Origin of the sequence: Nocardia amamiensis NBRC 102102, from assembly GCF_001612745.1 — a bacterium.
Taxonomy (GTDB): domain Bacteria; phylum Actinomycetota; class Actinomycetes; order Mycobacteriales; family Mycobacteriaceae; genus Nocardia; species Nocardia amamiensis.
This window is the reverse complement of the sequence record NZ_BDBA01000023.1, coordinates 1-55,458: the sequence shown is the minus strand read 5'-3', so window position 1 is coordinate 55,458 and position 55,458 is coordinate 1. Positions and strand designations below refer to the sequence as shown.

The 55,458-nt window shown below is 68.1% G+C and carries 61 protein-coding genes (1 of these 61 only partly in view); 28 read left to right on the top strand and 33 right to left on the bottom strand.

Annotated features, from left to right (window positions below):
• Together NA4_RS06365 and NA4_RS06360 are read left to right on the top strand one after the other, a co-directional pair.
• Positions 1–351 carry the final stretch of a type I polyketide synthase gene (locus NA4_RS06365; RefSeq protein WP_067465311.1) on the top strand. 4,077 nt of this gene lie to the left of the window's left edge, so the window shows 351 of its 4,428 coding nt (coding positions 4,078–4,428); its start codon lies off the left edge, out of view; the stop codon is at positions 349–351.
• A gap of 294 nt (positions 352–645) precedes the next feature.
• A complete protein-coding gene (locus tag NA4_RS06360; protein ID WP_067465308.1) occupies positions 646–2,250 on the top strand; it encodes a carboxylesterase/lipase family protein in 1,605 nt (534 codons plus the stop codon).
• A gap of 26 nt (positions 2,251–2,276) precedes the next feature.
• Here the strand turns inward: NA4_RS06360 and NA4_RS06355 are convergent, their stop codons facing one another.
• Entirely contained in the window at positions 2,277–2,690 is a 414-nt protein-coding gene (locus NA4_RS06355) for a hypothetical protein (RefSeq protein ID WP_067465305.1), read from the bottom strand.
• A 31-nt stretch (positions 2,691–2,721) separates the two neighbouring features.
• On the bottom strand, positions 2,722–3,234 hold the full coding sequence (locus NA4_RS06350; protein ID WP_067465435.1) for a DUF2231 domain-containing protein: 513 nt from the start codon (positions 3,232–3,234) through the stop codon (positions 2,722–2,724).
• A gap of 254 nt (positions 3,235–3,488) precedes the next feature.
• Between NA4_RS06350 and NA4_RS40105 the strand changes: the two genes are divergently transcribed.
• The 3 genes from NA4_RS40105 (at position 3,489) to NA4_RS40100 (ending at position 5,089) form a co-directional block, all read left to right on the top strand.
• Positions 3,489–3,659 carry a hypothetical protein gene (locus NA4_RS40105; RefSeq protein ID WP_157128840.1) on the top strand — a complete coding sequence of 57 codons (171 nt, stop codon included), beginning with the start codon at positions 3,489–3,491 and terminating at the stop codon, positions 3,657–3,659.
• A gap of 167 nt (positions 3,660–3,826) precedes the next feature.
• On the top strand, positions 3,827–4,513 hold the full coding sequence (locus NA4_RS06345) for a PAS and ANTAR domain-containing protein (RefSeq protein ID WP_067465301.1): 687 nt from the start codon (positions 3,827–3,829) through the stop codon (positions 4,511–4,513).
• Between the two features lie 417 nt (positions 4,514–4,930).
• Positions 4,931–5,089, top strand: a complete 159-nt coding sequence (locus tag NA4_RS40100) for a hypothetical protein (protein WP_157128839.1) — start codon at positions 4,931–4,933, stop codon at positions 5,087–5,089.
• Positions 5,090–5,106: 17 nt separating this feature from the next.
• Here the strand turns inward: NA4_RS40100 and NA4_RS06335 are convergent, their stop codons facing one another.
• On the bottom strand, positions 5,107–6,375 hold the full coding sequence (locus NA4_RS06335; RefSeq protein WP_245671145.1) for a TetR/AcrR family transcriptional regulator: 1,269 nt from the start codon (positions 6,373–6,375) through the stop codon (positions 5,107–5,109).
• 267 nt (positions 6,376–6,642) lie between these two features.
• On the opposite strand from NA4_RS06335, the gene NA4_RS06330 reads away from it, so the two are divergent.
• On the top strand, positions 6,643–6,915 hold the full coding sequence (locus tag NA4_RS06330; RefSeq protein WP_067465295.1) for a LuxR C-terminal-related transcriptional regulator: 273 nt from the start codon (positions 6,643–6,645) through the stop codon (positions 6,913–6,915).
• Between the two features lie 9 nt (positions 6,916–6,924).
• Here the strand turns inward: NA4_RS06330 and NA4_RS06325 are convergent, their stop codons facing one another.
• Both NA4_RS06325 and NA4_RS06320 read right to left on the bottom strand, forming a co-directional pair.
• Positions 6,925–7,359, bottom strand: coding sequence for a hypothetical protein (locus tag NA4_RS06325; RefSeq protein WP_157128838.1), 435 nt, complete (start codon positions 7,357–7,359; stop codon positions 6,925–6,927).
• A 103-nt stretch (positions 7,360–7,462) separates the two neighbouring features.
• Positions 7,463–8,380 carry a LysR family transcriptional regulator gene (locus NA4_RS06320; RefSeq protein ID WP_067465289.1) on the bottom strand — a complete coding sequence of 306 codons (918 nt, stop codon included), beginning with the start codon at positions 8,378–8,380 and terminating at the stop codon, positions 7,463–7,465.
• Between the two features lie 70 nt (positions 8,381–8,450).
• Between NA4_RS06320 and dapA the strand changes: the two genes are divergently transcribed.
• Together dapA and NA4_RS06310 are read left to right on the top strand one after the other, a co-directional pair.
• Positions 8,451–9,350, top strand: a complete 900-nt coding sequence (gene dapA / locus NA4_RS06315; protein ID WP_067465286.1) for a 4-hydroxy-tetrahydrodipicolinate synthase — start codon at positions 8,451–8,453, stop codon at positions 9,348–9,350.
• Positions 9,351–9,382: 32 nt separating this feature from the next.
• A complete protein-coding gene (locus NA4_RS06310; RefSeq protein WP_067465282.1) occupies positions 9,383–10,921 on the top strand; it encodes a DHA2 family efflux MFS transporter permease subunit in 1,539 nt (512 codons plus the stop codon).
• A gap of 133 nt (positions 10,922–11,054) precedes the next feature.
• Here NA4_RS06310 and NA4_RS06305 read toward each other — a convergent pair whose 3' ends face one another.
• Positions 11,055–11,486, bottom strand: a complete 432-nt coding sequence (locus NA4_RS06305; protein ID WP_067465279.1) for a type II toxin-antitoxin system Rv0910 family toxin — start codon at positions 11,484–11,486, stop codon at positions 11,055–11,057.
• 524 nt (positions 11,487–12,010) lie between these two features.
• Here NA4_RS06305 and NA4_RS06300 point away from each other — a divergent pair.
• From NA4_RS06300 to NA4_RS06270, 7 genes are all read left to right on the top strand, one after another.
• The gene (locus NA4_RS06300; RefSeq protein ID WP_067465276.1) at positions 12,011–13,381 is read left to right on the top strand and encodes an ATP-binding protein; all 1,371 of its coding nucleotides are present in this window, start codon (positions 12,011–12,013) and stop codon (positions 13,379–13,381) included.
• Positions 13,381–13,806 carry a roadblock/LC7 domain-containing protein gene (locus tag NA4_RS06295; protein ID WP_067465273.1) on the top strand — a complete coding sequence of 142 codons (426 nt, stop codon included), beginning with the start codon at positions 13,381–13,383 and terminating at the stop codon, positions 13,804–13,806. Before NA4_RS06300 ends, NA4_RS06295 begins: the two co-directional genes overlap by 1 nt.
• A gap of 73 nt (positions 13,807–13,879) precedes the next feature.
• Complete coding sequence (locus NA4_RS06290) at positions 13,880–14,230, top strand: DUF742 domain-containing protein (RefSeq protein ID WP_039805398.1); 351 nt, start codon at positions 13,880–13,882, stop codon at positions 14,228–14,230.
• Positions 14,205–14,810, top strand: a complete 606-nt coding sequence (locus NA4_RS06285) for a GTP-binding protein (RefSeq protein WP_067465270.1) — start codon at positions 14,205–14,207, stop codon at positions 14,808–14,810. The genes NA4_RS06290 and NA4_RS06285 overlap by 26 nt, the downstream gene beginning before the upstream one ends.
• A gap of 452 nt (positions 14,811–15,262) precedes the next feature.
• Positions 15,263–16,558, top strand: a complete 1,296-nt coding sequence (locus NA4_RS06280; protein WP_067465267.1) for a cytochrome P450 — start codon at positions 15,263–15,265, stop codon at positions 16,556–16,558.
• Positions 16,559–16,755: 197 nt separating this feature from the next.
• Positions 16,756–18,018 (top strand): cytochrome P450, encoded by a 1,263-nt coding sequence (locus NA4_RS06275; RefSeq protein WP_067465263.1) that lies wholly within the window; start codon positions 16,756–16,758, stop codon positions 18,016–18,018.
• Between the two features lie 9 nt (positions 18,019–18,027).
• Positions 18,028–19,257 carry a cytochrome P450 family protein gene (locus tag NA4_RS06270; protein WP_067465260.1) on the top strand — a complete coding sequence of 410 codons (1,230 nt, stop codon included), beginning with the start codon at positions 18,028–18,030 and terminating at the stop codon, positions 19,255–19,257.
• Between the two features lie 39 nt (positions 19,258–19,296).
• Here NA4_RS06270 and NA4_RS06265 read toward each other — a convergent pair whose 3' ends face one another.
• Complete coding sequence (locus NA4_RS06265) at positions 19,297–20,244, bottom strand: pyridoxamine 5'-phosphate oxidase family protein (RefSeq protein WP_067465257.1); 948 nt, start codon at positions 20,242–20,244, stop codon at positions 19,297–19,299.
• A 430-nt stretch (positions 20,245–20,674) separates the two neighbouring features.
• Between NA4_RS06265 and NA4_RS06260 the strand changes: the two genes are divergently transcribed.
• Positions 20,675–21,175 carry a flavin reductase family protein gene (locus NA4_RS06260; protein ID WP_067465429.1) on the top strand — a complete coding sequence of 167 codons (501 nt, stop codon included), beginning with the start codon at positions 20,675–20,677 and terminating at the stop codon, positions 21,173–21,175.
• A 276-nt stretch (positions 21,176–21,451) separates the two neighbouring features.
• Positions 21,452–23,707 (top strand): hypothetical protein, encoded by a 2,256-nt coding sequence (locus NA4_RS06255; protein ID WP_245671143.1) that lies wholly within the window; start codon positions 21,452–21,454, stop codon positions 23,705–23,707.
• Between the two features lie 96 nt (positions 23,708–23,803).
• Here the strand turns inward: NA4_RS06255 and NA4_RS06250 are convergent, their stop codons facing one another.
• The gene (locus NA4_RS06250; protein ID WP_067465255.1) at positions 23,804–24,664 is read right to left on the bottom strand and encodes an alpha/beta fold hydrolase; all 861 of its coding nucleotides are present in this window, start codon (positions 24,662–24,664) and stop codon (positions 23,804–23,806) included.
• 63 nt (positions 24,665–24,727) lie between these two features.
• Here NA4_RS06250 and NA4_RS06245 point away from each other — a divergent pair, with 63 nt between their 5' ends.
• A complete protein-coding gene (locus NA4_RS06245) occupies positions 24,728–25,312 on the top strand; it encodes a TetR/AcrR family transcriptional regulator (protein ID WP_067465423.1) in 585 nt (194 codons plus the stop codon).
• Positions 25,313–25,363: 51 nt separating this feature from the next.
• Here NA4_RS06245 and NA4_RS06240 read toward each other — a convergent pair whose 3' ends face one another.
• Complete coding sequence (locus NA4_RS06240) at positions 25,364–25,960, bottom strand: TetR/AcrR family transcriptional regulator (RefSeq protein ID WP_067465252.1); 597 nt, start codon at positions 25,958–25,960, stop codon at positions 25,364–25,366.
• Positions 25,961–26,026: 66 nt separating this feature from the next.
• Here NA4_RS06240 and NA4_RS06235 point away from each other — a divergent pair, with 66 nt between their 5' ends.
• Positions 26,027–27,325 carry a YhgE/Pip domain-containing protein gene (locus NA4_RS06235; protein ID WP_067465249.1) on the top strand — a complete coding sequence of 433 codons (1,299 nt, stop codon included), beginning with the start codon at positions 26,027–26,029 and terminating at the stop codon, positions 27,323–27,325.
• A gap of 316 nt (positions 27,326–27,641) precedes the next feature.
• Here NA4_RS06235 and NA4_RS06230 read toward each other — a convergent pair whose 3' ends face one another.
• On the bottom strand, positions 27,642–27,974 hold the full coding sequence (locus tag NA4_RS06230; RefSeq protein WP_067465420.1) for an ArsR/SmtB family transcription factor: 333 nt from the start codon (positions 27,972–27,974) through the stop codon (positions 27,642–27,644).
• Positions 27,961–28,392 carry an SRPBCC domain-containing protein gene (locus NA4_RS06225; protein ID WP_067465246.1) on the bottom strand — a complete coding sequence of 144 codons (432 nt, stop codon included), beginning with the start codon at positions 28,390–28,392 and terminating at the stop codon, positions 27,961–27,963. The genes NA4_RS06230 and NA4_RS06225 overlap by 14 nt, the downstream gene beginning before the upstream one ends.
• A gap of 293 nt (positions 28,393–28,685) precedes the next feature.
• On the opposite strand from NA4_RS06225, the gene NA4_RS06220 reads away from it, so the two are divergent.
• Positions 28,686–29,153: a PaaI family thioesterase gene (locus NA4_RS06220; RefSeq protein ID WP_067465243.1), complete on the top strand. Its 468-nt coding sequence runs from the start codon at positions 28,686–28,688 to the stop codon at positions 29,151–29,153.
• A 66-nt stretch (positions 29,154–29,219) separates the two neighbouring features.
• Here NA4_RS06220 and NA4_RS06215 read toward each other — a convergent pair whose 3' ends face one another.
• From NA4_RS06215 to NA4_RS06190, 6 genes are read right to left on the bottom strand one after another with little or no spacing between them, the layout of a single operon-like run.
• The gene (locus NA4_RS06215; protein ID WP_067465240.1) at positions 29,220–30,062 is read right to left on the bottom strand and encodes an acyl-ACP desaturase; all 843 of its coding nucleotides are present in this window, start codon (positions 30,060–30,062) and stop codon (positions 29,220–29,222) included.
• A gap of 16 nt (positions 30,063–30,078) precedes the next feature.
• On the bottom strand, positions 30,079–30,927 hold the full coding sequence (locus NA4_RS06210; RefSeq protein WP_067465237.1) for an SAM-dependent methyltransferase: 849 nt from the start codon (positions 30,925–30,927) through the stop codon (positions 30,079–30,081).
• A complete protein-coding gene (locus NA4_RS06205) occupies positions 30,924–31,190 on the bottom strand; it encodes an acyl carrier protein (protein WP_067465234.1) in 267 nt (88 codons plus the stop codon). The genes NA4_RS06210 and NA4_RS06205 overlap by 4 nt, the downstream gene beginning before the upstream one ends.
• Complete coding sequence (locus tag NA4_RS06200) at positions 31,187–31,756, bottom strand: PaaI family thioesterase (protein ID WP_245671141.1); 570 nt, start codon at positions 31,754–31,756, stop codon at positions 31,187–31,189. Before NA4_RS06200 ends, NA4_RS06205 begins: the two co-directional genes overlap by 4 nt.
• Positions 31,757–31,760: 4 nt before the next feature.
• Complete coding sequence (locus tag NA4_RS06195; RefSeq protein WP_067465232.1) at positions 31,761–32,549, bottom strand: ferritin-like domain-containing protein; 789 nt, start codon at positions 32,547–32,549, stop codon at positions 31,761–31,763.
• 24 nt (positions 32,550–32,573) lie between these two features.
• The gene (locus NA4_RS06190; protein WP_067465229.1) at positions 32,574–34,229 is read right to left on the bottom strand and encodes a fatty acyl-AMP ligase; all 1,656 of its coding nucleotides are present in this window, start codon (positions 34,227–34,229) and stop codon (positions 32,574–32,576) included.
• 237 nt (positions 34,230–34,466) lie between these two features.
• Between NA4_RS06190 and NA4_RS06185 the strand changes: the two genes are divergently transcribed.
• From NA4_RS06185 to NA4_RS06170, 4 genes are all read left to right on the top strand, one after another.
• A complete protein-coding gene (locus NA4_RS06185) occupies positions 34,467–35,699 on the top strand; it encodes a cytochrome P450 (RefSeq protein WP_067465226.1) in 1,233 nt (410 codons plus the stop codon).
• 139 nt (positions 35,700–35,838) lie between these two features.
• Positions 35,839–37,062 (top strand): cytochrome P450, encoded by a 1,224-nt coding sequence (locus NA4_RS06180; protein WP_067465222.1) that lies wholly within the window; start codon positions 35,839–35,841, stop codon positions 37,060–37,062.
• On the top strand, positions 37,059–38,462 hold the full coding sequence (locus tag NA4_RS06175; protein ID WP_067465215.1) for an FAD-dependent oxidoreductase: 1,404 nt from the start codon (positions 37,059–37,061) through the stop codon (positions 38,460–38,462). The genes NA4_RS06180 and NA4_RS06175 overlap by 4 nt, the downstream gene beginning before the upstream one ends.
• Positions 38,463–38,522: 60 nt before the next feature.
• A complete protein-coding gene (locus NA4_RS06170; RefSeq protein WP_067465213.1) occupies positions 38,523–39,791 on the top strand; it encodes a cytochrome P450 in 1,269 nt (422 codons plus the stop codon).
• A 125-nt stretch (positions 39,792–39,916) separates the two neighbouring features.
• Here NA4_RS06170 and NA4_RS06165 read toward each other — a convergent pair whose 3' ends face one another.
• The 4 genes from NA4_RS06165 to NA4_RS06150 form a co-directional block, all read right to left on the bottom strand.
• Positions 39,917–40,327: an RNHCP domain-containing protein gene (locus NA4_RS06165; RefSeq protein ID WP_067465211.1), complete on the bottom strand. Its 411-nt coding sequence runs from the start codon at positions 40,325–40,327 to the stop codon at positions 39,917–39,919.
• A gap of 10 nt (positions 40,328–40,337) precedes the next feature.
• Entirely contained in the window at positions 40,338–40,721 is a 384-nt protein-coding gene (locus NA4_RS06160; protein WP_067465414.1) for an RNHCP domain-containing protein, read from the bottom strand.
• Between the two features lie 243 nt (positions 40,722–40,964).
• Entirely contained in the window at positions 40,965–41,528 is a 564-nt protein-coding gene (locus tag NA4_RS06155; RefSeq protein WP_067465207.1) for a TetR/AcrR family transcriptional regulator, read from the bottom strand.
• A gap of 40 nt (positions 41,529–41,568) precedes the next feature.
• Positions 41,569–42,054 carry an OmpA family protein gene (locus NA4_RS06150; protein WP_169810985.1) on the bottom strand — a complete coding sequence of 162 codons (486 nt, stop codon included), beginning with the start codon at positions 42,052–42,054 and terminating at the stop codon, positions 41,569–41,571.
• A gap of 332 nt (positions 42,055–42,386) precedes the next feature.
• Here NA4_RS06150 and NA4_RS06145 point away from each other — a divergent pair, with 332 nt between their 5' ends.
• Positions 42,387–42,962 carry a potassium channel family protein gene (locus NA4_RS06145; RefSeq protein WP_067465204.1) on the top strand — a complete coding sequence of 192 codons (576 nt, stop codon included), beginning with the start codon at positions 42,387–42,389 and terminating at the stop codon, positions 42,960–42,962.
• Between the two features lie 8 nt (positions 42,963–42,970).
• On the opposite strand, the gene NA4_RS06140 is transcribed toward NA4_RS06145, so the two are convergent.
• The 10 genes from NA4_RS06140 to NA4_RS06095 all read right to left on the bottom strand — a co-directional run bounded on the left by NA4_RS06140 (position 42,971) and on the right by NA4_RS06095 (position 51,553).
• Positions 42,971–43,369 (bottom strand): NUDIX hydrolase, encoded by a 399-nt coding sequence (locus tag NA4_RS06140; protein WP_067465202.1) that lies wholly within the window; start codon positions 43,367–43,369, stop codon positions 42,971–42,973.
• Positions 43,370–43,423: 54 nt separating this feature from the next.
• Entirely contained in the window at positions 43,424–44,191 is a 768-nt protein-coding gene (locus tag NA4_RS06135; protein WP_067465199.1) for a glucose 1-dehydrogenase, read from the bottom strand.
• A 75-nt stretch (positions 44,192–44,266) separates the two neighbouring features.
• The gene (locus tag NA4_RS06130) at positions 44,267–45,121 is read right to left on the bottom strand and encodes a helix-turn-helix transcriptional regulator (protein ID WP_067465196.1); all 855 of its coding nucleotides are present in this window, start codon (positions 45,119–45,121) and stop codon (positions 44,267–44,269) included.
• A gap of 27 nt (positions 45,122–45,148) precedes the next feature.
• A complete protein-coding gene (locus tag NA4_RS06125; protein WP_067465193.1) occupies positions 45,149–46,384 on the bottom strand; it encodes a cytochrome P450 family protein in 1,236 nt (411 codons plus the stop codon).
• Positions 46,381–47,658, bottom strand: coding sequence for a cytochrome P450 family protein (locus tag NA4_RS06120; RefSeq protein ID WP_067465190.1), 1,278 nt, complete (start codon positions 47,656–47,658; stop codon positions 46,381–46,383). The genes NA4_RS06125 and NA4_RS06120 overlap by 4 nt, the downstream gene beginning before the upstream one ends.
• Positions 47,655–48,293: a GTP-binding protein gene (locus NA4_RS06115; RefSeq protein ID WP_067465187.1), complete on the bottom strand. Its 639-nt coding sequence runs from the start codon at positions 48,291–48,293 to the stop codon at positions 47,655–47,657. Before NA4_RS06115 ends, NA4_RS06120 begins: the two co-directional genes overlap by 4 nt.
• Entirely contained in the window at positions 48,274–48,639 is a 366-nt protein-coding gene (locus NA4_RS06110; RefSeq protein ID WP_067465184.1) for a DUF742 domain-containing protein, read from the bottom strand. Before NA4_RS06110 ends, NA4_RS06115 begins: the two co-directional genes overlap by 20 nt.
• The gene (locus NA4_RS06105; RefSeq protein ID WP_067465181.1) at positions 48,636–49,052 is read right to left on the bottom strand and encodes a roadblock/LC7 domain-containing protein; all 417 of its coding nucleotides are present in this window, start codon (positions 49,050–49,052) and stop codon (positions 48,636–48,638) included. The genes NA4_RS06110 and NA4_RS06105 overlap by 4 nt, the downstream gene beginning before the upstream one ends.
• Complete coding sequence (locus tag NA4_RS06100; RefSeq protein WP_067465180.1) at positions 49,049–50,374, bottom strand: sensor histidine kinase; 1,326 nt, start codon at positions 50,372–50,374, stop codon at positions 49,049–49,051. The genes NA4_RS06105 and NA4_RS06100 overlap by 4 nt, the downstream gene beginning before the upstream one ends.
• Before the next feature lie 762 nt (positions 50,375–51,136).
• On the bottom strand, positions 51,137–51,553 hold the full coding sequence (locus tag NA4_RS06095) for a hypothetical protein (protein ID WP_157128836.1): 417 nt from the start codon (positions 51,551–51,553) through the stop codon (positions 51,137–51,139).
• Between the two features lie 173 nt (positions 51,554–51,726).
• On the opposite strand from NA4_RS06095, the gene NA4_RS06090 reads away from it, so the two are divergent.
• The 3 genes from NA4_RS06090 (at position 51,727) to ald (ending at position 53,953) form a co-directional block, all read left to right on the top strand.
• A complete protein-coding gene (locus NA4_RS06090) occupies positions 51,727–52,134 on the top strand; it encodes a TIGR03668 family PPOX class F420-dependent oxidoreductase (protein WP_067465409.1) in 408 nt (135 codons plus the stop codon).
• A gap of 78 nt (positions 52,135–52,212) precedes the next feature.
• Positions 52,213–52,644 carry a nitroreductase/quinone reductase family protein gene (locus NA4_RS06085; RefSeq protein ID WP_067465176.1) on the top strand — a complete coding sequence of 144 codons (432 nt, stop codon included), beginning with the start codon at positions 52,213–52,215 and terminating at the stop codon, positions 52,642–52,644.
• A 202-nt stretch (positions 52,645–52,846) separates the two neighbouring features.
• Positions 52,847–53,953 (top strand): alanine dehydrogenase, encoded by a 1,107-nt coding sequence (ald, locus tag NA4_RS06080; RefSeq protein WP_067465406.1) that lies wholly within the window; start codon positions 52,847–52,849, stop codon positions 53,951–53,953.
• Positions 53,954–53,989: 36 nt separating this feature from the next.
• Here the strand turns inward: ald and NA4_RS06075 are convergent, their stop codons facing one another.
• Complete coding sequence (locus tag NA4_RS06075) at positions 53,990–54,475, bottom strand: Lrp/AsnC family transcriptional regulator (protein WP_373862761.1); 486 nt, start codon at positions 54,473–54,475, stop codon at positions 53,990–53,992.
• Between the two features lie 85 nt (positions 54,476–54,560).
• Positions 54,561–55,458 (bottom strand): amidase family protein (locus NA4_RS06070; RefSeq protein WP_245671139.1); only part of this gene is annotated, 898 nt, incomplete at its 5' end.

Genomic DNA, 55,458 nt, shown 5'->3' with positions numbered 1-55,458 from the left:
GCCGCCTCGGCGGCGGCGATCCGGCAGCTGCGAGCCGATCGCGAGCCGCTCGAACGTCTGCGGCGCAACGCCCGGCTGTTCCTGCGCCTGGCCCGCGAAGCGGGGATCGACACGGGCGACAGCCACGACACACCGATCATTCCGTGCATCGTGGGCGACTCGCTGAAAACGCTGAAGCTGTCCAACGCACTGCTGCGCCGAGGCGTCAACGTCAACCCGATCCTGTATCCGGCGGTACCGGAAGACCTTGCGCGCCTTCGGTTCTTCGTCACCGCCTGTCATACCGAAGACCAGATTCGCGACACCGTCAAGATCCTCGCCGAGGAACTCTCCCTGGTTTCGGAGAGTTGATCGGCGGCGTCGGCCGCGAGTATCGCCGAGCTTGCGCGGTGCGCGTCGACGCGCTGGGCCCGCTGTAGCATCTGTCGGAGATGCCATGCGCCTGGCTGGCCGAGGGCTTGTGGTTGGGCTGATGGCCGCGGGCGATGAGGGCGGATCATGCTGGCCGCAGCCCATCCGGTCCTGTCGGACCGTTTGTCCGCGCTGCGGCTGACCCGATCGCCGACGTCGTTGCCTCGGGTGTGGGCGCCTGATGAAGGTCGCTGCTGCCGACCGTAGCGACCGCATCGGAGGTACCCGGCAGCAATGATTCGCTCGATCAAGCGATCCGCGATCTCGGGGATCGCGGTAATCGGCCTCTCGTGCGCGGTTGCACCCGCTCCCGCGAGCGCGTCGGCGCCACCCACCGTGGTCGTGACCGGCGGCGAGATCTCCGGGTTCGCGGCGGAGGGAGTCGTCAAGTATCTGGGTATCCCGTTTGCCGCACCCACCGGCGGCGACGCGCGGTTCCGTGCACCTCGGCCCCCGGCACCCTGGCCGAGCGTCCGGCCTGCCCTCGACCACGGTCCGCTGTGCCCGCAGAACGGATATCTGCCCGGCACACCGCCGACCGGGCCGACCAGCGAAGACTGCCTGACCATCGACCTGTACGTGCCCGAGGACGCACGCGACAGGAATCTGCCGGTCATGGTGTTCTTCCACGGTGGCGGCTACGTCACCGGTTCCAACAGCCAATACGACGCCCCCTCCAGAATGGTCGCCGAAGGCGGCGTCATCGTTGCTGTGCCCAATTACCGTCTCGGGCCCTTCGGATTCATGTCGTTACCCGAACTGGCCGCGGAGTCGGATGGAGCCACCGGCACAGTGGGCATCCAGGACCAGCAAGCCGCCCTGCGGTGGGTGCACGACAACGCCTCCGCCTTCGGTGGCGATCCCGGCAACGTCACGATCTTCGGTGAATCGGCCGGTGGCGGAAGCGTCTGCACACACTTGGCCGCACCCGGCTCCGACGGCCTTTACCACAAGGCCATCGTCCAAAGCGGATCCTGCGCACAGTCGCCCTTGGTCCCCGGCACCCGTGCGGATGCCTTCACGCGCTCGCAGCGCTATGCCGAAAGCGTCGGATGCGGTGATCCCGCGACCCAATTGGCGTGTTTGCGGACGCTGCCCGCCGCGAAACTCCTCGATTCGCCGACCGTCCAATTCGACGGGCCGGTGCCCATCTGGGTGCCCAGCATCGACGGTGTCGTCGTCACGCGCACGCTCGACGTCGCCCTGGAAGTGGACGACCGAAAGATACCCCTGATCATCGGAAGCAACGGCGATGAAGGGGCGTTGTTCGTCGCCGAATCCGACTACGCGCGCGGTCATGCCCCGGATGCCGCAAGCTACGAACGCTACGTCCGCCAGCAATTCGGCCCCTACGCCGATCGAGTACTCGCCGAATACCCCCTCGATCGCTATCCCGCACCCGCGGCCGCTCAATCCGCGGTCATCACCGACGGACTGTTCGCCTGCCCGGCACTCTTCACCAGCCGCGTGGCCCGCGATACCGGACATCCCCTGTGGCAGTACGAATTCGACCAGGCGCCATTCGGCGACGCCAATCCGGTGCTGCCGGGCGCCTTCCATTCCGCCGAACTGCCCTACCTGTTCACCGGTCTGATGGGCGTGCCGATCCCGTGGACCGGGGCGTCCGATGCCTTCGCCCGGCAGATGCAGCGATGGTGGACCACCTTCGCCCACACCGGCGACCCGAACGGACCCGGTTTACCCGAATGGTCTGCTTGGCCCGAATCCGGTGATCAAGCCGACGGTGCGGTGCTGCTCATGCGCGCGACCGGCAGCACCATGTCCCACGACTTCGCCGCCAGGCACAGGTGCGGCTTCTGGTCCCAGCTTCCGGGCTGACTCCGGGGCACGGGATCGGCGGTCGATCACGCACCGACCCCGAGAGCCGTCAGCAACACCAAAACCACGGTCGTGACCGCGAATACGCCGTGACCCGCGACGACCGCAACGGGAAAGTGGCTCTCGGCGGTCTCCGGCGTGCCGGATGTGGCCCGTGCACGGTATCCGGGCAGCCAGCGGGCGAACATGAACAAGCCCAACAAGGCCACGGGCAGAAGGAGGATGAACGCCGTCCACGCGAGCGCGACTTCGTCGGCGAAGAGATAGATGAGCCAGACGATCAAACCGGCGACGGCGAGGATGAAGTGACCGAAGACGACCGGCGGCGGCAGCTGGGTCGTGCCGGGTTGACGGGTAGCACCTTTCGAGATCCAGGTGGCGAGCAGGACGAAACCGCCCGCCGCGGTCAGCAGCCAGGTGATCAATGCCGCGATGGCCATGACGATTCCTTTCGATCCGAACGAATAGGGATCAGCGCTGGAAGCCGGCGGCCTGGCTGGCCTCGTCGGCCACTCGGACGCCGTAGTGGTAGGCGAGCCTTCCGCCGAGGAAGCCCGATACCCCCAGCACGGCGAGACTTGCCGCGGACAGCAGCAACGGGCCGAGGGCGACCGGACCACGCGGCCCATCGCCCGCCTGTCGCCACAGGAAACCGATCGCGAAGGCGATCGTGACGGCGAGATTCAGACTCATGTGCAGCAGCCCGGTCCGGAACGCCCGGGTACCGCTCGGGATGGCCAGCAGATCCAGGAACCCGATCGCCGCCGCGGCCAGTGCACCCAGCACGCCGATCGCGATCAGCCACAGCGCGCCTTCAGCGAGGAAGTCCGGCTCGTCCACGACCAGGGAGCCGATGTCGAACACCAGGCCGGCCACCCACGCGCCGATCGGCACGGTCACCAAGATCGGATGGAACGGGTGCCCGTAGGGGCCGGCCAGCACCGCGCTCACCGGGCGCTTGGCCTGTTGCAGATCGCTGGTCACGACAACCTCCGAACTGGGCGAATGGCGCGTTGCGGTGTCGCCGCAGTGCGGCGACCGACGTCCCGGCAATACCCACTGCACCTCGGATATCACGATCGGCGTCGGCCGAGTTCGGCGGTCATCGATCAACGCGATCGTCCGAGCGTGACGGGAGCCGCCTGCGGACGGTCGGGGCGTTGATGCTCGGGCCAGGGGCCCGCCGCCTTCTTCCCGAAATCCCCTGTGTTACAGGGACATCGGAAGGAGGTGAAAACATGTCCCCTTCGGAAACCCCGCAGCGCGGGTGGCCGGAGTTCATCGCCGCATACGCTCGGGGCGGAGTGCTCGAGGCGACCGTTGTCTATCCGCGTCCACCGGAACGCTCATCTGATCGCCGCAACGGTCCTGTTACCGGCGAGGGCCGGGATGCACGACCCGGTTCTTGACGCCGAGCCTGGTGACGGGCAGTTAGAACCGGTTCATCGCACCTCGGCCGAGAAGGTCCGATGGCATGATCGTGATACCGGTCCGGGCAGCAGCGTGTGCCCCAGCGTGCCGCGGAGGCGGGACTACACTGATAGCCCCAGCAGGAGCTTAGGAGCGCACTCACGCGATGAACGAACCGGGCGACCCGACCGTGGACACGGCCGAAGGAGCGGTAGCCCGGGTGGTCGGGGCGGGCACGCCCCAAACCGCGGGGAGTTTCCGCTTCTGGTTCGGCGATCGGCGGTGGGAGTGGTCGGACGAAGTCGCCGCGATGCACGGCTACGCGCCGGGCTCGGTGACGCCGACGACGGAGTTGCTACTCGCACACAAGCATCCCGAGGATCGGGAGCACGTCGCCGAGGCGATCGAGAAGTCGGTCCGCAACGCCGAACCGTTCTGCAGCCGCCACCGCATCATCGACACCGCCGGGTCGGTACATCACGTTATCGTGCTCGGCGACACGCTGACCGACAAGAACGGCACCGTGGTCGGCACCGCGGGTTACTACATCGATCTGACCGCCACCATCGCCGAAGAACGGCAGGACCTGCTCGACGACACGCTGCCGAAACTGGTCGAGTCGCGTGCGCTGATCGAGCAGGCCAAGGGCGTGCTGATGCGCGTGTACCGGATCAACGCCGACCAGGCATTTCACGTCCTGCAATGGCGTTCGCAGGAAACCAACGTCAAGATTCGTGACCTGGCCGCGCAGATCATCGCCGAGATCGACCGGGTGCCCCCGGCGCCACCGGAGGTCCAGACCGTCTTCGACCACCTGCTGTTGACCGTCCACGAACGCGTTCCGAAGCGGTGACGCTCGGCGGTCCGATCCGGGTCGCCTGACTCGGGCGGTGCCGCGGCAGGGCGCCGACGTCGTCGCGCAGTGCGATGGCGTCGTCCACCACGGTGATCGTGGCATCGGTCGCCAGGGCGGCCACCGGCAGCGCCTCGTCGCCCAGCGCATCTCGCACGCCATGCTGTCCGCCGCCGGGGCCGATCATCGGGTTCGGGGTCGACGCCGCTGGTCGAAAACCGGAAAGATCGGTTTGTTCTGCGTTCCGCGTGGTATTGGTGGTATATATCGGAACGACAGCGTGGTCGTCCGACCCACGGGCGAGGAACCCGCGCTGCTCGACGACCAGCCGATTCGAAGCGATTCGTCGCGAACCACCGGCGCCGCGCGAACACGAGGGCCCTCCGCACCTACCGCTCAGCGCAGAGGAACGTCATCGTGATCGAGAAGCCCGAAGCGCGCGTCGCAGACGACGACGATCGAGATCCCATCGTGTGGCCCGACCCCAGCCCGTTGAGCGGTTGGTGGGCCGAGGTCATGGCCCACCGCCGCATCACCCGACCCCACATCTCGACCGCCTACCCGAGCCGCAACTGACCCGCCCGGCGAAACCCTCAGCGCGCCGGTCGGCGGGTTGCTGACGCGTTGCCCAGTCCATTGAGTGCGAGCATGAAGACGAAGGACGCGTTCTGTTCCGGACTGGCGGCCCGGCGAGTGAAGCAACGCAGCAGCAGCGCATTGGTCAGCAGATCGGCCAGGTCCGCGGCGGGCTGGTTGTCGGCGAACGTGCCGTCGCGCTGTCCGTGTTCGATCACCGGAACCAGCAGGGCGGGAAAGTTCAATTCGCTTTCCACCGAAATGAGTCCGTCCGGTTCCCCGTATGTGTCGTGGGCGACGACGGCCACCAGCGCGTCCATGAACGCGCGTTCGTCGGCGACCAGGCGTGCGAAACGCAGGAAGTGGTGCTCCACCACCGAGGCGAAGTCCTGGTCCAGCGCGATGTCGTCGGCGATGCCCTGGCCAAGCTTCTCGTGTGCCGACTTGAGCGCACCCACGATGACGTGCGCCTTGGTCGGGAAGATGCGCAGGGCCGCATCCAGCGGAACGCCCGCCTCGGCGGCGATCACCTCGATGCTCGCCATGAAGTAGCCGCGTTTGGTGAATTCGCTCCTTGCCGCGGTCAGCAGGGCGGCCCGCGGCTCGTTCGGCAGGCTGGACGGGGTGCCCCGGGGCGCCTCGATCGCCGTCATCGCGTCATCGATGTGCCCGTGCCGTTGCGCACTGTCGACGGCCACGTTGAGCACCGCGAGGATGGCGTCGGCGACCAGTTCGGCCGTCACCGCCTCCGGTTCGGCGCGGTGGCGGATGAGGAAGCCCTCCAGCAGAGCGGTCAGCACGACGCAGAAACTCTTGGCCGTGAGCGGCTTTCGCAATGTCGCGCCGCTCTGGGCGAAGAGAACCTCGAAGATCTGCAGAATCAATTCGTCGCCGCGGCGATAGGCGGAGTGCATCGTCCGCGTCGTCCGCGGGTCGGTCGGGCCGAGCGCCGTCGCCAGCAGCCTGCGCGTGCCGGCCGCGTTGTCGAAGACCTGCTCGAAATGGTCGTGCACCAGCATGCGCAGCGCTCGTCGCCGGTCGCCGCCCGCGGCTGCCAATGCCACGCGCACGTGCGTTCTGATATCGGCGGGCAGCGCAGGCGCGGTATCGACGAGCTGGTCCAGTACCGCCGCGAGGTACCGCGATTTCGTGGCGAACTTCCGGTAAAACGTGGCGTGCGAACAGTTCGCGCGATTGATCACGTCCTCGCTGCGTAGGCCGCCGTCGAGAAGCTTGCCGGGTTGCTCGATCATCAAATCGAGGCCGGTCCGCACGAGCTCGATCACGGCATGGTCGTCGGTGGAAATCGGCTACTCCTTGCCCCTGCTATGCCCCTGCGTCGCGGCACGGCGCGCGACCTGTCGATGAGTTGATCCGGTGCAGCGGCCACGCCGTTACGGCGTCGATTGAGACTCTTCGCTCTCATCCGAGTCCCGGTGGTCCGGCGCGCGGAGTGACCTGGCGGACGTCCAGCGATTACATAGTGAACGTCTATCGAATTGCCTTGAACGAGTCCGGGACTCGGCATCAGTAACAGAAGAAATGGAGCCCCCGTGGGTGTCCCAGCCGATCGCCGCGACGAGGTGAATCGCTGTCCCGAGCGTCCGTCGCTCAGCCGTCGCGAGGTCGAAGTCCTGCTCGGCTGGTTCGAGTGCGATTCGAAGGCGGAAGTCGGCCGTCGGCTCTATATTTCGCTCGGCACGGTCAATACCCACCTGTCACGTATTCGGGACAAGTACGCGGCGGTCGGCCGTCCGGCCCCGACGAAGGCCGCTCTGGTGGCACGAGCTCTACAGGACGAACTCATCAGCATCGATCAGTTGTGATCGGAGACCTCATTCCGCGCTGTTCGCGTCCCGGCGGCGCAGCCGGGCCGCGACGTCGGCAGCGGTGAGCGCCGCCGACGTGGTGGCCGCGAGGAATTCGGCCCATGAGGTCGCGGTATCGGTAAGCTCTGCCGAGCCTGTTGTCGCGCAGTGGAATTGCGCCGACGCACGCGTTCCATTCAGCTCGAAGACCACGTCCACCGAGATCCGGTGGTGGGTGACCACGCGTAGCGCGGCGATCGGATGCCCGGCGTGGTGCCCGGTGCGTACGGTCTCGATGGCGAGATCCCGCATGCTGGGTCTGCCGATTCCGACGACGTTGCCGTAACGGAAGCGCCGCGCCGACCCGAATCCCGGCTGCTCGGCCGCCGCGTGCACGGCGAGGATCAACTCGCCCAGGTCCGAGGCGGACACCATAATCGAACAGACTTCCTGACGAGTCATGACTTCACGCCTTCCGTCAAGCCGACGGCGTTGGGACTCTGTGCGTTTCAGCGACGATCGCTCGCATGCGATGCCGAGTCGATGCGAAGTGTTGCCACGGACGTTAGACCGCGGACCGGTGCGGCGGTATCGGTTGATCAGGGGATAGCCGATGCGAACGTCCCGCCGATTCGCGCAGCGCTACCCGCGCGGCGCGCACTGCGGGATGGTTGCCGGTGCCACGTCGATAGGCCAGGCGGGTCCTTCGCCGCGTCGGCAGCGGGCCGAGGACGACCCCGGCCGGGCATTCCCCCGCGCCGAATTCGGGGACCAGTGCGACACCCTGTCCTGCGGCGACCAGCGCGAGCACGGTGCCGAAGTCGTCGGCATGGTGGCGGATGCGCGGGGTGAACCCGGCCGCCTCGCAGGCTCGCACGGTCATTGTGTGGCACAGTGTGCCGGGAGTGCTTGCGATCCAAGGGCTTTCGCGGTGCGCGGCGAGCGGGTCCGTGCCGCGTGCGGCGAGGTAGACGATCTCTTCGAACAGCGGCTCGCTGTGCAGGGCGGGGTCGGCGGCGACCGGGACGTAGTCGTACTCCTGTATCAGCGCGACATCCAGCGTCTCGGCCCGCAGCGCGTCGGGTGCGAGCGCCGGATCCAGTTCGGTCACGCGCAGTTCCAGCCGGGGATGCGCGGTGCTCAGGGCGACGAGCGCGGACGAGAGAATGGTCCGCACCGCGGTGGGGAATGCTCCGATGCGCAGCGTTCCGGTCAACTCTGTCCTGGCCGTGGCCAGCTCGGCGGTGGCCTGCTCGAGCACGGCGAGAATCGTCTCCGTGTGCTCGACGAGGACCAGGGCCGCCGGGGTCAGCGTCACCCGGCGTCCGGTACGCGCCAGCAGCGGCACGCCTGCCTCGCGTTCCAGCGCGGCGAGTTGCTGCGAGACGGCGGACGGCGTGTAGGCGAGTGCCTCGGCGACGGCCGCGATGGTCTCGCGGTGTGCGAGTTCCCGCAGCAGGCGAAGCTTGCGGACATCGAGCATCAGTTGAGCTTAAGTTCTGCAATAGCAATGTGAACTGGTTCTGATGTATTCGTACGGTCAGGCTGGTGGCATGACGCTCGCAGGTCTCTTCGTACCGTTGATCACGCCGTTCGCGGCCGATGGCGTGCTGGCCGCCGACGCTCTGGAGCGACTCGCCCATGAGGTGCTCGCCGACGGTGCGACCGGGATCGTCGCGCTCGGTACCACCGGGGAACCGTCGACGCTGACGGATTCCGAACGCGCGCAAGTGATCGGCATCTGCGCGCGGGTCTGCCGGGAGCACGACGCGCCGCTGATCGTCGGTGCGGGATCGAATTCCACGACCGGCTCCCTCGAGGCTCTCGCGCGGCTCGACGCCGACCACACGGCTGCGCTCACCGTGGTCCCGTACTACAGCCGGCCTTCGGAAGCGGGGGTCATCGAACATTTCCGCAGACTCGCCGCCGCCAGCCCGGTGCCGCTGATCGTCTATCACGTCCCGTACCGGACCGGTCTTCCACTGGGCGCGGAGACCTTGCTCGAACTCGCCGATCTGCCGAACGTGATCGGCCTCAAACATGCCGTCGGCGCGATCGATGACGCCACGATCGCGCTGATGAGTGCGCGTCCGGCCGACTTCGCGGTGCTGGCGGGGGATGACCGCTTCGCGGCACCGCTGCTCGCTCTCGGCGCGTTCGGCGCGATCGCGGCCTCGGCGGTCGTGCACACCGCATCGTTCGCCGCTCTGATCGATGCCTGGCGCGCCGGACCCGTCGAGGCGGCCCGGCCGATCGGACACCGGCTCGCGCCCTTATCGGCCGCGCTGTTCGCCGAACCCAATCCGACGGTCATCAAAGCGGTGCTCGCGGCGCAGGGCCGCATTCCGAGTCCGGCGGTCCGATTGCCTCTGCTGCCTGCGAGCGACAGTGCGACACGAGCGGCCTTGACGGCGATCGCGGAATTCTCGGCACCAGGAATGGCGAATCGCTAGTGCGAACCTCGGGGAGCTGCCACGCTTAAGCGGTGACACAACCTCCGGATACCCAGGCGCCCGGGCCCGGCCCGGCGGCCGACAAACTGGACGCGGCCGTCTTCAAGGTCGCGGGCGTAGTCGTGCTCGGCGCGATCATGTCGATTCTCGACATCACCGTCGTCACCGTCGCGATCCCGACCTTCCAGCGCGAGTTCGACACGAGCTATGCCATCGCGGCGTGGACGATGACCGGCTACACCCTCGCGCTGGCCACCGTGATTCCCTTGACCGGGTGGGCCGCGGACCGGTTCGGCACCAAGCGCCTCTACATCATGGCGCTGACCTTCTTCGTGCTGGGCTCGGTGTTGTGCAGCACGGCGTGGAACATCGAGTCGCTCATCGCGTTCCGCGTGATCCAGGGCATCGGCGGCGGCATGCTGATGCCGCTGGGCATGACGATCATGACGCATGCGGCCGGTCCGCAGCGGGTCGGCCGCGTGATGGCGGTGCTCGGCGTGCCGATGCTGCTCGGCCCGATCGGCGGCCCCATCCTCGGCGGCTGGCTGATCGAGAATTTCAGCTGGCATTGGATCTTCCTGATCAACGTGCCGATCGGCGTGGTCGCGCTGGTCCTGGCGGTCATCGTGTTCCCCGGGGACCAGCCGGAGCCGTCGGAGTCGTTCGACTTCCTCGGCATGCTGCTGGCCTCGCCGGGTCTCGCGCTGTTCCTGTTCGGCGTCTCCTCCATTCCCGAGGAGGAGACCGTCATCGCGGCGAAGGTGCTGATTCCCGCCGCCATCGGCGTACTGCTGATGGTCGCCTTCGTGTTCCACGCGCTGCGCACCGAGCACCCGCTGATCGATCTGCACTTGTTCCGCAACCGCGCGCTGACTTTCGCCGTGCTCACCATGGTGCTGTTCGCGATCGCGTTCTTCGGCGCCGGTCTGCTGCTGCCCACGTATCTGCAGCAGGTGCGCGGTGAGTCGGCGCTGCAAGCCGGTCTGCTGATCGCGCCGCAGGGCATCGGCGCGATGCTCACCATGCCGGTCGCCGGTCGCCTGGTGGACAAGATCGGCCCCGGCAAGATCGTCATCTTCGGTATCACGCTGATCACGATCGGCACGGCCTACTTCGTCCAGCTCGACGCGGACAGCCCCTACCTCCCCATGATCGCCGCCTTGTTCGTGATGGGCCTCGGCATGGGCTGCACGATGATGCCGATCATGACCGCGGCCATCCAGACCCTGACCCACCAGCAGGTGGCCCGCGGCTCCACGTTGATGAACATCGTCAACCAGACCGCCGGTTCCATCGGCACGGCGACGATGTCGGTGGTGCTCACCAACCTGCTGAACAACGAGCCGCTCGCCCGTCCGGCCATCGCGGCGAACTTCGATCCCACGCTGGCGGACAAACTTCCGCCCGGTGCGGTGGAAACCGGTCTCCAGCAGGCGGCGGAGGCATTCAGCCAAACCTACATGGTGGCGCTGGTGCTCATCGTGCTGACTTTGGTCCCCGCGTTCTTCCTGCCGCGGACCAAGCCGACGAATCCGGAGGTCGCCGAGGCAGCGTCCGCGGTGCACGCGTAGCCTCATTCGTCCCGAGATCGCTTGTTCAGCAGGCGGTCTCGGGACGTTGCGGCAGATCGGCCGGTGGCGTGTCCGCATGCGGGCTCGAGATCGGCAATACCTGTTCGTTATAACAAAATTCGATGAATAGCTTTCAGGCGTAAAGGGCGGTGAAACGGTCGAGGGATCGTTGGATATCCCCTTTGGCGGCGCGGGCGACGGCCGAGCCGATCGGGCCGAACAGCGGTGGGCCGCCGAGTTCGATGTCGACGGTGACTTCCGAGCCTGAGCCCTTCGGGGCGACGAGCAGTTGCAGACCCAGTTTGGTGCCGCCCTTGCCCGCGCCGGTCAGGTGCAGCCTGCGTGGCGGTTCGGCGGCTCGCACGGTCCAGGTCACCCGGTTGCGCAGGCCCTTCACGGAGGCGATGCCGACCAGCTGAGTGCCGACGGTCAATTCGGCGGGAACGTCGCCACGCCACGCTTCGTGCATGGTCAGCCACTTGTCGAGTTCGGCGAGGTTGGACGTGTGCGCCCAGGCCTGGGCGGGGGAGATCGGGACATCGACCGAGACCTTCAGCTTTGCCATGGGCGCATGGTATCCGGTACCGGTGGTCCGCCCTTATCGGCGAACGCGGGTTCTGTCCACTGGTTTCCCGGTGCGCACGATGGCGCCGATGGCCGGTATGGGGCATCCCTTCGCCGATCACGCGGGCCTTACGCAGGGCGAACGGTGATCGAGTTACACGGCAGCCCAGCATTATTGCGCATCTATGTCGCGATCAGCGGCATCTATCGTCCCAGTTGGGAGAATCCGAAAACTGTCTGCAGTATCGGCAGAGACTTCGCTGGAATGCTGCTAATGTGCGGATGGTCGGGTTCTGGTAACCGTTCGGACACGATTCGGGCGGTCGGCGATTAAACATGTAATCGCCTGTCCTGTGGGCACTGTGCGGTAGGCGCTTCGGCGAGCGCCGGTGTCGACGCGGGGCTCCAGAGCCCCGACGCGGACCCAACCGACCGGTCCGTCCATGGTCGGCAGGCGAGGGAAGGCGAGCGAAGCAGGATGGCAGAGGGCCGATTCCTCGAGACCAGTCAACGACGAAAGAACTGATGAATCAAGATATCGCCGTGGTGCTTTCATGGATCCTCGCCGTCGCTGTGGTGATCGCCGTAGCGGGGGCGTTGTACGCAGTACAGTATGCCAAGGCTCAACGGGTCAAAGTCGAGGCTCTGACCAGGGAACAGCGCGCGACGGAGGACACGCTGGAGCGGTTCGCCGCCACCACGCTACCCGCGGTGGCCGAATCGATCCGCCGGTTCGACTCGCAAGTGCCGCCGGTCGAAGTCCAGCTGGGCATGGAGAATTCGCGACTGGCGCAATGCCTGCGCTGGATCTCCGAGCGGTACGCCGACGATCTGAGCCTGATGCGCTCGGAGACCAGGGAACAGACCAACGCCGAAGCGCAGCAGGCGATCAAAGGCGCCGAGGACGCCGCGCGTAACGAGGTCGCCGCCGCGTCACGCCAGGCGTCCAGTGCCGCGGTCCGCTCGTTCGGTACCTCCGTGGTCAGCCTCGGCGCCGACGTCAGCCAGGTGGTCAGCGCCGCGCTGCGCGAACACCGCGATGACCAGGTGTACGAAACCCTTACCCGGATCGACCACACCGTGCAGCAGATGATCCGTCAGGCGCAGTCCTACGTGATCGTCTGTGGTGGCCTGCCCGGCCGTCGCTGGCCCGCGCAGACGCTGACCGACGTGATCGGCGGCGCCATCGGCCGCGTCCGCGAATACCTGCGCGTGCGGCCGGCCCAGCTCGATCGCGTGGTGATCAGCCGTGCGGTGGAACCGCTGGTGCACACGCTGGCGACCTTGCTCGACAACGCGTTGCGGTATTCCCCGCCGACCTCCCACGTGGACGTCAGCTTCCAGGAGGGCCACCACGGCGTCACCGTGATCATCGATGACGCCGGCGTGCGGATGAACGCCGAGCAGATGGAGGAGGCACGCCAGGTTCTCGCGCACGAGCGCCCCGTCGACATCCACCAGCTCGGCCCGTCGCCGAAGGTCGGCTTCCCGGGTATCGCCGCGCTGGCGCGCCGCTACGGCTTCACCGTCTACATCGACGGCCCGAACGTCTACGGCGGCATGCGCGCGATGGTCTACATCCCGGAGTCGCTGCTGGTCACCCCGCAGAACGTCCAGGAGGTCGCGCCCGTGGTGGAGGCACAACCCGACCCGGTCACGGTTCCGGCTCCGGACGCGCCGAGCGAGCGGTCCGCCGAGGACGAGCAGTCGCCCGCGGTGCACGAGATCACCAGCGGCGGCCTACCGAAGCGACGCCGCCGAACGGTCGCGTTGGCCCCGGTCGGGCCGCGCACCGAACCCGGTCTCGCTCGCCCCGAGATCGCCGCAGCTTGGCAGACGGGTTCCAAGAGCGGCCGCGCCGCCGCATCCGATGACACGGAAGGGATGACATCCTGATGGCCACACCCATGACCGACAGCAGCAACAAACTGGGCTGGCTACTCGAAGATCTCAGTATCGCCGGGGTCAGATTCGCGGTATTGCTGTCCGAGGACGGCCTGCGGATCGCGCACTCCACGGGGATCACCCGCGACGAGTCGGAACGTTTCGCCGCCGCCGCCTCCGGCCTGCGCTCGCTCGGCAAGGCGCTGGGCGAGTTCTGCGGTGATGCCACCAACGGTGTGCGGCAGAACATCACCGAGTACGACCAGGGAATGATCCTGATCACCGCCGCGGGGGAGGGCGCGCTACTCGGCGTCGCGACCACCAACGACATCGATGTGGCCCTCATCGCGCACCGGATGAACGAGCTGGCAGGCCGGGTCGGACGCGAGCTCGGCAGCCAGCCGCGCAGGCGCGTAGACGGCGGCGAAATGCCATGATCGAGTGCGGCGAGCGAGTCACCGGCACCGCGCCGCTGGGCAGTACGGACCCGGGTAACGGCGAGGTACCGTCATGAGTAAGCCGCGGCGCGATCCGGACCTGGTCCGGGCTTACGTGCGCACCGGAGGACGCACCCGTCCCACTCGCGAGCTGGACCTGGTCACTTTGGTCCTGACCGCCAAAGATCCACTCCCCGGCGCGTCGCCCGATGCGCGCCGGGTCATGGCCCTGTGCAGTCGTCGGGGTGCGCTGTCGATCGCCGAGATCGCTGCGTACCTCGACCTGCCGCCATCCGTTGTCAAGATCGTCGCGTCCGACCTGATGGACGGCGGACATCTGGTCACTCCAACCCCGGCCGAGTCCCTGCCGGAGATCGCTCTGCTGGAGGAGGTACTCAATGGGCTCCGTGCTCTCGCCGTCTGATCGCTCCGTCGACTACGTGCCCGAGACCGTGACGCGGTCGGTGAAACTGTTGGTCGCGGGCAATTTCGGTGTCGGCAAGACCACGTTCGTGAGCAGCGTCTCGGAGATCAAGCCGCTGCGCACGGAGGAGACCATCACCGAAGCCAGTGTCGGCGTCGACGACATGGCCGGGCTGCCCGGCAAGTCGCAGACCACCGTCGCGATGGACTTCGGCCGCATCACCCTCAGCCCCAAACTCGCGCTCTATCTGTTCGGCACGCCGGGCCAGCAGCGTTTCGTCCCCTTGTGGGAGGAGCTGGCCCGCGGTGCCCTCGGCGCGCTGGTGCTGGTCGACACCCGCCGCATCGAGAAGTCCGACGAAGTTCTCTCGGTGCTCGAAGAACGCGGTGTCCCGTATTCGGTGGCGGTCAACCAGTTCGAAGGCTCACGGCATTACCCGCTCGACGAGGTGCGCGATGCCCTCGACCTGGAACCCGGCACACCGCTGACGTCGCTGGACGCGCGGGACCGTGGCACCTGCCTGCGTTCGCTGATCACGCTCGTCGAATTCTTGTTCCACCGTTTGGAGTCTCGTCTTTGACCATGCCCCAGTCCTCGTCGAGGCTCACCACCCGTATGGCGGCAGGTGGCTGTCCGGTCGCGCACGGATCGCCGATCGACACCGATGGCCCCCGCATCTCCAGTGGACACTCCGAACTGCCGGTGTTCCTGGCGGCGGAGCGGTAGTCCCGACCGGCCGGCATCGAATTACGCACCGCGACCACGAACCTCGCTGACATGACGTGCCAGACCGAAACCCGCGTAACCCCGGTGGGAGACGCGGGTGCGGGTCTGTTACCCGGGCGCGGGAGTGAAGGCAGCGTCTCGACCCGTATTGCTGTTCTGGGCGCGAGATATGCTGTGTCCCAGGCGAATGCGTCATCAGGCCGGATCCACCACATCGACCACTTCGATGCACGTGACCGAGGCACGTGCCGCGCGCTTTCCGACCATGCTCGTCGAACGTTCTGTCCCCGTTTTGGAGTCACGTTTTTGACCACGCCACAGTTCTCGCCGCACACTACGGCCGCCGCGAACGGCTGCCCTGTCAAGCACGGTTCGCCGATCGATACCGACGGCCCGCGCGTCGCGCTGTACGCGGAGGAATTCGCCGCGGACCCGCACCGTGTCTACCGGGAGATGCGCAGCCGGTACGGGCCGCTGGTGCCGGTGGAACTAGCGCCTGGTGTACCGGCGACGCTGGTGATCGGCTATCACACCGCGCTGCGCATCCTGAACGATCCCGACCACTTTCCGGCCGACTCGCGCACCTGGCAGACGACGGTGCCCAGTGACTGCCCGGTCCTGCCGATGCTGGAGTGGCGTCCGGCCGCGATCCGCACCACCGGGGCGGCGCACACTCGCTACCGGCAGGCCACCGTCGCGGGCATCGAAGAGATCGACCTGTTCGGTCTGCGCGCCACGGTCGAGCAGATCGCGGTTCCACTGATCAACACATTCTGCGGCGAAGGTTCCGCCGACCTGGTCACTCAGTACGCGTTCCCGCTGGCCTTCGCGGTGATCAACGCCATGCTCGGCTGCCCGCCGGACATCGGGCAGCGGGCGGCGACGGGCATGGCCGCGATGTTCGAAGGCATCGAGGCCGAGCAGGGCAATGCGATGTTCGCTTCGGCGATGGCGGATCTGGTCGCGCTCAAGCGAACCCAGCCCGGCGACGACATCGTCACGGGGCTGCTGCGGCATCCGGCCGGGCTCGATGACGAAGAGATGATTCACCAGGTGCTGTGCGTATACGGCGCCGGTATCGAGCCCACGAAGAACCTGATCATCAACACCCTTCGGCTGATGCTCACCGACCAGCGATTCGCGGGCGGCATTCTCGGTGGCAGCCTCTCGACCCGGGACGCGCTGGACGAGGTGTTGTTCACCGATCCACCGCTCTCGAACTACTGCATCACGTTCCCGCGGCAGCCGATGCTGATCGACGGTGTCTGGCTGCCGGCGCACCAGCCCGTGGTCGTCAGCATGACCGCCTGCAATAACGACCCCCAGATCAACACGGGTGCGTACACCGACAACCGAGCGCACCTCGCCTGGAGTGTCGGTCCGCACGCCTGCCCGGCCAGGTCGGTCGCCTATCTGATCGTCCAGGACGCCATCGACCAGTTGCTCGATGCCCTGCCCGAGATGCGGCTCGCGGTCGGTGCCGAGGAGCTGGTCTGGCGGCCGGGTCCGTTCCAACGGGCGCTGGCCGCGCTCCCGGTCGTCTTCCCGGCATCCCCTCCGTTGAACGTATTCCCGGACCCTCGAGGACCGTCGGCGTCATAGCTGCGATCCGCTCGGCGGGGACCGCCGCATACCGATTCAGAAGGGAGACAATCACCCAGGGGCGTGTACATCGAGGTACCCGCCGATCGACCTGGCACCTCGATACGCCTGTACCGAGTCGGCGTCCGTGACCGGAGCGCGTGCCCGCATGCTCGACCGCGGTCGCCGGCTGTCTGTTCGTTTCTGGAGTTACCTTCGTGACCACGCCACACTTCCCGCCGCCCGCCTCCCCGAGCGGTTGCCCTGTCCAGCACGGTTCGCCGATCGACACCGACGGGCCCCGATACGCGCTGTATTCGGAGGAGTACGCCGCCGATCCCCATCGGGCCTACCGCGATATGCGCCGCAAGTACGGTCCGCTCGTTCCGGTGGAGCTGTCGCCCGGTGTGCCCGCCACCTTGGTGATCGGCTACCACACCGCACTGCGCGTTCTCAATGACCCCGACCATTTCCCGGCCGACCCGCGCACCTGGCAGAAGGGCATTCCCGGCGAGTGCCCGATCCTGCCGATGCTCGAGTGGCGGCCGAACGCGTTGCGCAGCGCGGGCCTGGAACACCTGCGCTACCGGCAGGCGAACATCGCCAGCATCGCGGAGATCGATCTGCACGCCCTGCACAGCACGGTCGAGCAGATCGCCATCCCGTTGATCAACGCCTTCTGCCAGGACGGCGCCGCGGATCTGATCAGCCAGTACGCTTTCCCGCTCACGTTCGCGGTGCTCAATTCCATGCTCGGCTGCCCGCCGGATATCGGGCAGCAGGTCGCGACCGGCATGGCCGCCATCTTCGAAGGCGTCAATGCGGACAAGGGCAACGCGATGCTCACCGACGCGCTGTTCGAGCTGGTGCAGATGAAGCGGAAGGATCCGGGCGACGACGTCACCTCCCGGCTGCTGCGACATCCCGCTGGTCTGGACGACGTGGAGATGATCCACCAGCTGGTCACCTTGTACGGCGCGGGCATCGAGCCGCAGCAGAACCTGATCGTCAACACCCTGCGGGTGATGCTCACCGACGACCGGTTCGCGGGAGACTTTCTCGGCGGCAGCCTTTCGACTCGCGACGCCCTCGACGAGGTCTTGTTCAACGATCCGCCGATGGCCAACTATTGCGTCAGCTATCCGAAGCAGCCGATCCTCATCGACGGGGTGTGGTTGCCCGCGCACCAACCGGTCGTGATCAGCATGACGGGCTGTAACAACGACCCGGCGATCGGCGTCGGCGGACGCACCGACAGCCGCGCGCATCTGGCCTGGAGTGTCGGGCCCCATGCCTGCCCTGCCCGGTCGGCCGCCTACCTGGTGGTGCAAGACGCCATTGATCAACTCCTCGACGCGCTTCCCGAACTGAGTTTGGCCGTCGCGCCGGACCAATTGACCTGGCGGCCCGGTCCGTTCCACCGCGCCCTGGTGTCCCTACCCGTCGTCTTTCCGAAATCCCCTCCGTTGACAGTGCTTTAAGGAGATCCAATGGACACACAGCCCCTAGTACTAGACCTGACGGGCACCGATATCCAGGGCGAGTCCGCTCGACTCCGTGCGCGTGGACCGGTCACCCTCGTCGAGCTGCCCGGCGGCGTGCGTGCGTGGTCGGTGACCGATGCCGATCTGCTCAAGCGCCTGCTGGCCGACCCCAGGGTGTCCAAGGACGCCAGGCAGCACTGGCCCGCGTTCATCAACGGGGAGATACCGCAGGACTGGCCGTTGTTCCTGTGGGTGGCGGTGAACAACATGTTCACCGCGTACGGCGCCGATCATCGCAGGCTGCGCAAGCTGGTCGCGCCCGCGTTCACGCACCGCCGCACCCAGGCGATGCGTCCGTTGATCGAGGAGATCACCGCGAATCTGCTGGCCGAGCTGGCGGCGGCCCCCGCGGGCGAGGCGGTGGACCTGCGCGAGGGTTTCGCCTATCCGCTGCCGATTCAAGTGATCAGCGCGCTGATGGGTGTTCCGGAATCCCTGAACGCCGGTCTGCGCACGTGCGTCGACGGTATCTTCGACACCTCGCTCGGCCCGGAGGAGTCCCAGGCCAACTATATGGAGATGTACCGGATCCTGGGGGAGCTCGTCGCCTACCGGCGCGAGACGCCCGGTGACGACATGACCAGCCTGCTGATCTCGCACCGCGACGAGGACGACGGTTCGCAGCTGACCGAACAGGAATTGATCGACACGCTGCTGCTTGTCATCAGCGCGGGGCACGAGACCACGGTGAACCTGCTCGACCAGGCCATCTTCGCGCTGCTGACCCGCGACGATCAGCGCGCCCAGGTGACCGGCGGCGGTGCGGCGTGGACCGATCTGATCGAGGAGGCGCTGCGCTTCGAGGCGCCGGTGGCGCACCTGCCGCTGCGCTACGCGGCCGACGACATCGAGATGGACGGGATTCGCATCGCCAAGGGGGAGCCGATTCTCGCGTCGTACGCTGCGGCCAACCGCGACCCGAAGCTGCACGGCGCGACCGCGGACGAGTTCGACGTGCGCAGGCCGACCAAGGAGCACTTGGCCTTCGGCTACGGGGCGCATCACTGCCTCGGCGCGCCGCTGGCCCGGCTGGAAGCCGAGATCGCCCTTCCCGGCATCTTCCAGCGCTTCCCGAAGATGCGGTTGGCCGCCGACCCGGCCGACCTCGGCACCGTATCCAGCTTCATCTCCAACGGCCATGCGAAGCTCCCGGTCTACCTGGAGCCCGCGGACTGACCGTGGCTGCTGACGTGCCCGCGGCCCAGTTCGGGCACGTCAGCGCATGGCCTCGGCTCTGCCGGACTTGCGCGCCCGTGCGAGTCCGCGGCGCGCGAGAAAACCATTGGCCAGCAACAGGATCGTCTTGTTCGGCGGCGCTGTGAACCCGGCGGCGGTGTGCGGTGCGTACACCGCCGCCGATTCGGAGACCTCGAGCCAACCGGTGTACAGCCGTGATTCCAGGCCGATCAGCTGCGGGCGATAGGCGTGCGCCAGCAGTCCGGCGCGCCGCCCGCCCTGCGGCAGACCCGCCGGGACGGTGAGATGGACACCGCCGCCGCCGTTTTCGGCTACCCGCACGGGAACAACCGTGGGGAAGCCGTCGGCCTGCCGGTAGCCGAGCAGCCGATGCGGCAGCTTCGCCACCCGCGCCGCGGTTTTCGGGACATCCACTCGTGGGCCGGTGCCTTTCGCGGGCGGCCGTTGCGGGTCCGGCTCGACGGATGGCATTGCCGCGCCGAAGATCTCGGGCGAGCCCGCGGCGTCGAGATCCGGCCACACGACGATGCGCTCGATCCGCACCGTCACCAGCACACGGTCGGCGTAGTACGCGCGCAGCCAGCGATCCCAGAACACGCCGCGTCGCGGTGGGCCCAGATAGGGGACCGACTGGTCGCCGATGCGGTCGAGCGCGTCCTGGTCCGGTGTCGGATCGAAGCTCGCCGTGCCCTGCACCAGCACGAATCGCGGGTTGCCGAGGTCGCCGATACCGTGCTCGCGAGCGTGGTACGCCAGCGCCACCTTCGGGTCCCGTTTCATGCGCTCGAGCTTGCGCCCGAACCCGAGCGACGTCGTGAACCCGACCGTGCCCGCCGCCCGGTCGCGCAGCCCGATCGGCGACACCGCCGACACCACCGCGCCCCCCGCGGGCGTCAGGTACGCCGCCGCGCAGGTCAGGTCGCCGCCGAGCACCTCGTCCACCTCGTCCGGCCAGGTGACTGCCATGGCCGGAGTTTACTTGCCGGCCGCGTCATGTCGGCTGAGGACTCGCGGCCCGCGACAATGGCCTTCGTGCGAACTGCATCGAGCGTGTTTCGTAGACGGCGTGCGCGGTTCCGTTTCGGGGTGATCGGCGCAGGAAAGGGCGCGGCGGGCCGGGTTTGTGCCTGTAATCGCAGGTGCACACGCAATGTGGCAATCGCCACTCGACATTTTCAGTGCAGGCGCGGAAGTCGTTGCGGTGGACTATCATCCACGGGATGTAGATCAGCAAGCGCTGATCTACGCAGCCGTCGCATGGGCGCCGCACCCCTGGTTGGCGTCACCGTCTCGGACGATGTGCCGCCACAGCTGTAGGGTGGCGGTGCCCAGCCCGGAAGGTTTGCTCGTGGATCGCGCGGGCATCCGGGGCAGACGTATCACGCTGGGAGGACCGATGGCTACCGAAGACCGGACCGCAGTGTTCGACGCGGTGGTCGCGGCGGCGGACTATCCCGTGCTGCTGGTGACCGTCCAGGCCGATGGGCGGCGTGCCGGATGTCTCGTCGGCTTCGCGACGCAGGTGAGCGTCGAGCCGCGCCGGTTCCTGGTCGGTCTGTCCAAACGTAACCACACCTATCGGGTCGCCCAGCGCGCCGAGCGGCTCGCGGTGCATGTGCTCGCCAGCGAGCAGTTGTCGCTCGCCCGGTTGTTCGGCGGTGAGACCGGCGACGACATCGACAAGTTCGTGCACTGCGATTGGACCCCTGGTCCCGGCGGCGTGCCCGTGATCAACACGGTGCCCAGCTGGTTCAGTGCCCGTATCCGGGACCGCTACGACTTCGGCGACCACGTGGGAATACTCCTGGAACCGGAGGACGGAGCAGCGCGGCGCCGCGGGGCCGCGACGCTGCACTACCACGCGGTGGCCGACCTGGCCGCCGGACACGCGGTCTGACGCCGTTCGCCTCCGGCCGGCGAGGTCAGCTCGGTGCGTGCGCGAGTCCGAAGCGCTCCGCGAAGGCGGACAACTCGTCGCGCGCCTGCTGCGGCTCGCCGGTGCTCGCGCTCACCATTCGCATGCATTCTCCTTCTCGACGTCATCGCAAACGCTAAACCTTCTCGTCGACGTCAAGGCAAGTCCGCGCATTCCCGGTTCCGACCGCGATAAGGCGGATAAATCGCGCGAACCGGTCGTGACGTATTCACTCGTCGCCACTACACTGCGCGCATTGTGAGTACTGTCGCGGCGCCCGGAGCGCGAAAAGAGCACTACGTCTGGGGTGCCGCCACCGTCGTCGGGGTGATCGCCGGGTACCTGGCGGTGCTGCTCGGCGACGCCAGGCACTACTACACCGACGACACCGAGGCCCAGTACGCGCCGATGTGGGTCCGGCTCGGAGAGCTGTTGCGCGAGGGCCGTTTCCCTGCTCTGGTTCCGCACGAGTGGATGGCGGGCAACTACACCCTGGAAGAGGCGGCGCTGTTCAATCCGCCGCAGCTGCTGGTCTACCTGCTCGCACCGTCGATGGACAATCTGGCCGTGTACGCGACGGCGGTGAAGCTCGTCTTCTCGATCATCGCCGCGCTCGGCGTGTTCCGCATCTGTCTCGCCTACGGAGCCCGTCCCCGCTGGGCGGCGGTGGCGGGGATCGCGTTCCCGCTCAGCGGATGGTTCCTGTTCTTCGATCAGGCCAGCTGGTTCACCCCGCATGTCGCGACCGCCTGGATGGTGCACGCCTGGGCCTCGGCGGTGCAGTATGCCCGCGGCCGGAGTGGGCCGTTGCCGGTGTTCGTCTTCCTGTATCTGACGCTCACGGTCCAATATGCGTTCCCGGCAGTCGAATCCGCGCTGGTCATCGTCGCGGTCGCGGCCGGTGAGGTGGTGCATCAGCGGCGGTGGGCGCCCACGGTACGTCTGTGCCTGGCAGCGGGGTGCGCCGCGCTCACGGCGGCGGTAGCGAATCTGTCCGGGATTCTGTCCTCGCAGGTGACCTGGCGGGGGAGCGTCCAGATCCACAATGATCCCTTCTTGACGGTGCCGTGGTCGGAGTCGCTGAACGCCAGTCTGCCGAGCACCGCGCCGGCGTTCACCGCATGGTGGGGGCATGTTCAGCCGCTGCCGATGGTCTACATCGCCTGGTTCCTCATTCCGGCGCTCGCGTTCGTCGACTGGCGCGCCGCGCGTGCCGCGGCACGAGAGTTCAGCGGTCTGGCCTTCTTCGCGACGGCCGTGCTGATGTGGACGGCCGGGCCCGGCGCCATCGGACCGCTGCGCTGGCCCGCCCGGGTCCTGCCGATGCTGGCGGTCGTCCTGCTCGTGCTGGTGTGCGTATTGCTCAGTCGTTACGGAGCTTTCGCCGCCTCGCGCCGCCGCGCCACGGCCGCCGCCGTGCTGGTCGGCTTGTTGTTCATCCGGTCGGTTTCCGCAGCACCGGAATTGGTGCTGCGCCATCTGATCGCGGTGCTGGCGGTCGGGGCGCTCGGCGCCGCCGCGGTCTGGCTGGCCCGCCACCGTGGGACCGTCGCCGCGTGCGCGCTGACCATCGCCGCCATGTTCCCCATCGCCTACGAGCAGGTGCGCGGTGCGCCGATGACGCCGATGTCCTACGACTTCCCGGAACGGCGCTCGGCGATGCGTGCGGCCTTCCCCGATTTCGACGGCCTCACCCTGCAGCTGGCCGACCGCGCCGCCGTGGCCCCGGAGGACAGGAACCTCGCGGGCGCCTACGGTTCGCTGGCCATCGGCAACTACGCCAAGGCCGTCGGGCTCGACTACGTCAACGCCTACACGCCCATCGGCCATGCCGCCTTCGCGGGCATGTTGTGCATGGCCTGGGACGGCAGCACCTGTCCCGACGCGTACCGCCGCGCCTTCGCGGCCGACACCGTCACCGGGGCGCCCATCGTCGATCTGATGAAGGTCGACCGGGTGGTATTGCATCGCGTGCAGTACCCGGACGCGCGCGAACGTCCCGCACCCCCCGGCTGGCGGTGGGCCGACTACCCCGGACACGAACGGCACATCTGGGTCCTGGAACGCGCCGATGGGCGGATATCCACGCGCAACGGCCCGATCGCCCACACCGCGGGCGTCACCGCCGTATCGAGCAGTTCCCTCGACGACATCACGGCCCGCGCCGTGGTGAGCTCGCCGAGCGGCGGGCGCGTCGTGTTGGCGCGGCTGGCCTGGCCCGGCCACCGGGTCACGTTGAACGGCCGGGAGCTGCCCGTCCAGACGATCGGCGGCGTGTTCCTGGCCGTCGACATCCCCGCGGGCACCGACGGCGCGGACCTGGTCGTCGACTGGCGTCCGCCCGGCAGCCTGATCGGCATCGCGACCGCCGCTGCCGGACTCATCGGGATCGGCCTGCTGCAGTGGGCCCACTACCGGACGCGGCGGCGCTCTCCGGATGAGCCGTCCGAGCCCGCCGCCGAGCTGTCCGAGACCCCAACGGCTCCAGCCGAACTGGTGACCGTGAAAGTCTGAGCCGGATCGGGCGGTCGGTCGCGGCGCCGCCATCAGGCCTCGCCGCGCCTGCACGCGCTATGGCGGTGCTGACGAAATGTCCACCGCCGTGAATGTCTACCGCGTGTTCGGGCCCGGAGTGGCGCGGTGTTCGGCCAGGAACGCCGACATCGCCTCGGCCACCGCGGCGGGCTGGTCGAGCATGGAAAGGACGTAGGCGTCGTCGATTTCGACCAGCCGCCCCCGCGGGATGAGTTCGGCGAGCCGGCGCCCGTGCTCGCGCGGCATCACCTTGCCCGCCGCCGACCACAGGATCAATGCATCGCCCGAAAAGTTCCGCAACGCTTCGGTATGGGCGATGAGCTCTCGCGTGCGGAAGCCCGATCTGGTGTAGGCGAGCAGGTCGCGCCGGATGCGGGCGTCGCGCAGTCCGGGCTCGGTCCAGCCGCGCACCAGGTCGTCGGGCAGCGGGCGGCGCGCCATCCAGCCGAACAGCAGCGCCGAGCGACGCAGCCACGGGACCCGTAACTGCCGCAGCGCCAAGGAGATTCCGCCGGGCAGATAGGTCGCGACGGTCGCCATCTTGCCGGGCAGTCCGGGCGGGAAGTTGCCGAAAGCCTCGCACGGCAGGACGATCAGCCTGCCGACGCGCTCGTCGAGACCGTAAGCAGTGAGGAACAGTGCACCGCCCCAGTCGCTGTGCACCAGCGTCACCTCGCGCAGATCCAGCGCGGCGAGGAAATCGGCGAGCAGCTGGTTCAGGCCGCGCAGGCTCAGGTCGACGCCCGGCTTCAGCGGTATGGGGTGCGCGCCGAGGGGAAGGTCGGGAAGCACGTAGCGGAAGCCGCCGGGGAGTAGATCGAGCACCTCGTCCCACAGCGTGTGGTTCATCAGCAGGCCGTGCAACAGGACGACGGGCGGTCCTTCGCCCCGCTCGACATAATGCACCCGGCCCACGGGAAGGTCGATTGTCGGCATGTTTTCTCCATTCGAGCGATCGCTCTAGAGTACTTGCTCTAGTCTGGTGGGGTGACCGAGAAGATGTCAACCAGCACCTCCGAACGCCTGGTCACCGCGACGGCCGAGCTGATGCGCACGCAGGGCTACGCCGGAACCAGCGTCAAGCAGATAACCGTCGCCGCTCGTGCGCCGATGGGCTCGCTCTATCACCACTTTCCCGGAGGAAAACCGCAGGTTGCCGCCGCAGCTCTGCGCGCATCCGGGGCCGCCTACATCCAGTTGCTCCCGCTGCTGCTCGACCCGCACGACGACCTGCGCGACGCGGTCCCCGCCGCCTTCGAAGCCGCCGCCGAACAGATCGAACAGACCGGCTGGATCAACATGTGCCCGGTCGGGACCATCGCAGGCGAGATCGCCGACAGCGAACCAGCCCTCCGCGACGTCGCCGCCGAGGTCATCGGCTCCTGGGTCGACGAGGGCACCGCCTACTTCGTCCGCCGCGGCCTGTCGGCTCCCGATGCCCGCGACTTCATCCTCGCGGTTCTCGCCGCCCTCGAGGGCGCCTTCGTCCTCAGTCGCACGCTCCGCTCGACCGAACCCCTGCTGGCCGCGGGCCGGTCGCTGCGCGGTCGCATCGACGAAATGCTGACGGCCGTGCGGGACTGACGACGCGAAACCGAACCGGGGACCCGTGTTCCGGGTGCTGGAGCCGCACCGTCACGGACGTGGGCGCAGCCCCTCGATCATGTGCGTGGTGGTCTCGTCCAAGAGTTCGTCGGCGGTCTCGGCGGCGAACACGCCGGAGCTGACGAAGGTGGCCAGGCCTTGCAGGGCGGCGACGGCGGACAGCGCGATGCGGCGCGGTTCGCCCGCGATCACCTCGCCGCGCGCTTGCGCTTCGGTGATGAGCGCGACCGGTATCGCGAACACCGCGTCCACCGCCTGGGACATGGCATCGCCCGCGGCGGGGCTGTGCCTGCGCGCGAACATCAGCGCGACGAGGGCCGAGTTCTCCGTCGCGAAGCGGAGGTAGATCCTGGCCATCGCGCGAATGCGCCCCTCGATCGAGCCGGTGGCGGTCTGCCCCAGGGCGGCGGCAAGGCGCTCGAATCCGGACACCGCGAGGGCGTCCAGCAACGCCTGCTTGTCCTTGAAATGCCGGGTCGGTGCGGCATGGCTGACACCGATATCGCGAGCCAGCCGGCGCAGCGACAGGCCGCCGACCCCGGACTCGCGCAGCGTCGCCTCGGCCCGCTGCAACAACTCGGCGCGCAGGTCGCCGTGATGGTAGGAGCGGACTCGGTTGATCGGCATGGTGTTGGCAGGATAACAAAATGTAGTCATTGCCTACTTTGTTGACACTGACTACATTGACTGGACATGACGGTTCGGACCTTCACCGCCCCGATCGCGGTGCTGATGGTTTTCGCGGCGCTGCTCGCGACCATGTACCTCGGCTACTCCGGCAATACCGAGAAGAACCTGCACGATTTCCCGGTGGCCCTGGTCAATCAGGACGTCGGCGACACGATCGACGGCAAGCCCGCCGATATCGGCGCTCAGGTCACCGACGCGCTGGTCGCGGGTATCTCGCCGGAGAAGATCGATCTGCGCGTCGTCGGCATCGCCGAGGCGCGCAAGCAGTTGGGACACGGCGAGGTCTACGGCGCGATCGTGATCCCGTCCGATTTCACCAAACGGCTGGCGATCCTCGGCGCCGCCGCCGTGGTGCCCGGTGCGATCGAGCGCCCGGTGATCACCGTCCACACCAACCCGCGCGTCGGCCCCTACACCACCGGGATCATGCAGCGTATCGCCGACCGCGCGCTGAACCAGGTGGACGAGACGGTCGGCAAGAACCTGACCGATCAGGTGAACGCCGCCCTGGCGGCGGGTCCCGGCGCGCCGGCCGAGCCCAGTGGCGCCGCCCGGCTGATGCTCGCCGACCCGGTCGAGATCGTCACCGCGCCCTACCATCCCATGGACGAGTCCGCCGGGCAGGGTCTCGTCGCCTTCTTCTACACCCTGATCCTGCTGCTCGCCGGCTTCACCGGCGCCATGATCATCCACACTCTCGTCGATTCGGTCCTCGGCTTCACTCCCACCGAATACGGCCCGTGGTTCGTGCATCCCCCGGCCACCGGGATTTCCCGCTTCCGCACCCTGCTCGTGAAATGGGCTGTCGTCGCCACCGCGGCGCCGATCCTGTCCGGGATATTTCTGGCCGTCGCAACGGCATTGGACGTTCCGCTGGGCAGTTCGCTGCTGTTGTGGCTGTACGGAACCCTGGCCATCATCGCCGTCGGCGTGACCGCGCTCGCTGTCCTGGCCGCGTTCGGCACCGCGGGACTGATGGTCAACCTGGTCCTGTTCGTCGTCCTCGGCCTGCCGTCCTCGGCCGCCACGGTCCCGCTGGAAGCGACACCCACCTACATCGCGAACATGGCCGCGTTCGAACCTATGCACCAGATCTATTTGGCTGTGCGCGCCATTCTGTTCTTCGACGCCCACATCGAAGCGGGCTTCGGCCAAGGACTCTGGATGACGGTGCTCGGCCTCGGCGTAGGTCTCCTGCTCGGCGCAGGCGTCACCTACGCCTACGACCGCCGCGGACTGCACCGCGCCACGAACTCTGTTGATACGGCGGTGGTCATGCGCGCACCCGTCGTTGCTCAGTAATCCGCGTTGCCGGTCGGAGCGTGGCGAGGTGTTGTCGGCCCACTTCGTCGACATGCTGACGCACCGCTGGGACTTGTCGCGTGCGCTGTAGGGTTCCGGACCGTCTCACTGCGGTAGCGCTCCCGATTGCGCGGTCGATCACGGGCCCCGGCTGTTCGCTCAATGGTCCGCGCGGGGTTTACCGTCCCTCGTTGGGGGAGGATCGAGCGCTATCCGCGATGGACAACGTCGCGGCCCTGCTGGGTCGGGACCCGCGCTGGTGCGTCGACGGCGTCCCGAAGTAGTGCCCGATCCACCCGCAGGTGCACGACCTGACTCAATCGTCGAGGTGTCGCCGTAGCGCGTCGAGCTGACTGTCCCAATCGCGGGCGAGTGCGGCCAGAAACTGTTGCGCCACTTGCATCGGGCTGGACTCGAGCCGGTAGCGGATCCGGCGCCGTTCTCCTGGTTCGGCCGTGACCAGCCCCGCGTCCGTCAGCAGGGCGAGGTGTTTGGCGATCGCCTGCCGAGTGATCGGCAGGCGATCGGCCAGATCCGTTGCCGTGGCGGGGCCGCCGGCTGCCAACGCGGCGAGGATGCCGCGGCGGCTGGGGTCGGCGAGGGCAATGAAGACCCGCTCGGCGATCGCCTCGATATCAGGCCGCGTCAAGGTATCCGACCAGCTCACCCAGCTCGCTCGCCCAACCCTCGGTGTTGCCGTCGAACGCCTTGCGGTGGTCGTCGGCCGACAGTTGAGCGAAACCTGTCTCCGTCACGGTGAGCCGGGTCCCCGCGCCGGCCGGTTCCAGCGTGAACTCGACATAGGTACGGCGTGGGTCGTCCTCTGGCAGTCCGTAGATGTGCCAGGTGAACCCGAACACGCTCGGCTCTTCGACCCGCTCGATCCGCATATCGGCGCTGTCGCCGGTCTTCCAGGTCATCTGCGCGGCGCCGCCGGGGCGCAGGTCGATCGTCGCCGAATTGCCGAACCATGTGCCCAGGCCCTCGGCGGTGGTCAGCGCCGTCCACACCGTGGCGGGCGGATGCGCGAGCTCGACTGTTCGCACGATCTGATCGGGGAATCCCATAACAACCTCCATTGAGTAGCAACCAACTGGTTGCTACTCACGCTATTGCAACCTGCTGGTTGCGTCAAGTGGTACCTGGCTACGTTCCGGGCTCGCCGCTGACGTCGTCGGTTGGGCGCCGCTCCCGGACATGGGGAGCTGTTAGATTCGGCCTGCGGCTTCGCGGCTGGCAACGGACCCGGAGGGGCGTCCTATCAGCCGATCGAAAGTCGGAATGCAACCGGAGCCGGTCGGGTGAAGTTCATCGGGCGCTGATCGAATAGCAGAGCACGGTTCGCCAGAGAGGAAAAGCCATGACCAGCATCGACACTCATGCAAACGGGACCGTCGCGTCCCGTGTCACCGAACTGACCACGGTTTTCGAGCGGGGTCTACGCGAGAATCTCGGCGTCGGCGCGTCTCTGGGTATTCGGTTGGAAACGGCCGGGGACGGCTACACCCGGTACTACCTCGACCCGAATCCGGCCACCATCAACGCCATGTTCACCGTGCACGGCGGTGTCCTTGCCACCTTGATGGACACCGCGATGGGCAGCGCGGTCTTCACCAAACTCGGTGACGGCGTGGCGTATACGACGCTGGAGTTGAAGGTGAACTTCATCCGTGCGGTAACGCTGGACGGTTCCCGCCTGACCTGCGAAGCCACCGCGGTGCACGTCGGGCGGCGCACGGCCACCGCCGAGGGACGGATCACCGACGCGAGCGGCAAGCTGATCGCGCACGGCTCCACCACGATCCTGGTGCTGCACCCCGAAGGGTGACCTGTGCACACCGAAACGGCCCTGCCGCGGAACAAGCTCGGCGGCAGGGCCGTTCGGCGCTGAAGCTCACGCGAGCGACCGGCACTCCTCGATGAAGCGCACCAGTTCGTCGAGGCGGTCGCTCCGGGCGTCCACGGCGCGGTCGATGACCTTCACCAAATGCTCGTAGGCCTCGGTGTGGTCGTAGGATGCCACATCGGCAATCCGCAGCGCCCACCGCCAGTAGCCGCGCATGGTGTCGGCCAAGGGCATGCGGAAGGTGGCGATCACGTCGCGGATCGGCTGGACCGTCGCATCACCCTGTACCCGCAGGTAGCGCGCGACGACATCGGCCATGAAGCTGAAATGCCGTGCCTCGTCGCGGGACAGGCGCCCCAGCACCGCCGCGAGCACCGGGTCGTCCACCACATCGCGCAGGTGCTGGTAGTACATCTGCGTCGCCTTCTCCTGGACCAGTGCGTAGGCGAAGAACTGCACCGGGTGCTGGTAGGGCAGGTCGAACGGCTTCTGGCCCTCGACCGCCAATTCCGCACGCAGCGCGTGGCGTTCGGCCATCCCGGACGCCTCTTGGTAGCGGGTCAGCGCGCGAGCGTGCGTGTCCTCCTCCAGCGCCCACCGGACGGTGAAGTGGTACAGCTCGCGGTTGTGGATGAACGCCGATCGGTCCACGCTGTCGTCCACCGGGAAGTACCGGTGGTAGACGTCGAAATAGCCGGGCAGGTGGTCCTCGATCAGGGTGACGAACCGTACCGCGGAGCGCTGGCCCTCGGTGAGCCTGCCCGCATCGGCGCGAGACCAGTCGAACGCGGTCTCCACATCCCAGGCCCGCGCGGCCGGGGACACCGCGAGGAACCCGTCGACCGCCGCGGCCACCTCGTCGACGGGAATCAGCGCCGCTTCGATGTTCATCTGCTCCTCCTGCGGGTCATCGGGCGTTACGGCAGGTCAGCGCGTAATGCTTGGTGGTGTAGCCCCATCCGGCGTTCGCGATCTCCAGGTAGTGCCGCAGCTTCGCGGCCAGGCCGGGGCGGTGCGCATCGATGCGGTCGGCGGCGGCGTCGACGCCCGCGATCCAGTCGTCGATGGTGCGGCGGTAGTGGTCGGTGAGATCGTCCACCGCGATGATCGAGAACCCGGCGTCCTCGGCGGCGGTCACCAGGTCCGACAGCGGACGCAGGTCACCCCATCCGAAGATGTCCTCGCGGACGAACTCGGTGCCGTCCTTGGTGTCGAACGCCGTGCGCGCCGCCGCGTTGCGGAAGCAGCTCTCGGATACGTACAGCGTGCCGCCGCGACGCAGCACCGCGCGGGCGCGACGGAAGATCGCGCCGAGATCGGGCATGTGCACGATGGAGCCGAGCAGCGTCACGGCGTCGAAACTCCGCGGCGGCAGCTCGATCCGCTCGAAATGGCCCACACGCGTGTGCACCCGATCCGCGACGCCGCGAGTGCGCGCTTGCTCGGCGATGTACTCGTGCTGGCGCGGGGCCGGGCTGATACCGACTGTCTCGCAATCGAATTCCGTGGCCATGAACACGATCAGCGATCCCCAGCCGCAGCCGACGTCCAGCAGCCGTTCGCCGCCCGTCAGGCCGAGCCGGTCGGCCACGAACCGCAGCTTCCGCCGCTGCGCCTGCTCGAGGGTGTCGGTGTCGGACGCGTAGAGCGCGGAGCTGTATTTGCGCAGCGGGTCGAGGAACTGGCCGAAGATCTCCGGGTCGAGGTCGTAGTGCTGATTGGTGTCGGCGGTGACCGGCTGGTCGGTGACGGTCACGCCGCCGCCTCGCGCAGCGCCTTGCCGACCACCGTGACGACGTCGTCCAGCGTGGACATGCCGAAGACGTCCTGGTCCTCGAGCTCGATTTCGTAGGTGCGCTCGATCTTGGCGACCATGCGCAGCACGCGGACCGAGTCCACGCCCGCCATGCCGCGCAGGTCCGCGTCGGGGCGCAGCTCGGCCTCCGGGATGCCGGTCTCGGCGACGGCGATTTCGGTGACGGTGCGCAGGATGTCGTCGGCGGTGTGGGTGCTGGTCATAACGGGACTCCGTTCGGTGTGCGGGCGGTGCCTGCGGACAGGGCGTGGGAGAGCGCGGCGACCTCGTCGTCGCCGAGGGTGAGTTGGTGGCGTACGTCGTCGAGCGCGAACGGCTGGTAGGCCGCGGTGGAGCTGGCGCAGACGAGATCGTCGGCGTCGCGGATCTCAGCCGAAGCGCGGATCGGGCAGGCTTCCTCGCCGTCGGTCAACGTGGCGACGCAGCGGTATTCGCGGCCGATGAGCAGTGGTGTGAGGAATCTGGTCCGCTGTGACACGGTGAACGCGGGGTGGTGGCGGGCCAGGACGATCAAGTTGCCCATCACCTCGTCGCAGATCACGCCGATCAGGCCGCCGTGCACGACGCCCGGATAGGACTCGAACTCGCGACCGAGCCGGAACCGCGCCTGCAGGCCGTCCGGGTGCGGGGTGAAACGCAGGCGCAGGCCGGTCGTGTTGTGCGGCGAGCAGCCGAAGCAGTGATAGTCCGGGATCACCGACCAGGGCACCCGGACGGTGTCCACCCCGCTGTGCATGGTGGCCTCGCCGGCCATGGTGTGGCGGTCCATGGCGCTAGGCGATCGCGTCGGCCAGAGCGCGCCGGACTTTGGCGTTGCTGGACAGGTCCAGCCCGGTCATGTTGCCGAAGGTGCGACGGATCTTGTCGTGCAACACATCCAGCTCGCCCTCCGCGGCGACCTGTTCCAGGAACAGGTCGAACCCGGTGTCGATGGTCTCGTGGTCGCCCAGCTCGCTGATGCCGGCCTTGAAGGTGCTGACCGGGTGCTTGATCTTGGCCTCGGAGCTGTACACGTACAGGGTCTCCAGCACCGAGGGCAGCTCTTCGGGCCGCTGCCGCAGCCGCTCGGTGGCGTAGTGGATGAACTCGCGTGCGTGGCCGGCCTCGTCGCGACTGGCGTCCAGCAGCAAGCTTTTCAGCACCGGCTCCTCGACCCAGCTCGCCACCGCGCGGTAGATGTGGTTGACGGTGAGCTCGGAGATGATGTTGGTGGCCAGTGTCGCCGAGGGCGTGGTGCCGGGCGCGTACGGCTCGCGCATCGAGTCGACGGCCTTGTCGTCGACATTCTCGCCGAGCGCGCCCAACCAGGAGCGGAAAGCGTAGTGGTGCTGGACCTCCTGGTAGCCCCACACCACCGCGAAAGTGGAGAAGTCGTAGTCGTCGAGGAATTCGTTCAGGAACCCGTGCACCGCGGCGATCACGTTGGACTCGCCCATCGTCGCGCTTTTGGCCAGAGTGATGTACTCGGGACGGACCAGGGACTTGTCGATGGCGTCGAGATCGAGGTCGGCCAGCTTCCAATGCAGGCGCTCGTAGTGGCGGAAGACGTCATAGCTGTGCACGAGAGAACTCCAGTTCGGTCGGGGTTACCGGCGGTGCGTGATGAGGTCGCGGGCGGCGAGCCGCTGGAGCTTGCCGCTGCTGGTCCGGGGGATGCTGCGCGGCGCGACGAGATGGACCTCGACGGCGGCCAGGCCGAGTTCGGCGGAGATCCTGGCGCGGATCGCCTCCGCCAAGGCGTCGGCTTCGGCTCCGGTGCACTCGGATTCGGCGATCAGCGCGATCACGTCCGCGCCGTCGGGGTCGATCGCCGCCGTGCACCGGCCCTTGTACACGCCGTCGAGGTCGCGCACGGCGGCTTCGACGTCCTGTGCGTAGTAGTTCACGCCGCGGACGGTGATCATGTCCTTGCACCGGCCGGTGACGAAGAGCTCGCCGTCGCGCAGATATCCGAGGTCGCCGGTGCGCAGCCAGCCGTCGGTGAACAGCCCGGCGACCCGCGACGGGTCGGCGGCCAGGTACCCGCCGGTGACCGCGTCGCCCCGGATGAGGATCTCGCCGACCGCGCCGTCGGGCAGGTCGCCGTCGCCGTCCGGTGTGACGACGCGCAACCGCAGTCGGTGTACCGGCGCGCCCACGCCCGCGATCGCCCGCGCGCCGGGCGAATCCGGCGAAACTGGCTGTGCCACAGCGTTATCGGACAACTCGGCGCGGTCGACCCACTCGAAGACAGGTTTCCGTCCGAGCGGGGGAAAGGTGACCGCCAAGGTGGCTTCGGCCATGCCGTAGACGCCGAACATCGTCGTCGGCCGGAATCCCGCGGGAGCGAAACGCTCGCAGAACGCGAGCACCACATCCCGGGAGATCGGTTCCGATCCGTTGAACGCGATCCGCCAGCGGCTCAGGTCGTAGTCGGGTACCCGCTCCGGCGGGACGGCCGACAGCAGCGCCTCGTAGCCGAAATTGGGCATCGCGGTGATGGTCGTGCCGCCGGCGGCGAATTCGGCGAGCCAGCGGGCCGGGTCCTTGACGAACGCGACCGGTGACCACACGTGCGCGGGAATCCCGCGCAGGATCGCCGAGAGCGTGCCGAACAGGCCCATGTCATGGAACAGCGGCAGCCAGAAGCCGCCCTGATCGTCCGGGCCCAGCCGAATGCCGGTGCGGATCGCCGCGAGGCCGCTGAGCACGTTGTGGTGGGTCAGGCGGACGCCTTTGGGTGTCGCGGTGCTACCGGAGGTGAACTGCACGATGGCCGAGTCGCCGCCCCCGAGTGCGGGAAGTGGAACATCTGCTGTCTCGTGCTCCGAAAGCGTTGTGGTGTCGATCAATTCGATGTCCATCGCGTCGTGCAGCGCGGCGGTCAGGTCGGCGAAGCGATGCGACACCAGGACGGTGCGCATGCTCGCCGCTGCGGTGATGGTCGCCAGCTTCCGTGGGTAACCGCTGGTCGCCCGGGCGCCGGTGGGCAGCGGTAGGGGAGTGGCCGCGCCACCCGCCGCCGCGACGCCGAACAGGCTGGTGAGGAACTCGGGCGCGTTCGGAGCGAGGATGCCCACCGGTTCCCCGCGCCGCACACCCCGGCGGACCAGTGCCCCCGCCACCGTCAGGGACCGCCGGTGCAGATCGGCGTAGTCCACGGTCTCCGACACCGACCGGAACGTGGCCGCCACCGCGGGATGGGCGGCGGCGATCTCGGCGAGGCGGCCGTGCAGGGTTGCGGCCGATTCCGCGGAATTCATGTCTGCCACAACAACAGCGGATTGTGACAATGCCTTGAACTGGTTATGAATTAACGTCTGCGATAAAGAATGCCGATCATTCGATCACACTGGCGGATACGGTATTTCGGCTATTGCGCGATAGGAACGGGCAATAGCCGCCGCGCCGGGTGTCCGCAGCCCACCACCATGGACGCGGAATTTCTTTCTCGTCCCGGCTGCGGAATTCCGCGTCCATTTCTACTCAGGAGTTTTCCGGTGAGTTCTTCCGCGGCAGAGGAATTGACCCCGGTTCAGCTGGCGGTCGTCGAGAGCGTCGCTGCGCACATGCGGCACAACCCGTACGGCAGTTACGAGGTGCTGCGGGCAGCGGGCCCCTTCGTGCCGGGTCCGCATGACACCCACCTGGTCACCCGCCATCACGAGGCGCAAGCGATCATGCAGGATCCGCGCTGGAGCCACGCCGAAGAACCGGAACTGCTGCACGGCGACAGCGATGTCGAGCTGCCCGGGTCGTTCCTCTGGATGGAGCCGCCGGAGCACACCCGGCTGCGCGGACTGGTGAGCAAGGCGTTCACCGCACGCACCGTCAGCGGCATGCGGGAACGTGCCGAACAGCTGGTGGACGACCTGATGGCGAAAGTGCTCGCCGATCGCGACGTCGATCTGCTGGACGCGCTGGCCTACCCGCTGCCGCTGACCATGGTGTGCGAACTGCTCGGCGTGCCCGCGGAGGCGCACGAGCACGTGCGGCAGATTTCAACCGGCATCGCGCGCGGCCTCGACCCGGATGTGCTGCTGTCGCAGGCGGAGTTGGACGCGCGCACCGCCGCCGTCCACGCCTTCCTCGAGTTCTTCGGTGACCTCGTGGAGCAGCGCCGCCGCGCCCCGCGCGCGGACCTGATCACCGCGCTGGTGCAGGCCGACGACGCGGGCGCGCGTCTTACCCGCACCGAACTGCTCGGCACGCTGCTGATCCTCGTCGTCGCGGGACACGAGACCACGGTCAACCTGATCGGCAACGGCGTACTCGCGCTCATCCGCAATCCGGACCAGTTCGAACGGCTGCGCGGCTGCCCGGAACTGGCCGATCCCGCCGTGGACGAAGTGCTGCGCTACGACGCGCCGGTGCACCTGACTACGCGCACCGCGCATGACGAGATCACGATCTCCGGACACACTTTCGCGCCGGGCGACGCGGTGATCGTGCTGCTCGCCTCGGCCAACCGCGACCCGTCGGCGTTTCCGCACGCCGACGAATTCGACGTCGCGCGGTACGCGCGAGGTCGAAAAGCCGAGCGGCACTTGTCTTTCGGACTCGGCTTGCACTACTGCCTCGGCGCGCCCCTGGCCCGGCTGGAGATGCGGGTCGTGCTGCGGGCGATCGCCGATCGGGTCGCGTCCATGACCCTGCTCGAGGATCCGCCGTACCGGCCGAATGTGGTTGTGCGGGGCATGTCGCGACTTCGTGTCCGGATGGAGGCGCGATGAGGCGCGACCACGCGGCCGCTGTGTCGCGCCGACCGGGCGTGGATGTCCGGCAAGGCACAGTAGCCGCGCTGAGGAACCAGTGCGGAGCGCATGATCGCGCCCACCGGGTGCGGGCGTCCAGCAAGCGACAGGAGTCCCGATGAACACCGTTACGCCTACCGGTGTGACCTTCGATGTTTTCGACCCGAGCGAGCGCGCCGACCCGTATCCGGCGTACCGGCGCGTGCGCGAGGCCGCGCCGCTGTTCCCGTACGCCTTGGGCGACGTGCCGGTCACCTTGATCACCCGCTACGAGGAGTGCGCCGCGATCCTGACCGGCGCCGACTGGGGTCATGGCTACGCGGCGGGCATCAGCCCGTTCCGGGACACCACGGCCGCGATCCCCGGTTCGTTCGTCCGGATGGACCCGCCCGAGCACGGCCGCTACCGCAAACTGGTGGCGAAGGCCTTCACGCCACGGCTGATGGCCGAGCTGGTGCCCGTGGCGGGACAGGTCGTGCGGGAGATCATCGACACCGCCCTCGAGCGCGGCGAACTGGATGTGCTCAACGATTTGGCCGTGCCGCTGGCGGTGGCGATGGTCCCGGTCCGGTTGCTCGGCGCCGACCCGGCCGACGGTGCGAAGTTCCGGGAGTGGCAGCTGGCCATCGCGCGCGGCAGCGACCCGGACTCGCTGCTCGCTCCGGAGGACGTGGCCGCGCGCGGCGCGGCGGCACTGGAGTGCATGGGCTACTTCGCCCGCTTGGTGCAGCAGAAGAAGGCCGATCCGACCGCGGATCTGCTGAGCGCTCTGGTCGCGGCGAGCGCGGACGGCGACCAGCTCGCCGAGCCGGAGGTGATCGGCATGGCGCTGCTGACGCTGGTCGCGGGCATGGAGACCTCGATCAACCTGATCGGCAACGGCATGCTCGCGGTGCTGCGCAATCCGGATCAGCTCGCCCGGCTGCGGGACAACCCGGAGCTGATCGCGCCCGCGCTCGACGAGATGCTGCGCTACGACGCGCCCACCCAGTTCACCATCCGCGTCGCCCTGGCTGACACCACGGTCGGCGAGCACCAGTTCCGCCGCGGCGACGGCGTCGTGGTGCTCACGGCGTCGGCCAGCAGGGACGAGCGGGTGTACCCGGACGCGGATACCTTCGACGTCACACGCTATGCCGGAAACCGCCCGGCCCGAAAGCATCTCGGCTTCAGCCTGGGCATCCACTACTGCGTGGGTGCGCCGCTGGCGCGGATCGAGGCGGAGGCCGCGGTGGGCGCGCTGCTGGCCCGCGCTCCGAAGTTGGCCCTGGCGACTGACGCGATCGAGTACCGGCCCAGCCTGATCCACCGCGGCATACTGTCCCTGCCGGTGACCCTGTGAACGAGACGCGGCAGGCGGTCGTCATCGGCGCTGGTGTCGCCGGGCTGCTGACGGCCCGGGTACTGGCGGAACACTTCGCACAGGTGACCGTGGTCGAACGCGACGGGTTCGACATCCACGGCATGCGCAAAGGCGTGCCGCAGGCGCGGCATCTGCATGGGCTGCTGGACCGTGGCCGGACCATCCTCGAGGAACTCTTCCCTGGGTTCACCGCCGACATGGTGGCCCGCGGCGCGACCATCGCCGAGGCGCTGGTGGACACCCGGTGGTATGTGGGCGGACTGCGGGCCGCGCCGACCTCGACCGGGCTGACATCCGTGATCGCGACCAGACCGGTACTGGAATCGGTGCTGCGCGAACGTATTTCGGCCCTGCCGAGCGTTCGGCTGCGAACCGGGACCGCGCGCGGTCTGATCGGTGACGGGCGCCGGGTACGCGCGGTCGCGGTGTCCGGCGAATCGGGCGAGGAGACATACGCCACGGATTTGGTCGTCGACGCCTCCGGGCGCGGTTCGCGTGCTCCGGTCTGGCTGACCGCGCTCGGCGCTCAACCGCCGGACGAGCAGCGGATCGAGGTGGATCTGGGCTACGCCTCACAGTTCTACCGGCGCACCGAAGGACAGCTGGAGGATCAGTCCTCGGTGATCATCTCCACCGGGGCCGATGGACGCGGCGGCGGCGCGATCCGGGTGGAGGGCGATCGCTGGCACGTCACCCTGGCCGGGATCCTGGGCGATCATCCGCCCACCGATCCGGACGGTTTCGTGCGCTTCGCCGCCGCACTCGCCGCGCCGGATATTCACGACATCGTCCGGAGTTCCGAACCGCTCGGCGACGCGGTGCCGCACCGGTTCCGCTCGCCGGTGCGCAGGCGCTACCCACGCCGGGCGGCGGTGCCGGACGGATTCCTGCTGCTCGGTGACGCGCTGTGCAGCTTCAACCCGCTGTATGCCCAGGGCATGGCTGTCGCTGCCCAGCAGGCGATCGCGCTGCGCGAGTGCCTGCGCACGGGTGGGGGCGGACCCGGTCTGCCCGCGCGGTTCTACGCGGCGTCGGACAAGGTGCTCGACGTCGCGTGGCAACTGGCGGTGGGGGCCGACCTGGCGCATCCGGGCGTGGCCGGACCGCGCACGGTACGGACCCGGCTCGGCAACGTCTACCTCGCCCGCGTTCATCGCGCCGCGCACGTCGACCCGCGGGTAGCGCGAACGTTCCTGCGGGTGGCGAACCTGGTCGAACCGCCGGCGGCACTGCTGCACCCGCAGCTGGCGGGTCGGGTCCTGCTGCGCGGCACCGGTTCCGCGCACTGGCCACCGCGCATCCGCCCGTCCAGTCCCGGACCTGTTCCTGAGCCGGGTCCGTCATCGGGCCCGCGCTCCCGCATCCATTCCGATCACTGACGCATTCCGAACGACCGGCAGCACCGGCCAGCGCCGGTGCTCCGCACAGAAGGGACCACCATGGACTCGTCAACCGCGGATATTGCTGTCGCGGAACCGGATTCCGCCATCCAGACAGCGCTGACCCAGCTCTTCGGCCCCGAAGGCCGACCCGATCCGTATACGCCCGCCCGGGTGCTGCGCGAAGCCGGCAGACTGCACCGGACGCCACTCGGTCACTACCTGCTCACCCGCTACGACGACTGCGCCGCCGTGCTGTCGACCACCGCATGGAGTCACGCCGAGGAAGCGGCCATGATGCATCCGACGGTGTCGCCGGAGGACGCGCCCGAGGAACTGCCCACCTCGTTCCTCTGGATGGAGCCGCCGGACCACACCCGGCTGCGCAACCTGGTGACCAAAGGCTTCACCCCGCGCATGGTGACCAGGTTGCGTCCGCGCATCGCCGAACTCGCCGAGCAGTTGGTCGACCAGGCCTTGGCGGCAGGGGAATTCGACCTCGTCGAGATGATCGCCTACCCGCTGCCGCTGATCATCGCCTGCGAACTGATCGGCGTGCCGCCGGACGCCTACGACCAGGTGCACGGCTGGTCACAGGATCTGGCCCGCGGTTTCGACCACGACTACACGCTGCCCGAGGAAGCGCTGAAGGCGCGCAGCGCGGCCTCGCGCGGCTTCATGGGGTATTTCCGCGAGTTGCTGAACGAGCGCCGCGGCGACCCGCAAGACGACCTGCTCAGCGCGCTGTCGCAGGTCGAGGATCGCGGTGACGTGCTCACCGAACAGGAGTTGCTGGCCACCTGCATCACCACGTTCGTGGCCGGGCACGAGACCACCGCCAATCTGATCGGCACCGGCATGCTCCAGCTGATGCGCAACCCCGGCGCGATCGACGCGATGCGCAAACGCCCGGAGCTGACCGCGTCGGCGCCCGACGAACTCTTGCGCCTCGAGCCGTCGGTGCAGATCACCACGCGCGCAGCAACCCGCCCGATCACCCTGGCCGGACACGACTTCGAGCCGGGCGAAGGCGTTGTGGTGCTGATCAATTCGGCCAACCGCGACGCAGCCGCCTACACCGATCCCGACCGTATCGACGTCGCCCGCTACGCCGACCCGATGAACCCGGCCAAGAAGCACCTCGGCTTCAGCCTCGGCATCCACTACTGCCTCGGCGCACCGCTCGCGCTGCTCGAGATGGAAGTGCTGCTGGAGGTGTTGCTGAAGAAGGTCCGCGACATCGAATTGCTTTCGGACACACCGCCCTACAAGCCCAACGTGGTGATCCGCGGCTTGGCGGCACTGCCGACCCGTTTCACGGCCGCGTAACAGGGTGCCGCTCAACGGAGACCGTCTGTAGCCCTGCGCCGGGTAGAGCGGAGGCGAGGTAGCCGCCCGGTCCTGTGCCCGCCCGGGCCGAAAACAACTCGGCCCGGGCGGGTTTCACCGGTCGGTCACAACGACAGCAGTACCCGGCGGCCGATCCGCGGATCCGCCAGCGGGCGCAACGCGATCCGCATCAGCGCCACCGCGTTGTCGTCGCCCGCGATGCGGTTCGCTCGGACGCAGCCGCAGGCCAGGCACTGGTGGACCAGCAGCCATTCGCCGTCGTCCCGTGCCGACATGCTCACCGCGGCCATCCGGCCGCGGCAGGACTCGGCGCGGTCGCCCGGCACCCGCCGGTCGACGTGCTTACTGGCCAGGCAGTGCGGACAGTGATTGCGGTGCGCGGTGCCCGGCGCGATGACCGGGACCTCCTTGCGGCACTCGACGCAGCGGAACATGTCGCCGGATTCGCCTCCGCGCCCGTGCAATACGTGCTTGGGACGCTGGGGGCGACGTACCTCGGGTTTCCTTCGCGGCATCACGCACCCCCTACAGATCGCCGAACACTTCGAGCGGGAACGGCGGCTCGGCCAGCGGGCGCACGGCCATCCGCATCAGCATCAGCTGATTGTCGTCGCCGCACACGGGATGCAGCGCGAGCTCGTGACAGCGTGTGCAGCGGTGCACCACGGCCCATTCGCCGGTGCGCAGTACGGCGATCGAGAGCGGAGCCATGCGGGCACCGCAGTCGGACGCACCGCCCTCGACGTGGTCGTGGGTGTGCCGCGAACTCAGGCAGCTCGGGCAGTGGTTGCGCCAGCTGTCGTCCGGCGCGAGCGTCGCGACGACGAGCCCGCAGCGGACGCAGGTGAAGGTATCGGTCCGCAGCGACGGGCTGGGACCGCGATGGGACGAAGAGGTGTTGCTCGACACCCGGATCACTCCTAACTGAGCAGTGTGCATTGCAGCAGGAGAAGACCGAGCGCGCCTCGACAAGCGCTTGCGGCGTCGGCTGGGTCAGGCGTGGCCGGACGGGTCGTTCGAATCCACACGGTGAGGCGCGCTCGGCGCTCGCCGGGACATAAACCACTCCTTCGCACGTCGGCAAACCCTCGTGTTGGCGAGGTCGCGCAACCTTATCGCCGCCGCCGCGACGTCACCACCGAATTTTCGTGGCTACCCGGCCGGGAGGTCGAGCAGAAGGCTCCCGGCGCGTGCGACGACCTCCTCGCGGGTGTGGCCGCCGTGATCGGCGGCGAGGAAGTGCTTGCCGATCGCCAGGCAGAAGGCGAGCATGCTGCGGGCTTCGACCTCGTCGGGGTCCGAGCAGAGGGTGCCGAACAGCTCGCGTAAGTAGTCCATGCGCCGGTTGTCCACACGGCGCAGGCGCTCCGCGACGCGGGGGTCGCGCCGCGCCCAATCGCGGACGGCGAGGTCCATCGGGCGCAGCCGGTCGTCGGAAAAGGTGAGCAAACCCGCACGCCGGATCTTCGCGCGCGCATCGCCGCCCTGGCTTTCCACTTGGGTGATGACGTCGTCGGTGGTCTCGCGTTCCCAGGTATCGAGCATCTCGGCCAGCAGCGCGTTTCGGTCGGCGAAGTGCCCGTAGAACCCGCCTTTGGTCACCCCGAGCGCCGCCGCCAGGCTCTCGATCCGCACGGCCTCCGGGCCGCCCGCGGCGAGCGCCGCGAGGCCCTGCTCGATCCAGTTGCTGCGTGGTGTGCGTGTGACGGCGCCCATGCCCCTAGTATCGCCGACGGTCTCGACGGCGGATCTGCACCTAGTCGGCGACCACCTTGATCTGTGCCTCGTCGACCTGGACGTCCTCGCCGGTCGGGTTGGCCTCGGCCCGCACACTGATGCGCGCCTTGTCGATGCCCTCGGACTCGAGTTCGGCCGCGACGTTGTCGCCCCTGGCCTCGGCCAAGGCTTTGGCGGTCGCGGGGTTCGCGTCCTCGGCGTAGGTCGTGATCTCGACTTTCGCGTCGGTGCCCTTCAAGGGAACCGCGACCGCTTTGATGGTGGCGACGTCCCCCGCACCGAGGTCCGAGCTGCCGCTGTCGAAGCTGATCGGCGCGGCGGCGAGCGCCGCGTTGACCGCGTCTTGGAGCGCATTCCGCGCGGTCGTGGCGATCTCGCTGCGCATAGGGTGCGTCTGTTCGGTCGTCGGGGTCGTCTGCGCGGCGTTGTCGTTTCCGCACGCCGCGGTCATGAGCAGTACGACCGCCGTAGCGGCGATTCCGGTGACGCTTTTCCTGGATATCATCGGCCTACTCCTGGTCGGGTGGAGAATTCCGGTTTGCGTCATTCAGTGCGATATCTGGAATTGATCAGCACATGTGCGGTATCGAACCCTGATAGTGGGTCGCGTACGTAGATCGATCACGCCGGTGCACCGATCCTCGCATAGTTGCCTCGCCCGGACTGTCGTTTCGAAGTCGCTCGATATCCTGAACACCGTCGGGCCCGGAATTCGGCACCGGAAGTGATCTACCTCGCGTGGCTGGCCGGTACCGTCGATCCGGCAGTAGGCATGCTCCTTGTGATCCAGGAGGCGACCGGCTCGAACCCGGGACGTCGATGCGGAGGAGACCCGCTATGTCGACAGCGAACGGTTCGCTCAACGGACGGCCCGGAGGCCGGCGGCGGGTGCTCCGCCGGGCACTGCTGCCGCCGATCGTCACGATCAGCGCATTGCTGCTGGCGTATTTCTGGCTGCCGTTCACCCGGATCAGAGGCACGCCCACGCTGGTACTTCTGCTGTGCGGTCTGGCGGCGCTGTGCGCGGTGGGCGCCTGGCAGATCCGGCAGGTGCTGCGTGCGGGCGACCCCGTCGCGCGGGCATTGCAGGCGCTGGCGGCGACGTTCGGCTTCTACCTCGTCGGCTACGCCACGGTCTACGTGGTCCTCTCCGATGCCGCTCCCGGTGACTTCAGCGAGCCGCTGACGCGGCTCGACGCCCTCTATTTCTGCGTAACGGTTTTCACCACAGTCGGATTCGGCGACATCGTGGCCACGTCGGAGACCTCCCGGGCCGTCGTGCTCACCCAGATGCTCGGCAATCTGGTCCTGATCGGCCTCGTGATCCGGCTGCTGGTGCTCTCGGTCCGGTTCCGTCGGGAGCAACTGCACCGATCGCACCCATCCGGGGCTGGAGATGCGGCGGGGGAGTGAGCGCGCGACTACCAGTCGACCGCGCCGAGTTCGTGCAGTCTGCGGAAGACCATCATCGAGCCGGGGGCGACCTGGTCCATGGCGGCGTACTCGCGCACGGTGAAGTAGCGCAGCTCGGCGATCTCGCTGGTCGGTCGCGGTTCGCCGTCGAGTTCGGCGGTGAAGCAGGTCATGTGCAGCCGGGTACCGGGGGAGTGCCCGTACGCCTCGGCGTGGAATACCCCGAGCTCGGCGTAGGACACGACGCCGACGCCCAGTTCCTCGCGTACTTCACGATGCAACGCCGCCTCGGGCGTCTCCCCGGGGTCGATCTTGCCGCCGGCCATGTAGAAGACGTCCTTGCCGACCGAGCGCGCCTGCAGCAGGCGGCGATCCCGGATGTGGGCCAGCGCCGCGGTGCGAATCACCGGCCCACTGTACTGAGCGGCCCGAACCGGCCGGCAACCGGATTTCGCGGGCGACTACATCATCGGGCGGGACACGGCCGCGACCAGTCCGCCGTCGATGATCAGATCCTGCCCGTTGACGTAGGACGCCTCGCCGGACGCGAGGAAGGCGACCACGTCGGCGACATCCTCCGCGGTGCCGAGCCGACCGCTGGCCACCTCGGCGACAACCGCGGTGTGCGCTCCCGGATCGACGTTGTCGTGGAACATCGCGGTCTCGATGAACCCGGGGCTCACGGAGTTGACGCGAATTCCCTTGGGCGCCAATTCGGCGGCGAGGGTGTGGGCCAGGTTGTGCACGGCCGCTTTGGTCGCCGCGTACAGGGAGGCGCCGGGCAGACCGCGGTGCAGCGTCCACGACGCGTTGATGACGATCGCCGCGTGCTCGGACAGCAGCGGCAGGGTTTTCTGGATGGTGAAGAACACGCCTTTGAAGTTGATGTCGACGACGCGGTCGAATTCGTCCTCGGTGATCTCGCCGTGCGGCTGGAACGAGGCGACGCCCGCGTTGGCGAACACCACGTCCAGCCGTCCGTGCCGGTCGCGGATGGCGGCGGTGAGCGCGTCGAGATCGGCGAGACGGCCCGCGTCGCCTGGTATCGCCAGCACGCGGTCGTCGCCGAGTTGCTCGACCGCGGCGTCCAGCCGGGTCTTGTCCCTGCCGGTGATGATCACCTGTGCGCCCTCGGCGAGCAATCGTCGGGCGGTGGCCAGACCCATGCCGCTCGAGCCGCCGGTGATGAGCGCGATCTTGCCGTCGAATCGGGAAATGCTGTGCGTCATGGGAATCAGCGTGCCGAAGGATGCGGTGGGCGAACAGTGTGCGGTTCACCTAGGTGTGGCACCACCAGTCCGCGGTCATACCGGGGCGGCGAGCCGGATGCGCATCAGCCCTTCCACTCGGTCCGCGGTTTCGGTGCCGGGCTGCGGGTTGTAGAGCACCAGGAACCAGTCCGGATGGTCGGCCACCGCAAGGGTTGTCGTATCGAAGAACAGGTCACCTGCGTCCGGATGGCGCACCGCTTTCACGGCCTGGACCGGGGCATTCACCTCGTGGCGGGCCCACATCTCGGCGAACTCGGGGCTGGCGGCACTGAGTTCATCGACCACCCGCCCCAACCGCGGGTCGCCGGGACAGCGCGCCGCATCGGCGCGAAACGCGGCGACCACCGCGGGCGCGATCGCGTTCCACTGTGTGTGCATGCCGCGGTATCTGGCATTGGTGAAGAACGAGACCAGGCAATTGCGGTCGGCGTCGTCGAGCCCGAAAACCGTGCGCGCCGTGTCGTTGATCGCGAGCAGATTCCAGTAGCGGTCGCGCAGCACCGCGGGCCGCGATCCCCACGCGTCGAGCAGCTGCCGCAGCTGCGGGCTGACTTCGGCGTCGCCCGCAGGGCCGGGTTGCGGCGGGTTGAGACCGGCGAGCAGATACAGGTGCGCGCGCTCCGGCTCGGTCAGCCGCAACGCCGTCCCGATCGCGTCGAGCACCTCGGTCGAGACGGTGATGTCGCGCCCCTGCTCGAGCCAGGTGTACCAGGACACGCCGATTCCAGCGATCATCGCGACTTCCTCGCGCCGCAGGCCGGGAGTCTGCCGCCGCCCCGCCGCCGGAAGACCGATGTCCTCCGGTGTCAGGCGGGCTCGGCGGGTGCGGAGGAAGTCGCGGAGTTCGGCGCGCCGGTGCAGCGCTGCCGCAGTGGATTCGCGGGCCATATGCACGGTAACAATTGGGCGCTGGGATCAGTTCCCGAGATGCATCGGGAGCGCTTCGAGGTCGTTTTGTGTGAGTACCGGGAGGTTGCGGATTTCCTCGGCCGGTACGGCCAAGTGTAGGTCGGGGAAGCGAGCGAACAAGGCGGGCAGGGCGATTCCCGCTTCCAGGCGGGCCAGGGCCGCGCCGGGGCAGATGTGCGGGCCGTGGCCGAAGGCCATGTGCCGGTTGGCCGTGGGGCGGGTGATGTCGAAGTCGTCGGCATCGGCGCCGTGCACGGCGGTGTCGCGCCCGATCGCACGGTAGGACATCACCACGCCCTCGCCTTGCTCGATCACGGTGTCGCCGACGGTGATGTCCTCGGTGGCGAAGCGCATCAGCAGGTGCGTCACCGGACTGTCCCAGCGCAGTGTTTCCTCCACTGCGGCGTCCCAGGTGAACTCGCCGCCGCGGATGGCGCGCAACTGGTCGGGGCGGCCCAGCAGGGCGCGCACTGTATTGAGGATGAGGCCGATCGTGGTTTCGTGCCCGGCGGCGACGAGCGCCTTCAGGTTGCCCACCACTTCTTCCTCGGTCAGCGGTTCGGTCTCGTCGGTGCCGACGATGAAGGCGCTGGTCAGGTCGTCGGTCGGGGCAACGGTCTTCTTGCGCACCAGGTCGGTGAAATACCGGTCCATCTCGTCGATCACACGTAGCCGCTCGTCCTGCGGTGTCAGCAGCGAGAAGAACGCCTTGTACCAGGCGAGCAGCATCGGATGGTCGGCGCGGTCCACACCCATCAGCTCGCTGATCACCCGCATCGGCAGGGGATAGGCGAACACCGTCTTCAGATCGACCACCGCCCCGTCCTGCCCGGCCTGCTCGAGATCGTCCAGCAGCTCGGCGGTCATCCGTTCGATGGCAGGGCGCAGCGCGTCCAGACGTCGTTTGGTGAGCGCCTGGGTGGTCTTGATCCGGAGTCTGCGGTGCTCGGCGCCGTCCACGGTGAACATCGAACGGCCCGCGTCGATCATGCCGATCAGCGGCCACTGCCTGGTCACCACGCCGGTCTGCCACAGCGACCAGGCGTTGATGTCCTTGACCAGCCTGGTGTCCACGAGCAGCTGCCTGGCCAGCGCGTGGCTGGTTACCGTCCAGGCAGGCACGCCGAGCAGGTCGATCCGGGTGAGCGGACCCGCGGCGCGCAGGCGGTCGGTCTCCCCGGCGAGGTCGCCGACCATGGGATCGATGGCGAGGGTCGCTGCGTGCGGGCATTCTCGAGTCACGGGGTACCTCCGACGGCGCGAACGGGTGTGAAGCGAACGGGTAGGGACGTCATTCCGCGCAGGAAGGCCGACGGTCGCCGGACCAGGGTCTGGGCGGGCACCGCCAAGTCGAGGTCGGGCAGCCGGTCGAGCAGGACCTCGATACCGGTGCGTGCGATGACCTCGGCGATCTGCTGGGCGGGGAAAGGACAGCGGTATTCGCCGTAGCTGAAGGCGAAGTGCGCGCTGTTGCCCGCGTGGGCCGGCTCGGCGCCGTCGGAGACGTGCTGGCGCACGTGCGGGTCGGCATTCGCGGCGGCCAGGCCGAGCAACAGCATGTCCCCGGACCGGATGAGCTTGTCGCCGAGCCGGGTATCGCGCGCGGCCCAGCGCCCGGCGAGGATCTGCGTCGGCGTGTCCTCCCACAGCACTTCATTCATCGCCTGCCCCACGCTGTGCCGCCCGCCGCCCAGCGCCGCGGCGAACCGATCGTCGGTGAGCATCAGCCGTACCGAGTTCCCGATCCAGTCGGCGGTGGGCAGATGGCCCGCGGCGGTGATCGCCATCAGGTCGAGGACGTATTCCTGATCCGTGAACGGGCCGGGATGGGCCAGCATGCGGGAGACCAGATCGGGGCCGCGCTCGGCCTTCTTGGCGGCGAGCAGGTGCTGCATGCGCTCGGCGAATTGCTGATGCGCGGCCTGGGCGTCGGCCCCGCCGTCGGCGAGCGTCTTCATCGTCCACGCCAGCCGCGGCCCGTCTTCGTCCGGGAAGCCGAGGATTCGCGCCAGCGACAGCACCGGCAGCGGCTCGGCGAAATCGGCGACCAGCTCCGCTTCGCCGCGTCCGCAGAACGTGTCGATCAGACGGTCGGCCAATTCCTCACAGGTACGCCGCAGTTCGAAAGTATCGACCGTTTCCAGGGCGGGTTCCACCATGGCCAGGTGTCTACGGTGCTCCGCGCCCGCAGTGAAGTAGATCGACGGCATCGGTTGTCCGACCATGGGGAGCAGAGGCCAGTCCGCGGGGATGTTCGGCCACTGGTTCCACAAGCCGACGTCGCGCGGAAACAGCTCCGGATCGCTGGTCACCTGGTGTAGTTCGCGATAACCGATGACCAGCCAGGCGGGTACGCCACCGGGCAACTCGACGGCGACAACCGAGCCGTGCTCGCGGCGCATCTCGTGATAGAGCAGGTGCGGGTCGGTGTGAAAACGCGGACCGCTCAACGCGACCGCGGCGGGGTCGGCGTGCACGGGGCAGCCGCGGGCGGAACTCGGTGCGGGCGTGGTCATGACGCGGCCTCCGGAGTCGGGAGCAGGGTGTGCCGCGGCGTCGGGGCGAGGGCGGAGAGATGCTCGACGAGGGTGATGAGCACTCCCTTGCCGGACGAGCGGGATCTGGCGTCGCAGTCGACGAGCGGCACGTGCCGGTCCAGATCGAGGGCGTCGCGGACCTGCTCGGGCCGATGCCCGCCGCCGAAGTCGTTGCAGGCGACGATGAACGGCGTCCGCTGGTGTTCCAGGCGGTCGATGGCGTACCAGGAGTCGGCGATCCGGCGCGGGTCCACCAGCACGATCGCGCCGAGCGCGCCGGCGAACAGGCGATCCCAGAGAAACCGGAACCGTTGCTGTCCCGGTGCGCCGAACAGATACAGCACGTGCTCGCTGTCGATGGTGATCCGCCCGAAGTCGAAGGCGACGGTTGTCGTCGATTTGCCCGGCGCGCCGCTCGGGTCGTCGACGCCGAGGCCCTCGTCGGTCATGATCGCCTCGGTGTCGAGGGGACGGATTTCGCTGACCGCCCGGACCATCGTGGTTTTGCCGACGCCGAAGCCGCCGACGATGACAACCTTCAGTCCCTGCCTGGTCGCGCGGTGCAGGGGCGCGTCGGCGCGGGCGGGGCGCGGATCAGAGTTTGCGGAGTCCAACGAGCACCTTCTCGAGGGTGGTGGTGTCCGGTAGGGAGTGCCATGGCGCGCCGGGAAGGCCGGTCCGCGGTGGACGCACGGTGATCTTTCCGGCGTGCAGCAGGTCGGAGAGCAGGATCGTCGTGATGCCGACCGGAATACGCAGTTCCGCGGCGATTTCCACGACGGCGGTCGGAGCGCGGCACATGTCCAGGATCGCCACATGCTCGGACTGCATGCCCGGTGCCGGATCGCACTCGCTGACCACCAGCGTGACCAGATCGAAGGTGTCCACGTCCGGTTTGCTGCGTCCGCCGGTCAGGGTGTAGAGCCGATCGGGGTCGTCGTCCCGGCCTGGCCTGGTCACGACACGCTCGCTCCCCGGAAGCGCGGCGCGGCCGCCAAATGCTCGCTGAGCTGCTCCACCAGCTCGCGCATGTTGTGCCCGACCAGCCCGGCGTCGGCGTCCTCCGCGGCGACGACCGCGATGTGGGCGCCCAGCCCGGCCTCGACGATGAACAGGATGCCGCCGTAGAACTCGGTCATCGATTGGCGCACGCCGGCGCGGCCGTCGCCGAACTCCACCGACGCGCCGTGCGAGAGACTTTGGATACCGGCGGCGATGGCGGCGAGCTGGTCGGCTTGGTCCACAGTGAGTTCGGGTGTGTGGCAGATCTTCAACCCGTCGCTCGACAGCAGCAGGGCGTGCCTGGTGCGCGGTGTGCGGGTCAGCAGCTGTTCCAGCAGCCAGCTCAGCTGGGCGGGCTCGGAGGTTGTCATCGTTCGTTCTCCACGGTGACGGAAGGGGCGGGGGAAGGGATGGCGGCGCCGTCGGGCCGCTTGGTCACCGCGCGCTGGAACGCACCGAGGGAGTCGGGCCGCGACGCGGGAGGCGTCGGCGCGGCGGGCTCCGGCGCGGACAATCCGTCGGGGTGAACGGCGGCCAGGGTGCTGCCGCGGCGTCGCTTGGGAAGCGCAGGGACGGTGCCGGCGGAGGGGGGTTCGGCTGCAGTGGACGTGTGCAAGGTACCGGCCTGCGCGGGCTCGTTGGGCGTCCGCGGTGGCCGCGCGGTGGTGTGGGCGGGCTCCCGAGTGACGGGTAGCGTGCCGGTGATGGTGGACGGCTGGGGCCGTTCCACCCGGGTGGTGAGTTCCCGGGGGACCACCACGACCACCGCCGTGCCGCCGATGGCGGAAGGACGGTAGGACACGGTCAGGCCGTGCTTGCGCGCGAGATTGCCCACCACCGCGAGGCCGAGCCTGGTCCCGGTGAGCGAGGACAGGTCGACCCCGGAACCGGGTCCGGCGCCGTCCCGGCCCGTGGTCGATACGGCTGTCTCGGCGCGGCGCAGCGCCGATTCGCTCATGACCAACCCGCTGTCTTCGATCGTGATCACGACGCCCGCGGGGACCTCGGCGGCATAGACATGTACCTCCGTTGTGGGCGGGGAGAAGTTGCACGCGTTGTCCAGCAGCTCCGCCAGTGCGTGCATGACGCCCTCGGCGGCGTGGCCGGAAACCGCGATATCGGCGACGGCACGCAATCGCACGCGCTGATAGCCCGCGACTCGGCCCATCGCGCCGCGCAGAATCGATTCCATCGCAATCGGTTTGGCCCACCTGCGTCCGGATCGCGCGCCGCTGAGTACGGCGATGCTGTCGGCCAGCCGCCCCGCCTGGGCGGTGCGGTGATCGAGGTGCAGCAGGTCGGCGAGCACGGCCGGATCACCGTGCCGGTGCTCCATCTCGCGTAGTTCCGCGAGCATGCCGGTGGTCATCGCCTGCATGCGGCCTGCCGCTCCCGCGAAAGCCGCCATCGCCGCGGCGCGACGGCTGTCGCTGCGCTTCGACCGTGCGGCGTGCTCGGCCGCGGCGTCGTTGGTGGCGGTGATCCTGGCGTCGGCGTCGGCGACGGCGAGCGCGCTGACCTTCCGGGCCTGGGCGGCATCCCGCCGGGCGCGGACGGCTTCCTGCCGGAAATGGACCGCCGCGGTGACGGCGGCGCACAGGATGATCGCCGCGGCGATGGCGCCTACCGCCAGCGATACCCGGAATTCGGCGGGTGCGTAGTACACCGCCGCTGCCACGCCGGACGCGCTCACGGCTACGCAGGATACGAATGTCGCGTACGGCGCTTTCGCGCGCCGGACAGCGCTTTCACCGTGTTCGCTTCGGGCCGGTTCCAATAACTGTGACAAGTTCCGTACTTCCGCATTCGCGCCGTCGAGGGGAAATCGTCCCCTGACCCCCTTCTGCGTGCCCGGGCAGCCGAAATCCACAGCCCAGCAAGCAGTTTCGAACCTTGCGGGCCTGAGCATAGCGGGACGATCAGCGCGGCGCCACTCGAAAGGAATGCGGCCGAACCTGCCACGGCGGATATTCCGCATGCGGCGAAGATGCTCCGCCGCCTCGCTCGATGGCCGAAAACTGCCATGGCCCAGCGTGTTCGGGCGGCGAATTGTTCGATTGCCGTTTGCTCGAAATTCACTATTGCGACGATGCCGGATTTGTCCAGACGCCTGTATTAGTTTTGCGGTACTTGATTTTTAGATTATTTGTTCGTGGTGTCCCGGTGTCGTGTGTCTCGGGTGCTATGCACCAGCGACGCGGCGGCCAACGTCCGAGGCGTGTTCAACGCACGTCAGTGCACCGCCGTCGAGCACGGCGGCGATCAGGCTATCGGAATTGGATGTCGAGACCATCTGTGTCGGACACGGGCGACGTGCTCCGTGGCTCGGACGCCGCGGCGTGGCGGGTTCGGCGGCCTCCGGAAGGCGCAGACGTGGCGCCGGGTGGTCGGCAGTGAAATCGGCCCACCGGGCTGCCCGAGCCGGGGGCCGATCCGAGCCGCTGCTTCTGGTCGATCAGAGTTGTGCGGTTTGCTCGGTCGGGGGCAGGCCGTCGGCTCGGCGGAGGACGTCCGCGACCGACTCCAAGTAGAGCAGCGTGCGCAGGGAAACGCCGTCCACGGCCTGTCCGAGGCGGCGCAGGGCCGAATTGTCCAGATGGGCGAGAACTTCCGCGTCCTCGGCCTGGCCGGGCCCTGGGTCGAAGCCGAAGTAATTGGGGTCGAGACCGAACACGTGGGCCAGGCCCGCACGGGCCTGCTCGGGAAGCGTGCTGGCTTGCCCGCGCCGCACCTGCCCCAGGTAGCCGGGCGCCAGGTCGTACCCGGCGGCGGTCAACCATGACGCGACCGTCTCGTCGGCCAGCGGGCGCCCGTTCGCGCGTTCCCACATCTCGAACGCTAGGTTCAGCCTCGTTGTGATATCGATGTCCACTACCGCCTTCCTTCTGGCGACAACGCCTGTTGACGGGTCAAACATTGACTCGACCGTAGCGTGGGAGTGGACGATCGCCGGGATTTCACGGCAAATGTCCGTATGCATAGGGGGCGGAACGGACTCGATCCCCGATTAGCGGGTTCGCCGACATCGAGGAGGCGTGTGTGCGGCTGAGTTCCGAGGAGGCGCGCGAGCGATTCGCGGCAAGTCCCGTCGCGCGGTTGGCGACCGTTTCGGCGGCGGCCCGCCCGCATCTGGTGCCGATCGTGTTCGTCGTCGTCGGCGACCGGATCTACACCAGCGTCGACGCGAAGCCCAAGACTACGACGGCGCTGCGCCGGCTGGCCAATATCGCGGCGAATCCCGCGGTGACCGTGCTCGTCGATCACTACAGCGACGACTGGAGCCGGCTGTGGTGGGCGCGCGCCGACGGAGACGCCCGCATCGCGGACACCGCCGAGGCCGACGTGGCGAAGCGCCGGTTGGCCGCCCGCTATCCCGACTACCAGGATCAGCCGCCGCCGGGACCGGTGATCGCCATCGAGGTGACGCGGTGGTCGGGGTGGTCTGCGCGGTGATCGCCTCGGGTACAGTCCGAATCGCCGCTGACGTAGCCGTCGCGCCGAGCCATCCGAAGAGAAGACTGTGAGGATCACATGCCCTCGAATTTCCAGTTGAAGGCCATGAATGCGGTGCATCGCGCCCTGCTGAAGATCAGCTTCGGGAAGTTCGGCAACGAGTTCTCGGGTATGCCGTCGCTCGAGCTCACCACCATCGGCCGCAAATCCGGACGTCCGCACGCGGTCATGCTCACCGCGCCGATCGTGGATGGCGACACCTATGTCCTCGTCGCCTCGCGTGGTGGCGACCCTGTGCATCCCGCGTGGTTCCTGAACCTGCGCGACAACCCGGACGTCGTCGTGTCCGTGCGCAGCGGCCCGCAGGTTCCGATGACCGCTCGGGTGGCGACGGCGGAGGAGCGGGCAGTGCTGTGGCCGAAGGTCGTCGACGCGTTCTCGACGTACGGCGATTACCAGAAGAAGACCACACGGGAGATTCCGCTCATCTTGGTGGCGCCGAAGGGCTGAGGCCAGGCGCCCGGTCCGAAGATATTGCGGACGGTGGCTGGTAGAGCGGTCTGAATTCGTTGATTCGAACGTGTATCGCACCTATTCGAGAATTATATTCAGAAATATAGCGCTGATCTTGCAGAATATTCATACTCCTGACAAGCGGTGATCGCACTCCCGTGCGTCGCCGACACCCGTCCATCGACGATCAGGAGTGCAGGTGCGAATCGGAATCCCCCGCGAGATCAAGAACCACGAGTACCGCGTCGCGTGCACGCCCGCGGGCGTGCACGAACTCGTCTCACGCGGCCATGACGTGTACCTCGAGGCGGGCGCCGGCCAGGGTTCGGCCTTCCCGGACGAGGCCTACACGGTCGCGGGCGCGCGCGTGCTCGACAGCGCCGACGAGGTGTGGGAGACCGCCGAACTGGTGCTCAAGGTGAAGGAACCGGTGGCCGAGGAATACCGGCGCCTGCGCGCGGACCAAGTGCTGTTCACCTATCTGCATTTGGCCGCGTCGAAGGAGTGCACCGACGCGCTGCTCGCTTCCGGTACCACCGCGATCGCCTACGAGACGGTGACCGGCAGCGACGGCTCGCTGCCGCTGCTGGCGCCGATGAGCGAGGTCGCGGGACGGTTGGCCGCGCAGGCGGGCGCCTACCACCTGATGCGCAGTGCCGATGGACGCGGTGTGCTGATGGGCGGCGTGCCGGGTGTGCGGCCCGCGCAGGTCGTCGTGCTCGGCGCCGGCGTCGCGGGCGGCAACGCGATCGCGGTGGCGCACGGCATGCGCGCCGAGGTCACCGTGCTGGATCTGAACATCGCCCGGCTGCGCGAGATCGATGCGCAGTATCGCGGCGGGGTGCGCACCATCATGTCGAACAAACTGGAGGTGCAGACCGCGGTGCGGGAGGCGGACTTGGTGATCGGCGCCGTGCTGGTGCCGGGCGCGAAGGCGCCGACGCTGGTGTCCAACGAGTTGGTCGCCCAGATGAAACCGGGCTCCGTGCTGGTCGATATCGCGATCGACCAGGGCGGCTGCTTCGCGGACTCGCGGCCGACCACACATGCCGAGCCGACCTACCAGGTGCACGATTCGGTGTTCTACTGCGTGGCCAACATGCCCGGCGCGGTGCCCAACACCTCCACCGTGGCGCTGACCAATGCGACTCTCCCGCATGTCGTTTCGCTCGCGGACCGGGGATGGCGCGGCGCGCTGGCCGCCGATCCCGGACTCGCCGCAGGGCTGAGCACCGACCGCGGCGTGCTGCTGTCGGCCACGGTGGCGCAGGCGCACGGCTACGCGGCGAAAAGTACTGCGGCGTAAAGGCCGCTGCCGAACTATCCGGTAGATGCTCGCTCGTCAGTCGGTACCCGACCGGGGGCGCATGTGCTCGAAGATGAGGATGGTCTCGGTCGAGGCGACCGCGGGATGCGCGCTGAGGTGATTCAGCACGAAGGTGCGCAGCTCGTCGGTGTTCGCGGTGGCCACGTGTACGAGATAGTCGTCGGCGCCCGCGATGAAATACACGTTGAGCACCTCGTCGAGCGCCGACATGCGCTCGCCGAACTCGGCCAGTTGCCTGCGCGCGCTGGCGCGCAGGCGTACCGCGATCATGGCTTGCAGACTGCGGCCGAGCGCCGCCGGGTCGATGTCGGCGTGGAAGCCGCGAATGACCCCGCGCTGCACCAGCGCCCGCACCCGTCCCAGGCAGGTGGACGGCGCGATCCCCGCGGCGGCGGCGAGGGCGTTGTTCGTCATCCGCCCGTCCCGCGCGAGGTGGTCGAGCAGGATCCGGTCGATGTCGTCGAGCGCGACACCGGAAGGGGGGTGGCCGGAGCCGCCCATGGCGCCCACCGAGTCGGTCTTCCGCATGCCTTGACGGTACCGAATTTTGTTCGCCGGTCGAGCTCGCTCGATGAATCTCCTTCGGCTACCTGGCTCCTGCGCCCGGGCGAGGCTGCGGTCGTGCCTGCTCCAGTTGCGCCGCCACCGGGAGAATCGTCGTCTCACCGTTCGTGGGAGCGACCAACTGAACCGACAGTGGCAGCCCGTCCGCTCCGACGCCAACGGGCACGGCGGCCGCCGGATGCCCGGTCACGTTCCACACCGCGGTGTAGGCGACCATCGGAACGGAGGCCAGCTGGGCACGCACCGTGTTCGCGCCGTCGAGCACGCCGAGCAGCGGCGGGCGGATCGCCGTGGTGGGGATCAGCAGTAGATCGCATTCGGTGAAGATCCGATCGACTTTGCGCGTCAATACCTCTCCACGCCGGATCGCCCATTCGACCACGGGCCTGCGCGCCCACGCGCCGAGCGCGACCGTCTGCCTGGTGCGGCGTTCGAGCAGCTCGGGATGGTGCACCTCGGACATTTCGGCGCGCACGCCGCCGTAGAACTGCGGAAAGAAGGCGTGTGTCGTGTCCGGGTAACCCGGATTGATCTCCAGCACCGTATGACCGAGCTCCGCAAGGAGTTCCGCGGTGTCCAGGACCGCCCGCACATGCAACGGGTGGGGCTTCACCAGCGGGATGGGGGATTTCACGCTGTAGCCGATGCGCAGCGGTCGAGCGGGCGTGCGGGCCGCCGCCTCGAACGACGTCTCCGGGTCGGCTGCCCGGAATCGTTCGGTGCCGGTGCTGCCGCGGATGACGTCGTAGATGACGGCGGAGTCCAGCACACTCCGGGTGAGCGGTCCGGCGACACCCAGTGCCCACCACAGGTGCTCGTCCGGGGCGAGCGGCACTCGCCCGCGCTGCGGTTTGAGTCCGAACAACCCGCAGCACGCCGACGGGATCCGGATCGATCCGCCGCCGTCGCCGCCGAGCGCC

Excerpts from the sequence above, each read along its gene's own strand:
- NA4_RS06270 (WP_067465260.1), top strand. The coding sequence starts at position 18,028 with ATGGACACACAGCCCCTAGTACTAGACCTGACGGGCACCGATATCCAG.
- NA4_RS06240 (WP_067465252.1), bottom strand. The coding sequence starts at position 25,960 with ATGCCGATCAACCGAGTCCGCTCCTACCATCACGGCGACCTGCGCGCC.
- NA4_RS06130 (WP_067465196.1), bottom strand. The coding sequence starts at position 45,121 with ATGGCCCGCGAATCCACTGCGGCAGCGCTGCACCGGCGCGCCGAACTC.
- NA4_RS06170 (WP_067465213.1), top strand. The coding sequence starts at position 38,523 with ATGGACTCGTCAACCGCGGATATTGCTGTCGCGGAACCGGATTCCGCC.
- NA4_RS06085 (WP_067465176.1), top strand. The coding sequence starts at position 52,213 with ATGCCCTCGAATTTCCAGTTGAAGGCCATGAATGCGGTGCATCGCGCC.
- NA4_RS06250 (WP_067465255.1), bottom strand. The coding sequence starts at position 24,664 with ATGCCGACAATCGACCTTCCCGTGGGCCGGGTGCATTATGTCGAGCGG.
- NA4_RS06300 (WP_067465276.1), top strand. The coding sequence starts at position 12,011 with ATGAATCAAGATATCGCCGTGGTGCTTTCATGGATCCTCGCCGTCGCT.
- NA4_RS06320 (WP_067465289.1), bottom strand. The coding sequence starts at position 8,380 with ATGCTCGATGTCCGCAAGCTTCGCCTGCTGCGGGAACTCGCACACCGC.
- NA4_RS06260 (WP_067465429.1), top strand. The coding sequence starts at position 20,675 with ATGGCTACCGAAGACCGGACCGCAGTGTTCGACGCGGTGGTCGCGGCG.
- NA4_RS06215 (WP_067465240.1), bottom strand. The coding sequence starts at position 30,062 with ATGAACATCGAAGCGGCGCTGATTCCCGTCGACGAGGTGGCCGCGGCG.
- NA4_RS06180 (WP_067465222.1), top strand. The coding sequence starts at position 35,839 with ATGAACACCGTTACGCCTACCGGTGTGACCTTCGATGTTTTCGACCCG.
- NA4_RS06145 (WP_067465204.1), top strand. The coding sequence starts at position 42,387 with ATGTCGACAGCGAACGGTTCGCTCAACGGACGGCCCGGAGGCCGGCGG.
- NA4_RS06155 (WP_067465207.1), bottom strand. The coding sequence starts at position 41,528 with ATGGGCGCCGTCACACGCACACCACGCAGCAACTGGATCGAGCAGGGC.
- NA4_RS06265 (WP_067465257.1), bottom strand. The coding sequence starts at position 20,244 with ATGGCAGTCACCTGGCCGGACGAGGTGGACGAGGTGCTCGGCGGCGAC.
- NA4_RS06325 (WP_157128838.1), bottom strand. The coding sequence starts at position 7,359 with ATGACTCGTCAGGAAGTCTGTTCGATTATGGTGTCCGCCTCGGACCTG.
- NA4_RS40105 (WP_157128840.1), top strand. The coding sequence starts at position 3,489 with ATGTCCCCTTCGGAAACCCCGCAGCGCGGGTGGCCGGAGTTCATCGCC.
- NA4_RS06285 (WP_067465270.1), top strand. The coding sequence starts at position 14,205 with ATGGGCTCCGTGCTCTCGCCGTCTGATCGCTCCGTCGACTACGTGCCC.
- NA4_RS06360 (WP_067465308.1), top strand. The coding sequence starts at position 646 with ATGATTCGCTCGATCAAGCGATCCGCGATCTCGGGGATCGCGGTAATC.
- NA4_RS06135 (WP_067465199.1), bottom strand. The coding sequence starts at position 44,191 with ATGACGCACAGCATTTCCCGATTCGACGGCAAGATCGCGCTCATCACC.
- NA4_RS06345 (WP_067465301.1), top strand. The coding sequence starts at position 3,827 with ATGAACGAACCGGGCGACCCGACCGTGGACACGGCCGAAGGAGCGGTA.
- NA4_RS06305 (WP_067465279.1), bottom strand. The coding sequence starts at position 11,486 with ATGGCAAAGCTGAAGGTCTCGGTCGATGTCCCGATCTCCCCCGCCCAG.
- NA4_RS06165 (WP_067465211.1), bottom strand. The coding sequence starts at position 40,327 with ATGCCGCGAAGGAAACCCGAGGTACGTCGCCCCCAGCGTCCCAAGCAC.
- NA4_RS06355 (WP_067465305.1), bottom strand. The coding sequence starts at position 2,690 with ATGGCCATCGCGGCATTGATCACCTGGCTGCTGACCGCGGCGGGCGGT.
- NA4_RS06235 (WP_067465249.1), top strand. The coding sequence starts at position 26,027 with ATGACGGTTCGGACCTTCACCGCCCCGATCGCGGTGCTGATGGTTTTC.
- NA4_RS06150 (WP_169810985.1), bottom strand. The coding sequence starts at position 42,054 with ATGATATCCAGGAAAAGCGTCACCGGAATCGCCGCTACGGCGGTCGTA.
- NA4_RS06200 (WP_245671141.1), bottom strand. The coding sequence starts at position 31,756 with ATGGACCGCCACACCATGGCCGGCGAGGCCACCATGCACAGCGGGGTG.
- NA4_RS06290 (WP_039805398.1), top strand. The coding sequence starts at position 13,880 with ATGAGTAAGCCGCGGCGCGATCCGGACCTGGTCCGGGCTTACGTGCGC.
- NA4_RS06190 (WP_067465229.1), bottom strand. The coding sequence starts at position 34,229 with ATGAATTCCGCGGAATCGGCCGCAACCCTGCACGGCCGCCTCGCCGAG.
- dapA (WP_067465286.1), top strand. The coding sequence starts at position 8,451 with ATGACGCTCGCAGGTCTCTTCGTACCGTTGATCACGCCGTTCGCGGCC.
- NA4_RS06220 (WP_067465243.1), top strand. The coding sequence starts at position 28,686 with ATGACCAGCATCGACACTCATGCAAACGGGACCGTCGCGTCCCGTGTC.
- NA4_RS06225 (WP_067465246.1), bottom strand. The coding sequence starts at position 28,392 with ATGGGATTCCCCGATCAGATCGTGCGAACAGTCGAGCTCGCGCATCCG.
- NA4_RS06075 (WP_373862761.1), bottom strand. The coding sequence starts at position 54,475 with ATGGGCGGCTCCGGCCACCCCCCTTCCGGTGTCGCGCTCGACGACATC.
- NA4_RS06295 (WP_067465273.1), top strand. The coding sequence starts at position 13,381 with ATGGCCACACCCATGACCGACAGCAGCAACAAACTGGGCTGGCTACTC.
- NA4_RS06120 (WP_067465190.1), bottom strand. The coding sequence starts at position 47,658 with ATGACCACGCCCGCACCGAGTTCCGCCCGCGGCTGCCCCGTGCACGCC.
- NA4_RS06245 (WP_067465423.1), top strand. The coding sequence starts at position 24,728 with ATGTCAACCAGCACCTCCGAACGCCTGGTCACCGCGACGGCCGAGCTG.
- NA4_RS06105 (WP_067465181.1), bottom strand. The coding sequence starts at position 49,052 with ATGACAACCTCCGAGCCCGCCCAGCTGAGCTGGCTGCTGGAACAGCTG.
- NA4_RS06205 (WP_067465234.1), bottom strand. The coding sequence starts at position 31,190 with ATGACCAGCACCCACACCGCCGACGACATCCTGCGCACCGTCACCGAA.